Here is a 55,964-nt window from a genome sequence, read left to right on the forward strand (position 1 = left end):
GGTCAGGCGGCGAAGCTGGGCGTCCCAGCTGCCGTCGACAACGAGCGAGCGGGCGACTTCGTCGACAAGGCCCGCAATGGCTTCAGCCGCACGGCTGTTGGCGTTCCGGCGCGCCAAGACGATCGACACGCGCCACTTCGGCGTCGGATCGACGATCGGGATCGCGACCAGCTCGCCCCGCCGGATTTCGTCGCGCAGCGCAAAGCTTGGATAGACGCTCGCATAGCCGTCCCCCACGAGCGCGATGATCCCCTGCAGGCTGTCGCAGTTCATCGCGATGTGCGGCTCCGTTCCTGCCCGCGCGGCAAAAGTCTCGACCACCTCGCGGAGGACGTGCGGCCGGGCTGGCAGCACCAGCGGCAGCGCCGTCGCCTCGTTGAAGGATATCGCGCGAAGGCCGGCGCGGGCGTGACCCGCCGGCAGGATCAGCTTCAGCTCCTCGACCATGACGTCGTTGGCGACGATGTTCTCGAAGGCCTTGCGGTCGTAGAGCAGGGCGACATCGATCTTGCCGGTCTGCATCCATTCGTCGAGACTGCCGGTCATCGCTTCGACGAGGTGCAGGTTGATGCGGGGAAAGCGCCTCTGCACGGCATTGACGAGCGGCACGGTCATGCCGCGACAGACCGTGGTCGGCAGGCCCAGCACGACCTCGCCGCCGGGACTGCCGACGGCATCGTGCATGGCCTCTCGCGCCCGTTCGACGTCACGCAGGATTACCCGGACGTGATCGCAGAGCAGGCGGCCGTATTCGGTCGCGGTGACGCCGCGCGGGTGGCGCGCCAGAAGCTCGACGCCCAGTTCCTCCTCCAGGCTGCGGACATGCTGGCTGAGCGAGGGCTGCGCAACGTGCAGCACCTCGGCGGCCCGCGACAGGCTGCCGCTGTCGGCGATCTGGAGAAAGTAGCGAAGCTGGCGAAGATCCATCGAGTTTCCAGACTGCGGTCCTGTGAAATGTCTGCGCCATCGACGACGTGTCAAATGCCTACGGGCTATGCAATCGGGACATAGAATGCACAGGATCGATACAGCGTATGGAAAATAAGCCAATTATTACAGGTAAAAGAATTCAAACCATGAGCCCATATCTGCCTACCCATCGTTTTTAACGATAGCTAGGGATCGCTATTTCGTCTTTTTAGTTCCTGAGCTCTTCGTGCAGTTTTGGCTTCTGCACGGAAGCTTGGCGCCACGCCTCCCGGGTGTGGATTTCCGCTGGAGTGCGACGTCGAGCCTGCCCTGCCCATCACACGCCAGCCCGCCCGTCAGCGGCAGGGCGCCCGTTCCCGCTCAGGAGACATGGATGACCAAGTTCACGATTACCGATCCGCGCGGTCTTGGTCTCGGCCTCAATCGCCGCCAGATCATCCAGGGCGCCGGGGCTTTGGCCGGGGCTGCGGCGCTCGGCGGCCTCGCGACCGGCCCCGCCGTTTCGCAGGAGAACGTTCTCAACATCCTGACCTGGCCCGGCCACGGCGATCCGGCCTTCGTGAAGCCGTTCGAGGATGAGCACGGGGTCAAGATCGTGGCGAAGGAATATGTCGGCGGCGAGCCCATGCTCGCGCTGATGAACCAGTCGCCGCCCGGCTCCTTCGACGTCGTGCTCGCCGACGCCGAATATATCGGCATGCTGCAGGAATCCTCCTTCATCGACGAGATGGATCCGGCGGACTATCCGCTGGCCGACTACTGGCCCGAGTTCCAGAAGTTCGATCTGCACTGGAAGAACGACAAGCTCTATTCGGTGCTCATCCGCTTCGGCTATCTCGGCATGGCCTATCGCACCGACCTCGTCACGCCCGAGGACGTGAAGTCCTACAACGTGATGTGGACGGAGAAGGTGAAGGGCAAGGTCGGCTTCTTCGACTGGTATCTGCCGACCATGGGCTGCCTCAGCCTGCGCGACGGCAACAAGCCGCCCTTCGACATCGACGCGGCGCAGTTCGAGAAGCTGCAGGAGACGCTCTACTCGCTGCGCCCGCAGACCTCCGGCTTCTATTCGATGGCCGACCAGTTCGCCATGCTGACCAACGGCACCGCCGGCATCATCCCCGGCATCGGCGACTGGGTCGTCCTGCTGCTGCAGCAGAGCGGTGTGCCGGTGGCGGCGACCGTTCCGGACGAAGGCGGCATCCAGTGGACCGAGTCCATGTCCATCGTGTCCTCCTCGACCAAGAAGGACCTCGCCAAGAAGTTCATCCAGTATGCGAGCTCCCCCGAGGGCCAGTTCCGCTCGGCCCGACTGCCCGCCTACTGGGCCTCGATCCCGAACAAGAAGGGCTGGGAGAAGATGAACGCCGAGGCGCCCGAGGACGCCAAGAAGCTGCGCCACACCTTCGACGCCCGCAACGTCATGGACGAGTACAAGGAAGGCAAGATCTTCATCCGCCAGACGCCGGTGCAGCAGGGCATCGAGGAGTGGAACGACTCCTGGTCGGAATTCAAGGCCATGTGAGCCTCTCGCCGGCCGCGCGCGGCCGGCGCCATGTTATCCGGAGACCCTCCATGACGGGGGTCTGCGGAGTTTCACAGGCAAGCCAGGGGAACGATGACCACTAAGCTTCGCTCGCCGTCCGAGACCCTTCGCTTCGGCCTGTTCCTCGGCACGCCGACGCTGATCTGGCAGGTCGCGTTCTTCCTGGTGCCGCTTGGGTTCCTCGTGGCCATGACGTTCTGGTCGGTGCGCAGTTTCCGGCTGACGCCCGACTTCACCCTCGCCAACTGGACGATGATCCTCAACGCCGGCTTCTTTCGCAGCGCCTTCGTCTACACCTTCCTGATGTCGCTTCTGGCGGGCCTCATCGCGAGCCTCGCCGCCTTCCCCGTGGCCTACGCCCTCACCTTCCGGGTCAGTCCGGGCCTCAAGCGGCTGCTGGTGTTCATGCTGGTCGTGCCCTTCTTCACCAGCTTCCCCGTGCGCGTCTACTCGATGCAGATCTTCTTCAGCCCAAGCGGGATCATCAACACCGCGCTGGCGCCGCTCGGGCTCGGGCCGATCAGCGTTCTCAACTCGCCGACCGGAACGATGATCGGCTTTTTGACGCTCACCGCGCCACTGGTGATCCTCCTTCAGACCATCGCGCTCGGCGCCGTCGACCGGCAGTTGATCGAGGCGGCGCACAATCTGCGCTGCGGCCGGCTGCGGACGATCTTCACCGTCATCATCCCCTCGGCCCGCGTCGGCCTCGTCGTGGCCGGCGCCTTCGCCTTCGTGCTCGCCTTCGGTGACTATATCAGCCCGCAATTCCTCGGCGGCTCGAACCCGCCGACGCTATCGATCCTGATCGCCGACCAGGTGAAATCAGGCAATCACTGGCCGCGCGCCTCGGTCGTCGCGGTGATCATGATCGCCACGCTGATGCTGGTCCTCGGCGTGCTCCTGAAGCTTGCCTATGGCGGACGGAGAGCGGCGCGATGAGCCGCATCCGGCTCACGGACGCGCTGCGTGCCTTCGCGCTCTATGGCTGGCTGGTGGTGGTGTTCGCCTTTGTCTTCGCGCCGATCGCCTCGACGGTGATCTTCTCCTTCAATGCCGACCGCTTTCCGAGCCTGCCCTGGGGCGGCTTCAGCCTCGAATGGTACCGCGCGGTCTTTGCCGACGAGACAGTGCGGCGCAGCTTCGGCAACAGCCTCGTCGTCGCCGGCGCCTCCTCGGTGATCGCGACCTTCCTCGGCTTCACCGCCGCCTATGTCGACTACCGGTTCCGCTTTCTCGGCAAGCAGGTCTACATGGCCATCGCCGCGCTGCCGCCGACCGTGCCGGTGGTGATCCTCGGGGTCGCCATGCTGACCTTCCAGGGCCGCATCGGCCTGTCAGGCACGCTGTCCGGCATCGTCGCCGCGCATGTGGTCATCGCCGCGCCTTTTGCCATGGCGCTCATACGCATGCGGCTCTCGGACCTCGACCCCGATCTCGAGCCGGCCGCCTGGAACCTCGGCGCCGGCTCCTGGTCGACGCTGCGCCAGATCATCCTGCCGTTCACGCTGCCGGCGATCGTGGCGGCGCTGTTCATCACCGCCTCGGTGTCGTTCGACGAGTTCATGATCGCCTGGTTCATCTCCGGCCTCAACGAGACATTGCCGGTACGGGTGCTGGCCATGCTGCAGGGCCAGGTCAGCCCGCGGATCAACGCCGTCGGCGCGCTCGCCTTCGCTGTCAGCACGATCCTCGTCGTGCTCGCCCAGCTCATCATTGCGCGCCGCGTCTCGCTTGGCCGCATCAGGGGAATGCGCCCATGACCGTGACCATGGTCGAGATCGACCGCCTCGCCAAACGCTATGACGGGCATCTGGCCGTTGCCGACGTTTCGCTGACGATCGAGAAGGGCGAGTTCATCGCGCTGATGGGTCCCTCCGGCTGCGGCAAGACGACGACGCTCAGGATGATCGCCGGGCTCGACACGCCGAGCGAGGGCGAGATCCGGATCTGGGGCCGGCGCATCAACGACGATCCGCCCTGGGCCCGCGACACGCCGCTGGTCTGGCAGAACTACGCGCTCTTTCCTTTCCTCTCGGTGCGGCAGAACGTCGAGTTCGGGCTGAAGCAGCGCGGCATGCCGGGACCGGAGCGCGCGAAGAAGGCCGGCGAGTGGATGGAGCGCATGGGCATCGCCGCCCTTGGCGATCGCTCGCCCGCGCAGCTCTCCGGCGGCCAGCGCCAGCGCGTGGCACTGGCGCGGGCGCTCGCGACCGAGCCGGAAATGCTGCTGCTCGACGAGCCGCTGAGCGCGCTCGACCCGCACCTCAAGGTCAAGATGCAGGCCGAGCTGGTGCGCCTGCACCGCGAACTCGGCATCACCTTCGTCTGCGTCACCCACAGCCACTCCGAGGCCTTCGCCATGGCCGACCGGGTGGTGATCATGAACGAGGGCCGGGTCGAGCAGATCGGAACGCCGCGCGAGATCCACCGCGCCGCCGCCAGCCGCTTCGTTGCCGAGTTCATCGGCGGCTCCAATCTGCTCACGGGCCCGATCGCGCCGGCCGATGCAGGACAGGTCGCGATCGACACGGGCCTCGGGCGCGTCGTCGTGGCGAAGGATCCGGCCGCGACCGAGATGCCCCTCGGGACAGCCGCCACGCTCGTCGTCGCCGCCGACCGCATCGGCGTTTCCCGTGACCGGCGGGGACTGGCGAACGAGGTCGCCGCGCAGGTCACGACCATGGAATTCGTCGGGTCGACGGTCACCGTCTTCCTCGAGGCTCCGGGCAGCACCGAGCTCAGCGCCCAGATCTCCTCGCGCGACCTCGACACCATGCCGCTCGCGGCAGGCGATCCGGTCTTCGCGGCCTGGCCGGCCGATGCCGGCTACTTCCTCCAAGCTTGAACACCGGAGCCTGCATGTCGATCTTCATCAAGAACGCAACCATCCTCGCCATGGACGGCAAGCACGGCGACACGCCGTTCACCGGCGACATGCTCGTCGAGGGCGCCCGCATCGCGGCGATCGGAGTGGGTCTTGAAGCGCCGGACGGTGCGACCGTCATCGACGGCACCGGCAAGCTGGTGATGCCGGGACTCGTCAACGCCCATCTTCACTCCAACGAGGCCCTCTTCAAGGGCCGCTACGACAACATGCCCCTCGAAGTCTGGATGCTCTACGCCTACCCGCTGCTGGGCGCCAAGGCGTTGCCGCCGCGGCTGGTTTATCTGCGCTCGATGCTGGTGGCGATGGAATCGCTGCGCACCGGTGTCACCACGATCACCGACGACCTCTACGAGAGCCCGCGGCAGGAGATGGACCTGCTCGGCGCGGCGATCGACGCCTACGACGATGTCGGCATTCGCGCCACCGTCTCGGCCCATGTCGTCGACCGCAATTTTCTCGATACCATCCCGTTCACCCGTACCACCGTGCCGGCCGAGCTGCAGGCCACGGTCGACGCGCTGCCCCTTCCCAAGGTCGCCGACTATGTCGCCTTCGCCACGGAGGCGCACGGCCGCTTCCACGGCCGCGCCGACCGTATCCGTTTCATGCTCGCTCCGTCGGCCCCGCAGCGTTGCACGCCGGAACTGATGCTCGCCTCCAACGATCTCGCAAGGCAGTGGGGCGTGCCCTTCCACACCCATATCGTCGAGACCAAGGTGCAGAACGTGACCGGGCCGGAATTCTATGGCAAGTCGCTGATCGCCTACATGGCCGAGCTCGATCTTCTGCATCCTTGGACCACCATCGCGCATTCGATCTGGGTCACGGACGCCGATATCGCGCTGATGGGCAAGGCGGGCGTCTCGATCGTCCACAACACCATCTCCAACCAGAAGCTCGGCGCCGGCGTCGCGCCGGTCCGCAAGCTACTGGACGCCGGCGTCCATGTCGGCCTCGGCTCCGATGGCATCTCCACCAACGACACGCCGCGCATGTTCGACGTGATGAAGGCGACCGGCCTCGTCCACAAGGTCAACAATCCGGAATGGACGCGCTGGCTGACCGCCGGCGAGGTGCTGCATGCTGGCACGATCGGCGGCGCCCGCACCGCCCTCCTGCACGACGAGACCGGGTCGCTCGAGCCCGGCAAGAAGGCCGACTTCCTGATCCTCGACATGGCGACGGCAAGCTTCACGCCGCTGAACGATATCCGCAACCACCTCGTCTACTGCGAAAACGGCTCGTCGATCCTCGCCGTCTACGTCAATGGCGAGATGGTCTGTGAGAACGGCAGACTGACCAGGGTCGACGAGGCGGCCCTGCTCGCCGAGCTGCGCGGCCTGATGCCGGAATTCCAAGCCTACACACTCGGCGTCGAGGCGGCCAACCGGGTGTTCGAGCCGCATTTCTCGGACATCGTGCGTCGCTGCTCGGCCATGGATGTCGGCCTGACGCGCTGGGCGTCGGACCTGAACTGATGGAACCCGCAATGAAGCGCATCAAGCTCGCCGACATGACCTGGATGGAGTTCGACGCCCGCGTGCGGGACGAGAATCCGATTGTTCTCCTGCCCGTCGGCTCGACCGAGCAGCATGGGCCGCATCTGCCGCTGTCGACTGACGTCATCCTGCCCGAAGCGGTATCGATGCTTGTGGCCGAGGCGCTGGGCGCGATCGTCATGCCCGCCGTACCCTTCGGCTACAAATCCCAGCCCAAGACGGGCGGCGGCAACCATTTCCCCGGAACGATCAGTCTCGACGCGTCGACGCTGATCGCCGTGCTCCGCGACGTCGTCAACGAACTTGCCCGCCACGGCGTGCGCAAGGTCGTCCTGATGGACGGGCACATGGAGAACCAGTGGTTCATCACCGAAGCGATCGATCTCGCCTTGCGCGACCAGCGCCGCGAGGGGATCACGGACCTTCGTGTGGTCAAGCTCGGCTATTGGGAATTCATCAATGCCGAAACTGAGGCGGTGCTGTTTCCCGATGGGCTCCTCAGCTGGGCGCTGGAACATGCGGCCGTGATGGAGACCTCGGTCATGCTGCATCTTCGTCCGGACCTTGTTCGCGCCGACGCCATCCCAAACAACCCGCCGGCGGATTTCCCGCTCTACGACATCTTCCCCTTCGATCTCGCGCCCATCCCACCTGACGGGGTCCTGAGCTCACCAGCCTCGGCCACCGCCGAAAAAGGCCGGCATGTCCTCGGCCAGGTCGTTCCCGACATTGTCTCGGCACTCGGAAAGGCCTTCGCGTGAAAACGACCGACGCGGCACCGATCTTGCGTCTTGTTGGAGGAAGGCCGCCGTAACGGAGCGCCAGATCATGCCGAAGATTGCCTCGCCCCCGCTGCTGGTCGGTGAAAACCTGTCGGTCGCGCTACCGCGCGGCATGGACCGGCCGACTCGTCGCCTCGATGTTCCCGTGGGCCTTCGCGGCAGGGATATCGCCTACACCAGGCAGGTGATGAGCGACCGGCTACGCTGGCTGCACCCGATCAGAGAAGAGAAGAGATCCGCTGGGAGTATTTCTGGTTCGGCGAACGCGACATGCAGGTGAAGATGGTGCCGCGCCTCTACGCCCTCGCTCCCGGCGCCCTCACCCGGCCTGTCCGGCCGCGGCGTGCTGACGGGCTCGATGCTGGGTTCCATCCCCGCCGAATGGGCGATGGGCGTGCCGGACGAGGATTTGTCACTGCGGCTCGAGCCGCTGCGTTCCGCGCCCTTCCACATGCGCTTCGGCCCAAGACTGTCGCTGCGCTATCACCGCACGCTCAACAATATCGCTGCCCGCCGCGCCGGGGCGCCGCTGCCCCCCATGCTTGATGGCAACGGCAGGAGCGAAGGCGGCAACGACGTGACCCCTGACAAGGTCAGCGATATCGTCGGCATCGTCGATGGCATCATCGTCGCGGTGGAGCGGTAACGAAACTTTTTGTTCGCCCTCCCGGCCGGGACGACGACCAGCACCCCCCCTATCGGCAGCGATCTCGATCCAGCCGACCGGCGATCGCTTCGGCGGCGCGCTTTGCGCCTCGCCGCATCCGAGGCGCTGGAGACGATCGGGCGGGCGGATACGGCGACGGCCCGAGTGGAGGCGAGGCGGCGGCGCGGCGATGAAGCGGCACGTCCGGACTGGACGCGAGGGTGCCGCCTGGCGCATGACAGGCATCTGAGTGAGAGCGGCGGAAACGCCGCCACGGCAAGCGCCACCAGCACAGAAAACAGACGGAGAGGACATTCGATGGCGAGAAAGCCCAATTTCGATTTCGAGCGCCAGGAGCGTGACAAGGCAAAAGCCGCCAAGAAAGCCGCCAAGGCAGAAGCCAAAAGCGCGAAGAAAGATGACGAGCCGGAAACCGGCGAGGCAAGTCCGCCCGAAGACTGATCAAACTTTTGACAAGGGCCCGGCGGCAGGGCCCAGCGACCGGGCACAGCGAGACAGCACCGCGAGACGGCAGGGGCAAGCCCGATGCGGGCCCTGCCGGAAGCCGTTGCTCGCGCCGCGCTCGGACTGCGGGTCAGCACCGGCACCGCCAGGGCTGCCGGGGAGCCAGCATGCGCTGGGAGGCCCTGTCGCCCCGGCAGAGCGCTGATCGGTGCCACAGCTTGCTTCCTCGACAGCCGCGCACCCTGCAAGGGTACGGCAGGGGCTGACCGGCGTTTTCGCCTTCGCACTCGGGGAATGGCGCGAACGCCACCGAGGGCTATGAGTGAGGGCTGCCGGCGAAACGTCTTCCGCTCGACAACGGGAAGGCTGACCGGCGGCCTGCCATGCCCCCCGCCCGACGATCGCCGTTCTGCAGCCGGATGGGCTCCTACGGCGGACTCCGGTTACTTCCGGTAGTCCGCGTCTCTCACATGATCGAGCCAGTCGACGCTCGTCCCATCCAGAGCCTCGGCGATGGCGATATGGGTCATCGCTGTCGTCGGGGTCGCGCCATGCCAGTGTCGCTCGCCGGGGTCGAACCATACGATATCGCCTGGCCGGATCTCTTCCACCGGCCCCCCGTCGCGCTGAGCCCAGCCGAGCCCGGCCGTGACGATCAGCGTCTGGCCAAGCGGATGCGTGTGCCAAGCCGTGCGGGCGCCGGGTTCGAAGGTGACCGTCGCGCCGCTGACACGCGCCGGTGCCGCCGCCTTGAAGGGCGCCTCGAGCCTTACGGAGCCCGTAAAGTACTCAGATGGCCCCCGCGCCGAGAGCTGCGAACCGTTTCGCCTGATCTCCATCGCATCGTTCCCCTTCTTCGGCTCGCCTGCTGCGCCAAGCCGCCCATCGCCCGTCGCCTGGCATGGTTCGCTGAATTGCCGCCTTGCGCAACCGGCAATATGAGAAGTCTGTCAGGCGGCGCTCGAGGTGGCGCCGATGGCGTCCGTATCATCGGCCGATCGAATGCAAACGGTGTCGCGGCCTTCTGCCTTGGCTCGGTAGAGCGCGAGATCGGCAGCGCGGAGCATTTCCGCGCAATTAGCGAAACCCTTGCCCGAATGCAGCGTGGCGATACCAAGGCTGATCGTCACCACGCCGAAATTGCTGCCGGTATGAACGAGGCCGAGAGCGCGCACGGCTCGACGGATGGCGTCGGCAGTCTCCAGTGCACCGGAAAGCGGCGTGTTCGGCAGCAAGGCGACAAGTTCCTCACCTCCGTACCGCGCGCCGACGTCGGCCGGACGTTGCAGCTTCGCCGCGAAGGCCAGGCTGATCTTGCGCAGGCAGTCGTCGCCGGCTTGATGACCATAGACGTCGTTGAAATCCTTGAAGTGATCGACGTCTATGAGGACGAGGCTGAGATTGTCCGCCTCGCGCACGCATCGCCGAAACTCCCGGGCAAAGGTCTCGTCGAAGGCGCGTCGGTTCATCAAGCCGGTCAACCCATCGGTAGCGGCGAGCAGCTTCAGTCGTTTGTTGGCCTCTTCGAGATTGGCCTCGATCGTCTTCCGCCGCGAGATGTCGCGAATGACGAACACCGTTCCCCTGCCGTCATCCAGCGGCTTACCCGTCACCTCCACCCAGACGAGGTGACCGGCGCGATGCCGCACCCTGTACTGGACGCCGGATATCCACGCGCCGTCCGCCAGGGCGCGCATCATCGCCTTGACCTGCGGCATGTCGTCCTCGAAGGCAATGTCCTCCGGACGTCCGCCGAGAAGTTCATGGGGCTCCAAGCCGAGAAGCTCGCGGCTGGCAGGAGAGGCGAACACGCGCATGCCGTTCGCATCGAGACAGGTCACGAGGTCGAAGCTGTTCTCTGCCAGCAGACGGTACTGGGCCTCACGCGCCGCGAGCGCAATTTCCCCGCGGCGGGCTGCGGTCAGTTTGATCGCCATGTCGTCGAGGACGGAGGCCAATTCCCGGAATTCCGGTGCCTGCCACGGGCCGATCCGGCTCCGCGTGTCGAAGTTGCCGGCGCCGATGCGGTTTGCGGCAGCGGTCAGCTGGCGGACCGGCAGCACCTGCATGAAGAAACCGAACCACCACGTGGTCCAGACGATCAGCGCGATGACGGCCGCCGACAGCGCCATGGCGAGTTGCGCCCTGAGCCGGACGGGCGAGACGACGTCGTCCCGCGAGACGCCGACAGCCAGGACGATTCCGGCGCTTTCGGCAGCCGCGATCGAGGAAAAACCGTAGATCCGCTCCTGCCCATCTGGCCCCCGCGCTTCCGCGACGCCATGTCCGCCACTTTCCAACGCAGCCGTCAAAAGCGGATGGCCCGGCAGCAACCGCGTGAACCCTTCCGGGAAGGACGAGTACTGGGCAGCGAAGTTGCCGGTCCGAGGATCCAGCATGACCAGGGACTGTCCTGCCGCAGAGACAGGCCCCGTCGTGACCATCAGGTCCTCGAGGTTCATCCCCATGAAGATCAATCCCCCGAACTTGCCGTCGGGACCGGGAACCAGCGGCATTGCGGCGACCATCGTCGGAAGGCCGGTATAGCTGCCCACCATGAAGTCGGAAACGACGAAGGCATCCTTCGACGCCGTCTTCATCCTCTCGAACAAGAGCTTGTTGCCGTAGGGATTGTGGCTCGTCATATGGGTATGGCAGGTGACGATGCCGGACGCGTTGACGACGCCGATCGTATTGATCTGCGGGTTGGCGGCCTTGACCCGCGCCATGATATTGGCGCACGCGCCGCCCGCGTTGGCCTGGATGCCCGGCGTATGGCGCAGTGTGTCGAGAAACACCCGGGCGTTCGAGAAAGCCAGCGACTGGCGCTGCGCGGCCATCTCCGCGCCCGCCATCACGTCCTGTCGCGCCTTCGACAGGGATTCGTTGTAGTCGAACGAGATGGCGGCCGCCGCCAGTCCCACCAGAGGGACGATCGCAACAGCGATCAGCGCCACAAGTCTTGCGCGCAACCCCATGTTGCCCACGATCGTGCAGACGCGACTGGAACCAATTCCTGTCGCCGCAGGGTCGTCTCTCAAAGATGCCGTGACTGCGTCGGAAGACTCAAGCAAGGGTCGCTACTCCCGCGTTGCCGGACCGGTCCGTGAACGCAATCGAACGGGAATATCCATACCGCCGGGGCACCTGACCATCCTTGGGCACCGCACCCGGCCCGCAACGCAGTCGATAGGACACGGCAAGCGACTGAATTTCCAAACCGGATCGGGTCGGTGTCAAGCGCATTGTCGGGTCTCCACACTGGTCCGTCCGCTCAGCCGTCGCGTGGCTGTTGCGAGGGAAAAGACATCCCCCGCCATCGCGAGGGACGGTGGTCAAGCTCGACCAGCCACCGCGCGACACGGCATGTCCCGGGGCATATGAAGCCTCAAATGTCTGAACAAAGCTGCAGGATCGCCACCCGACTTATCGCAGTTTCGGCGCACCCACGGGTCTTGCGCACTGGCACCTCGCCCCTTCTGCGATCGGATGGAAATCGCCTCGCCCATCGCCTCCCCGGGGCCATCGCAAAAAAATGCCGCCCCCGATCCGAAGAGCGAGGGCGGCGACGTTTCGAGCGCACTGATCGGACAAGGCGCCAGCCAGATGGCGCTCAGCCGTGGGGCTTGAAGATCACCTTGGTGCAAGCGTCCTTCTTGTCGCGGAACGTTTCGTAAAGGGCAGGCCCTTCCTCCAGCGAGACAGACCGATGGCTGATGATGAAGGACGGATCGATCTCGCCTTTTTCAATGCGGTCGAGCAGCGGCTTCATGTAGCGCAGCATATGGGTCTGACCGGTCTTCAGTGTCAGGCCCTTGTTCATCAGGATACCCAAGGCGAAGGGGCCGACAGGGCCGGCATAGACACCGGGCATCGACACGGTGCCACCGGGACGACAGGCAAGGATCGCCTGATTGATGGCGAAGGGGCGCTCCATCGACATCGTCGCCGACATCACGGCCGACGACACCTTCTGCGCGACCGTGTCGGCACCGTGCGACTCCATGCCGACAGCCTCGATGACACTGTCCGGCCCCTGGCCTCCAGTCATCTCCATGATGCGCTCCTGGATATTCTCGTCGCCGAAGTCGATGGTCTCGGCACCCGCCTGGCGCGCCAGAGCGAGGCGCTCGGGAACGGTGTCGATGGCGATGACGCGCTCGGCACCGAGGAGGAAACATGACTTGATCGCCAGGACGCCAACGGGACCGCAGCCCCAGATCGCCACGGTATCGCCCGGCTGGATGTTGCAGTTCTCGGCCGCCTGATAGGCCGTCGGGAAGATGTCGGACAGGAACAGCACCTGCTCGTCTTCCAGTCCGTTCGGAATGACGAGTGGCCCGACGTCGGCGAACGGGACACGCAGATATTCCGCCTGTCCGCCGGCATAGCCGCCCGTGATATGGGAGAAGCCGAAAAGGCCCGACAGCGGATAGCCGAACATTTCGGCCTGCATCTTGCCGTTGGGATTTGTCCGCTCGCAGAGGCTCCAATTGCCCCACTTGCACTGCCGGCATTCGCCGCAGGACATGGTGAAGGGGACGACGACGCGGTCGCCGACCTTCAGCTTCGAGGCAGCCCCGCGCCCGACTTCCATCACCTCGCCCATGGTCTCGTGACCGAGAATGTCGCCATGTTCCATGGTCGGCATGAAACCGCCCATCAGATGCAGATCAGAACCGCAGATCGCGCAGGCCGTCACCTTGATGATGACGTCACGATCGTCCTCGATCTTCGGATCGGGAACGGTATCGCAGCGGATGTCGCCCTTGCCGTGCCAGGTGAGTGCTTTCATAGCCGTGTCTTCCTGTTGATCATTAGCCCCCGGAGATAGCGCCAAGGCCCGCCTTGGCGACATCGGTTGCCGGCTAAGTTCATGATCGGGGTGGCGATTCGGGCGTGGCTCGGGCTAACGCCCCTGTGAAAAAGGCCTTCGAGACAGGCGCCCGGCTAACGTATTATCCCCTGATCTGTTCAAACCCCGGAACGACGTCCGTTTGGTCGGAACCAAATCGTCGAAGGCAGTGGACCGATGTTTTCTCGTTGCCTTGGGAGGATTATCGTCTGTGCGCCTGCTTGCCTGCAAACCGCCGGTCGACCCCGCGGTCGCCCCAGTCGAGGTGATTTCAGGCGCAGGGCCTGTGGTCAAAGGCCCGCGGCAAGCCGCCCGACGAGTGCATCCATCATCGAATCGCACCGCGCCAGCTGTTCCTCGCTGACGAACTCGTCCGGCCGATGACCCTGCGCCATGGAGCCGGGACCGCAAACGACCGTCGGGATGCCGGCGGCGGCCGAGAACAGGCCGCCCTCGGTACCGAAGGCGACCTTGATGGTGGCGTTGCCGCCGGTCAACGACTTGACGAAAGCGACGACGTCCGAGTTCGGTGCGGTGTCGAGGCCGGGATAGCCGCCTGTCGTCAGGACTTCGATGCGCGCGTCGCGATCGCCGGTTTCGCGGACGATGTGCGCCGCATCCTCCTGCAGCCGCGCCATGAGCGCTTTCGGGTCGTCACCGGCAAGATGACGGATCTCGAAATCGACCTCTGCGTAGTTCGGAACGATGTTCGCGCTGGTACCGCCGCTGACGCGGGCGACGTGCAACGTCGTATAGGGGATGTCGTAGTCGAGGTCGTGGATCCCGGTGGCAACGACCTCCGCCTGCAGCCGCCGGACGGCGCCGACGAGATCGGTGGCGAGGTGCAGCGCGTTCAGCGCGTTCGGCGCCAGCGCCGAATGACCTTCCCGCCCGTGGCAGCAGGCGCGGTAGAAGCCCTTTCCCTTGTGGCCCGTGGCAACCGCCATCGCGGTCGGCTCGCCGACGATGCACATCAGCGGCCTGACCGGAGCCTGTGCCAGCATCTCGACGAGGTCCGCGACGCCGATGCAGCCGATCTCCTCGTCATAGGACAGCGCCAGATGCAGCGGCGTCGCGAGGTCGAGCCGCGACGCCTTCAGCGCGGCGGAAACGGCACAGGCGACGAAGCCCTTCATGTCGGCCGCACCCCGTCCGTAAAGCCGGCCGTCCCGGCGGGTCAGCCGGAAGGGATCCACCGTCCAGTCCTGCCCCTCCACCGGCACCACGTCGGTATGACCGGACAACATGACGCCGGGCATGCCCTCCGGACCGAGGCTCGCAAAGAGATTGGCGCGCTTGCCGTCTGGATGCGAGAGGATTTCGACCCTCGCCCCCGTCGGCGCCAGGAGTTCGGCGACGTAGTCGAGGAGCGGCATGTTCGGCTGGCGCGACACGGTGGGAAAGGCGATGAGACGGTCCAGGATGTCGATGGAGGAGATTGCGATCACCATGGGTCCAGCTCTCCAATTGCGCCGTTCAGTCGTGTCGGCGCGGGTCACGCCGATGCCCGCCCCGCGGCAAGTCCTCGCACGACCGCCCCGGGCCGCATAGCATCCATTCCTTTCCGTCTCCCTGCCTTGGCCTGCTCGCCAGGGATTTCCCGACAACGCAACAGGGAAAGCTGCGGCAGCGCTCGACGGGAGTCGGCGCCAGCCCCGTCTGCCCTTCCCGTGATCCCCGCCCCAAATGAACCCGGCGCAGCTTACCGAGAGATTGCCTCGCTGGCTTATCGAACTAGATGAAAGCGCAGGGGCTTCGAATAAGATGGCGACTGAATTTCGGTAAGCGCACCCGGGGAGGTCTTGATGCCACAAGTCGACAATGACGCTGCCGTTCGCGATCGCGCCTACTTTCTTTGGGAGGAAGCTGGTCGCCCGGTTGGACGCGAACACGAGTTCTGGGCCCAGGCGGCGCGGGAAATCGAGGGCGAAATGAAATCTCCCAAGTTCGCCGGTGACGGGCGCAATCTCGGTCGCTGACGCCTGTTTCCTGGCCGGCGCTTCGGGGGAGGTGCCGGATGCGGCCGGCCGTTGCGGCTTTTCAGGAGCGCGGCGCACCCGCTGTATGCTGACGGTTTCCGGCGCCCCGGCACTGCAGTGGCCGGCAGGCTTGTCCCTCTGGCAAAGGGTCGGCCCCACCCTCGCCAACGGCTCGACGATTCGATGCAGACCTCCGCTGCATCGACAGCGTCCCCTTCCAGCCCTCCCTGCATGAGGCTTTGCAGCCCTCTACCTCGCGCTGTCCTTCCTGTTCGACCCCGCGCAGAGCTGCCGAAAATTCCGGCAAGTGCGGCGCTGGCCCGGCCGTGAACATCAGGCGGACCGGCAAGCCGAAACCCCGCGCGGCTTGGGAACGTCTGGTCGCCGGAGACGCTTTGCCATTGGCGGCGGACACAAAAGGCATGGCAGGAATCGCGCATGACGTTGGCGACCGAAAGTGGGACGGATCGGGACGACCCCGGTTTCTATGCCCGCCTGCCGAGCTTCGACAGTTTCGCCCGCCTTGCAGATCCCGCGACCTATGCGCCGGTACCGGATGGCTGGGTCTTGGGACTGGCCGATATCGTCCAGTCCACAGAGGCTATCGGGGCCGGTCGGTACAAGGAAGTGAACACGGCCGCCGCCGCGGTGATTGCAGCGCTTTCCAATGCTCTTCCTGGCAAGCTTCTGCCCTTCGTCTTCGGCGGTGACGGCGCAAGCTTCGCGCTCGCACCGGACGACGAAGCGGTCGGGCGGCAGGCACTGGCGCGGACGGCCGCCTGGATCACCGCGAGTTTCGGCCTGACGATGCGCACCGCGATGGTGTCCGTCGAGGATATCCGCCGCGCCGGCCTGGACTTGCGCCTCGCCCGCTTCGCCGTTTCGCCCGATGTGTCTTATGCGATGTTCTCCGGGGGAGGACTGGCCTGGGGCGAGGCACGGATGAAGGCCGGCGACGACGCCATCCCTCCGGCGACCGACGGCATCGGCCCTGATCTCACCGGCCTCTCCTGCCGCTTTTCCGAAATCCCGGCCCGGAACGGCGTCATCCTGTCCCTGATCGCCATGCCGAAAGGGGCTGGAAATGGCGGCTATGCCAGCGTCGTCTCCGACCTGCTCGCCATCGCCGACGAGGCAGCGGGCAGCAGCAACCCCGTGCCCCAGGGCGGGCCCCAGCAGGCCCTGCGGGTCGACAGTCTTCTGGCGGAGGCGAAGACGGCGGGCGCTCGGACCGCTCGCCCCTTGGCGCTCTCGGCGATACGGGTCGGCCTGCGCATGGTGATCGCCCATCTCATCTTCCGCTTCCGGCGGCGGATCGGCGGCTTCGATCCCATGCATTATCTTGCCCAACTCGTGCGCAACTCGGATTTCCGCAAGTTCGACGATGGTCTTCGCATGACGCTCGACTGCACGGAAAATGCTGCCGAACGCATCGAGGCACGGCTGCGAAGGGCGGCGGATGACGGAATCGTCGTCTTCGGCACCCACCGTCAGGCTGCCGCCCTGATGACCTGCTTCGTCCCCTCGCCGACCCGCAGCGATCACGTCCACTTCGTCGACGGCGCCTCGGGCGGCTATGCCATGGCCGCCCGGTCCATCAAAGACACAATGGAAGCTGCATCCGCGCTCCCGCGCTGACGGCCGAGCTGCGGAACCCGTGAAGGGCGCACCGAGCGACCAGCCAGACCTAATTCCTGCTTGGAAAAACCGCCTCCCCCCCTTAGGCTCCGCCGACTGCATGGGTTGGCTCGGAGGATCCGACTTGTGAATGATTCCGTCTGGGCACAGGGCGACGCCGCCCATGCGGGAAGCCACCAGCCGCCGGACGACCACGCGCCGGCCCATCGATTTCGGGAGGAAAACCCATGTTCATCAAGAAACTTGCCGCCACAAGGCTCGCAGGTGCGCTCGCCGCAGCTGTCGCCCTTGCACCGGCGCCGGCGTCGGCGCAGCAGTTCATCAACGTCCTGACGGGCGGCACCTCGGGCGTCTACTATCCGCTCGGTGTCGCGCTGGCGAAGGTCTACAGCGACAACATTCCCGGCGTGAAGACGCAGGTCCAGGCGACCAAGGCCTCGGTCGAGAACATCAAGCTGATCCAGCAGGGCCGCGGCGAGATCGGCTTTGCGCTCGGCGATTCGGTCAAGGCGGCGGTCGAGGGCGACAACGATGCGGGCTTCCCGGCACCGGTCGAGACGCTGCGCGCCATCGCCGCGATCTATCCGAACTACATCCAGATCGTCGCCTCCAGGGAGTCCGGCATCACCGACCTCGCCGGCCTGAAAGGCAAGGCACTGTCGGTCGGCGCGCCCGCCTCCGGCACCGAGCTCAATGCCCGCGCCATTCTCGGCGCCGCCGGCATCACCTATGACGACCTCGGCAAGACCGAATACCTGCCCTTCGCCGAATCGGTCGAACTGATCAAGAACCGCCAGCTCGACGCGACGCTCCAGTCCGCCGGCCTCGGCGTCGCCTCGATTCGGGATCTCGCCTCCTCGGTTCCGATCAACTTCGTCGCCGTTCCCGCCGACATTCCCGCCAAGCTCGGCGCGCCGTTCGATGCCGCCGAAATTCCCGCGGGCACCTATGATGGGCAGACCGAGGCCATCCCGACCATCGCCATCACGAACATGCTGGTGACGTCGAGCGAGGTCGACGAGGAACTCGTCTACCAGATGACCAAGCAGATGTTCGAGAACCTGCCTGCCCTCGTCGCCGCGCACAACGCCGCCAAGGCCATCGACCCGAAGACCGCGGCGAAGAACCTTCCCGTGCCGCTGCATCCCGGCGCCGAGCGCTACTACAAGGAAGCCGGCCTGCTCTAGGCCTTCCCGGACGGCTGCATCCACCAGGCCGCGGGCGCTCCTCTGGCAGCGCCCGCGGCCTGTACACAACAACGAATGCCTGCGTATGACGGCGGCTCCGTCCCTGTCCGGCGAGGAACCCTTGCGATGACGACGACTGCCGAACGCCCCGTCGAGGCCATGCGCGATCCAGAGACCGAACTGCACGATCCCCTGTCCTCCGGTTTTCCCGCGACGACGGAAGGGCGGCTGCTGTTCTGGATCGCCTTTGTCTTCTCCGTCTTCCAGATCGTCACCGCCGCCCATCTCTGGGACCTGCCGAGCCAGATCGTTCGCGCCGTCCATGTCGGCTTTCTCTGCCTGCTCGGCCTGCCCCTGATCGCGGTGATCCGCAACGAGAGCCGGCCGGTGCGGACCCTGTTCTGGACCCTCGGGCTCGTCGGCGCGGCCGTCGCCGCTTACCAGTGGTGGGAATACAAGGCGCTGATCTTCCGCGCCGGCATGCCGCTGCCCCAGGACACCGTCATCGGCATCATCTCGCTCGTCGTGATCTTCATCGCGACGTGGCGCATCATGGGTGCGGCTCTCCCGATCATCGCCGGCCTGTTCCTCGCCTACTGCCTGTTCGGCGAGTACCTGCCCTCCCCCTTCGTCACCCGCGGCTATGGCCTCGACCAGGTGATCGACCACATGGCCTTCGGCACCGAGGGCATCTACGGCACCCCGATCTACGTCTCGTCGAGCTACATCTTCCTCTTCATCCTGTTCGGCTCCTTCCTCGAGCGCGCCGGCATGATCCGGCTCTTCACCGACGTCTCGCTTGGCCTCGTCGGCAGCGCCAAGGGCGGCGCGGCGAAGGTCTCGGTGATCTCCTCGGCGCTGATGGGCACGATCTCGGGCTCGGGCGTCGCCAACGTCGTCACGACAGGCCAGTTCACCATTCCCCTGATGAAGCGCTTCGGCTACCGCGCCGCCTTTGCCGGCGGCGTCGAGGCGACCGCGTCGATGGGCGGCCAGATCATGCCGCCGGTCATGGGTGCCGTCGCCTTCATCATGGCCGAGACGCTGGACGTGCCCTATGCCGCGATCGTCCAGGCCGCGCTGATTCCCGCCATCCTCTATTTCGCCTCGTGCTTCTGGATGGTGCATCTGGAGGCCGGCAAGCGGAACCTCGTCGGCCTGTCCCGGGCCGAACTGCCCTCGCCGATGGCCGCCCTGAAGCGCGGCTGGTACCTTCTCCTGCCGCTTGCCGTCCTCGTCTGGCTTCTCTTCACCGGCTACACGCCGCTCTACGCAGGAACGATCGCGCTCGCGCTCACCAGCCTCCTGATCCTCGGCTCGCCGCTCGCGGCCTACATTCCCGCGAAGGCGCTGCGCTATGCCTTCTGGATCGTGCTCGGCCTCGCTGCTGCGTCCTTCTTCCAGTATGGCATTCTCCCGGTTCTGGTCGCCCTGATCGTCCTCGTTGCCGTCTGCGCGGTCTTCCGGGGGGGCCGCGAGACACTGGCGCTGGCGCGCGACGCCCTGTCGGAGGGCGCCAAGACGGCGCTGACCGTCGGCATCGCCTGCGCCATTGTCGGCATTATCGTCGGCACCATGACCCTGACCGGCGTCGCCACGACCTTCGGCCAGTTCATCGTCTCGGTCGGCGATACCTCGCTGTTCCTGTCGCTGGTGCTGACCATGATCACCTGCATCATCCTCGGCATGGGCATCCCGACCATCCCGAACTACATCATCACCGCCTCGGTTGCCGGCCCCGCCCTGCTGGAGCTGGGGGTTCCCCTGATCGTCGGGCACATGTTCGTCTTCTATTTCGGCATCCTCGCCGACCTGACGCCGCCCGTCGCCCTCGCCTGCTTCGCGGCCGCGCCGATCGCCAAGACGTCCGGCCTCCAGATTTCCTTCCAGGCGCTGAAGGTCGCCACGGCGGGATTCGTCGTGCCGTTCATGGCGGTCTACACCCCGGCGCTGATGCTTCAGGACGGCGGCCCGCTCGCCGCCGAGATCGGCTATTGGCCAGCGGTCGCCTATATCCTGCTCAAGGCGTGTCTCGCCATCGGCCTCTGGGGAGCCGCCGCCATCGGTTATCTCATGATCCCGCTGCGCTGGTGGGAGCGTGTCGTGGCGGCTGCCGGCGCCCTCATGCTCGTCGCGGCGCTGCCGGTGACGGATGAGCTCGGCTTCCTGATCAGCGCCGGCTTCATCGCCTGGCACGTCTTCGCCGTGCGGCGCAGAGCAGCGGTGCCGCCCACGGTGCAGGCGCCTCTCGGCGCCAGCGACTGATCGCGACGAGCACGACGCACGATATCCGCGGCCCTCCCGGCGCTCTGTTTCCGGCAGGAGCGCCGGTATTTGGCAGCAGCGGCGTGGAAGTGGATCGCACCGTCGCAACGGGCCATCGCAGGAGGTCGGACGAGACTATCGAGGAACGGGGCAGACTTGTGCGGCTTGGATCGCAATCCCCGGCCATCCCTCCGTCGCCTTTCCGCGTAAAATGGTGAATACCCGCCTGGGTGGCGCCTCTCGACCTTAAAGCTGAAGAAACGCCAAGCCCTTGCGTTGACAGCTGGCAGCGCTGCCACAATAGTTGGAATTCTTGGACGCGACCTCGCGGACCGGGAGACATGCGGAACGAACCGTCAAGAGTTCGGCCGGACCAAAGGCCAGACCGGCCGGACACAGACAGCGATCTGGGAGGATCCATGCGCAAACTCACCGTCATGGCGGTTGCCGCCACCATTCTGAGCACCGGACTGCTCGGCAATGCACAAGCCGAGACCGATTATCCGAATCGGCCGATCACCATGATCGTTCCCTGGGGTGCCGGCGGCGGAACCGATGCGGTCGGCCGCGTCTTCGCCTCGCTGCTGCAGCAGGAACTCGGCCAGCCCGTCAACGTCGTCAACCGCACCGGCGGCTCGGGCGTCGTCGGCCACAGCGCCATCGCGACGGCCGCGCCTGACGGCTACACCATCGGCGTCATGACGATCGAGATCGACATGATGCACTGGCAGGGCCTGACCGAGCTCACCTACAAGGATTTCGACGTCCTCGCCGTGGTCAATTCCGATCCCGGCGGCCTGATGGTGTCGGCTGATTCCGAGTACAAGACCGCCGCGGACCTGCTGGCGGCGATTAAGAGCCAGCCGAAGGGCACGTTCAAGGGTTCGGGCACAGGCCAGGGCGGCATCTGGCATCTCGGCCTTGCCGGCTGGATGCTAGCCGAGGGCCTTCCCGCCGATCAGGTGACCTGGGTCCCGAGCCAGGGCGCTGCCCCCGGCATCACCGACATGGTCGCAGGCGGTGTCGATATCGTACCGTCGTCGCTGGCCGAGGGACGCTCGATGATCGACGCCAAGCGCGTTCTTCCGCTGGCCTCGATGTCGCCCGAGCGCCAGGAACTCTTCCCGGACACTCCAACCTTGAAGGAGGCGGTCGTGTCCGTCAACGTGGTGGAAATTGAGTGTAGCTGAAGCGGCTCCGTTTCAGGCGACTTCGGTGGAAATCTGTTCGGGTTTTGCAGTGTTGCCCATGGCCATGAGGTCGGCCATGGGTTCGGTCTGCATGTAGCGGTTCTGGATCTGCCATTCGTCGTTGGCCTCGAGAAGGACGGCGCCGATGAGCCGGATGATGGATCCCTCGTTCGGGAAGATTCCGACGACGTCGGCACGCCGCTTCACCTCCTTGTTCAGGCGCTCCAGGGAATTCGTCGAATGGATCCGGGTCCGGTGCTGACTGGGAAAATCCATGTGCGCCAGCACGTCGGTCTCGCTGTTGTCGATGAAGGCCCCGAGCTTTGGACACTTTCCCCGAAGCTGGTCGGCGACGTGGCGCAGCGCCTGGCTGGCGCTAGCACGATCGGGCTGGGCGAAGGCTTGGCGCAGCGCGGCCGCCGCCATGCTCTGCTGCGCCTTCGGGACATACGACAGGGCGTTGCGCATCCAATGCACCCGGCAGCGCTGCCAGGAGGCGCTGAACACCCGGCGAATGGCGGCTTTCAGCCCTTCGTGAGCATCCGAGATCACGAGCTTCACGCCGGACAGGCCGCGGCGCACGAGGCTCTTGAGGAAGCTCGACCAAAACGTCTCCGCTTCCGAGGGGCCGATGTGAAGGCCGACGATCTCGCGCTTGCCGTCCGTGTTCACGGCCACGGCGATTATGGCGGCGACCGAAACGATGCGTCCACCCTCGCGCTGCTTCAGGTAGGTCGCATCCAGCCAGAGGTAGGGCCAGTCGCCAGTGAGAGGACGGTCGAGGAAGCCGCCGACGCGTTCGTCGATGTCTTTGCACAGCTTCGATACGGTGCTCTTGCCGATCCCCGACAGCCCCATGGCCTGTACCAGATCGTCGACCCGCCGGGTGGAAACGCCGCTGATCCAAGCTTCCTGAATGACGGCAACCAAGGCCTTCTCCGAGAGCTTTCTCGGCTCCAGGAACGGCGGGAAGTAGCTGCCCTGCCGAAGCTTGGGTATCCGAAGCTGCAACGAGCCGAGCCGCGTGTCGAGCGAGCGGTCGCGGTAGCCATTGCGATAAGTCGCCCGTTCCTGCGTCCGTTCGTGGCGCCCGGCGCCGATCATGCCTTCAACGTCGACCTCCATAAGGAGCTGCATCACGCTCTCGGCTATCGTTCTCAGGAAATCGCCGTCCCCGGCTTTCGCAAAAAGCTCGGCAAGCGGTAGTCTGTCCTCGGTCATCGGGTTCTCCGGTCAGGTTGAAGTCTCGCAACTCCACCTTAGCCGCCCTATCCGGTGACCGCCTCAGCCACACCTTTCAATGTCGGAATTTCCACCACGAGCGCGGACACTACCAAGGAGGCGGTTGGCACCGACTTCAGTTGGGCGGTCTGGCGCAGCATCGTCGGTCCCAAGGGTCTCCCCGATGACGTCGAGGAGAAGCTCGGCGCGGCGATCGAGAAGGCCTACAACAGCCCGGAATACCAGAAGTTCATGAAGGACCGCGGCTTCGGCATGCGCTGGGCGCGCGGCGAGGAAGCGACGAAGATCGTCGCCGACGACGATGTGAGCCTCGGCGAGGTGATGGCCAAGGCCGGTCTCGCCAAGCAGTAAGGGACGCGCTGGTCCGCCGACAGGCGGCCGACCCGCGCCGGACTCGATCCGGCGCGGGCGCCTCTTCCCCTTCAGAGAGCATCTCGATGAAACTGAACGACCTGACACTGGGGTTTCTCGTCCTTCTGGCGGGCATCGCGATCTACGCCTCCGCCCTGCAGTTCTCGCCCATTCCCGGCCAGTCCTACGGTGCCGAGACGATGCCGAAGACGATCGCCTTCCTCAGCCTCGGCCTCGGCCTGTTCATGATCGGACGCAGCCTTGCGGTTGGCACGCGCCGGCCCGGGATGGCCCTGGCGGAATGGACCCGCTCGCCCGCGGCGCTTGGCGGACTGGCGACGGCGATCGCATTGATCCTCGTCTACATCCTCTTCTCCGATGCCATCGGCTTCGTACCCATGGCCTTCGGCGTCATGCTGGTTCTCATGCTGACCTTGCGGGTGAAGCCGGTGACCGCGATCCTTGTCTCGCTGGCCGCCGCCGTCGTCGTGCAGCAGGCCTTCGGCCGATTGCTCCTCGTCCCGCTCCCCCGCAACGCCTTTCTCGGCTTTCTCTGGTAGGCGTTCATGTCCATCGTCGCAGAAGCTTTCGGGCTGGTCTTTCAGCCCTACGTCCTCCTCGTCATTTTCGGGTCCGCCTGCTTCGGCATGTTCGTGGGTGCGATCCCGGGCCTGACCGCCACCATGGCGACGGCGCTCCTCGTGCCGATTACCTTCTTCATGGAGCCGGTACCGGCCATCGCCGCGATCGTCACCGCGACGGCGATGGCGATCTTCGCCGGCGACATTCCCGGTGCGCTTCTGCGCATGCCGGGAACGCCGGCCAGCGCCGCCTATGTCGAGGATGCCTACCGGATGACCCGGAGCGGCAGGTCGGAGGAAGCGCTCGGCGCCTCCCTGGTCTTCTCCGCCATCGGCGGCATCTTCGGCACCATCATCCTCGTCACCGCCTCCCCGGCACTGGCCGAGGTCGCGCTGAAATTCTCGTCCTTCGAGTATTTCTGGCTGGTCGTGCTCGGCCTTTCCTGTGCCATTTTCATCTCGCCGGGCTCCGTGCCGCGCGGCCTGATCTCGCTGGTCATCGGCCTCTTCGCGGCCACGGTCGGCATCGACAACCCGGCCGGCGAGCCGCGCTACACCTTCGGCAACGTCGATCTCCTCGGCGGCGTGCAGTTCATTCCGGCGATGATCGGCCTTTTTGCGATCTCCGAAGTGTTTCGCGCGGTGGTGCTGCGCGTCGACCGGCCACCGATCGCCAGGGGCGGTCAGGGCGGCATCTTCCGCAGCCAGTGGCAGAACTTGCGCCGCTACCCCGTCCAGGTCCTACGCGGCAGCGCGGTCGGCACCGCTATCGGCGCCCTGCCCGGCGCCGGCGCCGACATCGCCGCCTGGATTTCCTATGCGATCTCCAAGCGCTTTTCGAAACAGAAGGAAAAGTTCGGCACCGGCCATGTGGAGGGTCTGGTCGAATCCGGCGCCGCCAACAACGGCGCCGTCAGCGGAGCCTGGATTCCCGCGCTCGTCTTCGGCATTCCCGGCGATTCGATCACGGCCATCGTCATCGGCGTGCTCTACATCAAGGGCATCAATCCCGGCCCGATGGTCTTCATCAACTCGCCGCAGCTGATCTACGCCATCTTCATCGTCTTCTTCCTCGCCAACCTCATCATGCTGCCGCTCGGCTGGGTGGCCATCAAGGGAGCGGGCACCATCCTCGCGATACCCAGCCGCGTGCTGATGCCGATCATCCTGATGTTCTGCATCGTCGGCTCGTTCTCGATCAACAACTCGATCTTCGGGGTGATCCTGATGCTGATCTTCGGCATCCTCGGCTTTCTGATGGAGGAGAACGACATTCCCATCGCTCCGGCCATTCTCGGTCTCGTGCTCGGGCCGATGCTGGAGCAGAACTTCATCACCTCGATGATCAAGGCAGACGGCAGCTTCCTCGCCTTCTTCGAGCGCCCGATCGCCGCCGGGCTTGGGATCTTCACCATCCTGATCTGGTGCACGCCGATCCTCCTTGCCTTCCTGCGGCGTCGCAATGGCGGCGTCGCTGCCTGACAAGGGCACGGCATGGGCCGCGAAGGCCGCCTGTCACCCGTCGCATGAAATTCTGAGGAACACGCCATGGAACGCCGCGAACTCCTGATGGTCGGCCCGCTCGCTTCAGCGGCCACCACCGAGATCGAAAAGGACGTGATCGTCCACCGCTACTGGGAGGCAGAGGACAAGCCGGCGCTTCTCGCCGAGATTGCCGACCGAGCCACGCTGGTCGCCACCTCAGGCCACTACGGCTGCTCGGCCGAGATCATGGAGGCGCTGCCGAAACTCGAACTGATCGCCTCCTTCGGCGTCGGTTACGATGCCGTCGACATCACCGCCGCCAAGCGCCACAATATCCGGGTCACCAACACGCCCGACGTCCTCAACGACTGCGTCGCGGAGATGACCCTGGCGCTGATGCTCGCCGCCTGCCACCGCATTCCGCAAGCCGACCGCTACGTCCGCGATGGCCTCTGGCCAAGCGGCAACTTCCCGCTGACACCCGAACTCACCGGCCGCACCGTCGGCATTCTCGGGCTCGGCCGGATCGGCAAGGAAATCGCCCGCCGGCTGCAGGTGCTCAAGATGCACGTCGTCTATCACGGCCGCCAGCGCCAGGAGCACGAACCCTTTCCCTATTATGCCGATCTCGTGGCCATGGCGCGGGATGTCGACTGGCTCGTCGTCATCGCGCCCGGTTCGGCCTCGACGACCGGCATCGTCAGCCGCGAGGTGATGCAGGCGCTCGGGCCGGAGGGCACGCTCGTCAACATGGCGCGCGGCTCGCTCGTCGACGAGCCGGCGATGGTCGAGCTTCTGGCAACGGGGGCCCTGGGCGGCGCCGCCCTCGACGTGTTTGCCGACGAGCCCAATGTCCCGGCGGAGCTTCTTGGCCTGCCGAATGTCGTCCTGTCGCCGCATCAGGGAAGCGCGACGCACAAGACCCGCGCGGCGATGGCCGCCGTGGTGGTTGCCAATCTCCGCGCTCATATGCGCGGCGACCCCTTGGTCAGCCCGGTCGCCTGAGTACCGCGGCACCCGAACGCCTCCGCTCCCGTTCCCCGCGCATCTTCCACAGCGGTACGGAGAACGGCTGTTCGTTTCCAGCGCGAGCCCCTAAGTTGCGCGCAATGGCGGCCTCGGCTGCGTGAAGGAAGAGACCCATGCCGCGCAGCGCCGCCTCGATCTGCTTTCTCGCTGGCGACACGCCGATGGCGCGAAGCGCTGCGGCGCGCCTTGTGGCCCTCTATGGCAACCATCCGCCCGACACGGCCGACGTGATCGTGGCTCTCGGCGGCGACGGCTTCATGCTGCAGACGCTGCACCGATTCATGGGCACCGGCATTCCGATCTACGGGATGAACCAGGGCACCATCGGTTTCCTGATGAACGAGTTCCGCGAAACGGATCTGCACGACCGGCTCTCGGCGGCGGTGGAGAACGAGATCAGGCCGCTGGAAATGATCGCCACCGACAGCGATGGCGAGGAACACCGGGCGCTCGCCATCAACGAAGTCTCGATCTTCCGCCAGTCCTACCAGGCCGCACGGCTGAGAATCCTCATCGACGACAAGGTGCGGATGGAGGAGCTGATCTGCGACGGCGTCATGGTGGCGACGCCGACCGGTTCGACCGCCTACAATCTCTCGGCCCAGGGCCCGATCATCCCGATGGACGCGCCGCTGCTGGCGCTCACGCCTGTCAGCGCGTTTCGCCCCCGGCGCTGGCGCGGTGCCCTCATTCCCAATCAGCGAACGGTGATGATCGAGACGCTGGAGCCGGAAAAGCGCCCGGTGAACGCCGTGGCCGACCATACCGAGGTCAAGTCGGTGCTGAGGGTGTCGATTCACGAGTCGCGGACGGCGCGCAGCCTCGTCCTCTTCGACCAGGATCACTCCTGGGACGAACGGATCCTTGCCGAACAGTTCCGATACTGATCAGGCCGCGAGGCGGTCCACCTGATCGCGCCGGCTGCCGCGCAGGCTTTCGGCCTCGAGGCGGCTGAGAAGTGCGGTGACGGCGGCAAAGCCGGCCTCGTCGCGGCGCTCGGCGAAAATTCCGACGAGACGGCTCATCACCTCGGCCGCGACGGCGTCGAGATCGAACGCCGCCTGCCGCGTGATTGCCTGCTTCCAGATCTGCACGGCCGTCCGCAGGAAGACGCCGGCGGCGGGAGAGAGATGGCAGGTCGCGATCAGCGCGTCGAAGGCAGCCTCCCGCCCGTCGACGACGATGGCCCGCACCCGTCGGCCCGAGAGCCCGGAGAGAGCCGAAAGCGCGGCGGCGAAAAGATCGATATTGCCGTTGCAGACGATGCGGATCAGGAAGGCGGTGGTGATCTGTCCACTGCTGCGCAGATGCTCGATCAACCCCGCCATCTCATCCGGCTGGACGCGATCCGCCAAGAGAGCCGTGGAGCGCTCGCAGGCGGCATTGACCACACCTTGCGTGCGCCTGTCACCGAGGGCGTTAAGCACCAGCGGCGTGGATCCGAGCGCCTGCGCGAGCTGCAGAACCAGCATCTGGCGAACATCGACGGGCAGGTCGTCGCGCTGCAGCTGCAGCGCGCGCACTCTGCCGTCGGCCCCATGTCTTTCCGCCAGCCGACGGTGCGTGGCCGCTCCGATGCGGGCACCGCGATTGGCGAGGAGGATGGCACAGGCGACGCCGTCGGCGATCTCGGCAAGGGCCGCGGCGACATGGGCCGAGAGACCCGGCCGCCCGGCGACGGCTTCGTGCTGCACACCGCTACCTTCGACGGCGATGTCGATGAGATCCCCGTCGGTCAGAACGGGCGAAAGGGCGGCGACGAGACCGGACACTTCCGCCACGTCGTCGCCCAGCGCGCGGACGAGCTGGCGAGGCGCCCGGTCGGACGCCGCCAGCGCCTCAGCCAACGCCATGCGGACCTTCGGCGAGGGATCGTCGAGCGCTATCGTCAGGACATCCATCACCTCGCGGCGCTGGTGTCCCGACAGCTCTCCCTCCAGCAGCGAGTGGGCGAAGATCGAGATCGCCTCGGCACGCTCCCGGCTGTTGGCGCTCTGGCACCACTGGACGAACTCCTGCGTGATCATGCGTACGATTTCCTCGGGCGGCTCCGTTTCATGCCACGAGGATGCCGGTCAAAGGTTTAGACTTCGTTCACCTTGTTTCTTACGGGCGCGTTTACCCTCAGGCGTCGGTGCCGTCGGGGAGACGTGGCCGGGCCATCTGGAAAACGCTGTCTGTCGCGGCGTAGTCGAGATAGCCGAGGCGCGCGAGCGGCTGGGCAAGAGCCGGGTCGATCATGCCTTTGACGAGAATCCGTTCGTCGATATGGATGCCGACCACCTGACCGATGACCATCACGTTTTCAGACGGCGCGCCGTCCAGTCCCTTCGGCCAGAACCACTCCGTCACCTTGCATTCCAGCGCAGCCGGCGATTCGCCGACGCGCGGCGCCGCGACGATCTCGCACGCCACCTCGGTCAGTCCGGCGATGGCGAACTCGCTCGTCCCGCGTGGCGCCGGGGCGGAACTGCGGTTGACCGCCGCGGCGAGATCGCGCGTCGCCAGATTGGCGACGAACTCGCCGCTTTCGATCGCGAAGGTCGCGCTGTCCTTCATCCCGGCCGACGAGAACATCACCATCTTCGGCCGATCGGAGACCGCGGAAAAGAAGCTGTAGGGCGACAGGTTCACGTCGCCGTTCAGGGCGCGCGTCGAGATCCAGCCGATCGGCCGGGGCGAAACGATCGCCTTGAAGGGGTCGTGCGGCAGCCCATGTCGGTTGTCGGCGGTGCGGTAGAACACGTCAGTCGCTCCCGGCCGGCGCGACGGCATCGGTGACGATGTCGGCCAGGGACGGACGCGGCCGGTCTTGCGGCGGCTCGATCGGCGTGCCGACATGGATGAAGCCGACCGTCTTTTCGTCGGCCGAGATTCCGAGAATGCGCTTGGCCTCATCGTCGTAGGCGACCCATTCGGTCACCCAATTGGCGCCAAAGCCCATCGAATGGGCGGCGTGGATCAGGTTCATCGTCGCAGCGCCTGCCGAGAGCACCTGCTCCCATTCGGGAATCTTCACATGCGGCCGCGCCGTCGAGACGACGCCGACGACAAGCGGCGACCGGGAAAAGCGTCGCTCCTCGGCGTCACGTCGAACCTCGCTGAGGGGTCCCTCGCGGGATTCGGCCAGAGCGACCAACGCCTTGCCGATGCTCACCGCGACGGCGCCGCGATACAGGATAAACCGCCAAGGCGCGAGCTTGCCGTGGTCGGGCACGCGTGCGGCGATCGTCAGCATGGTCGCCAGTTGCTCGGCGTCGGGCGCCGGCAGCTGCAGCGCCGGAATGGTGACGGAACGGCGGGTCTCGAGAGCGCGGGTGATGTCGGACAAGAGGCGTTATCCTTCTGGTTTCCTCTGAGCTAACTGCCGCCCGGTCGATTGCAAAGCCCTTGGCAGCATTTTCGGTGCGAAGATCGGCCAATCCCGCGCACCCCGCACCATGCGCTTGAATTCAGCCATGATCTGTCGTTCAAACAATGCCGATGGCCCGAACCTTCCTTTGCACCACCACTCGGCGCGGCTGCGCCCTGGCGATGTCGTCGCTGCTCGCCCTCTCCTGCGCGTCAGCAGGCCCGGCCTTTGCCCAGCAGGCGCCCGACGGCGGGCTTATCGGTGGCTTCAGGGATTTTCTCGGCTCAGGCGATCAGCCGAGCGGTGCTTACGCCTCGCCCGATGCGATCCCCGAAGCCTCGGGACCCGGCGTCGTCGGACTGACCGGACCGCGGACCCTCGAGCGTTTCAATCCGATCGCTCTTCCCGACATGAGCGGGTTGGGGAACGCTCCCCGCCTCAATCTACCCAGCCTTCCCGGTTATGCTCCGACACCTTCCCTGCCGACGCTCGACAGCATCCGACTGCGCAAGGCGCTCGTTCTGGAGGCGAAGCTTTCGGACGATGGCGAGCCGGTGCCGGCGGGACTGGTATGGCGCCTCTTCGCCCCCATCGAAGCCCCCGACGGCAAGCTGCCGCTGGTGGCAACGGCCGCCGGTGGGGCGGCGACCTTCGACGTCGCGCCCGGCAGCTACCTTCTCCACGTCGGATTCGGGCGGGCCGGCATCACCAAACGCATCGACTTCGACGGCGAGCAGACACGCGAGGTCGTCGTTCTCAACGCCGGCGGGCTGAAGCTGCACGCCATCGCCGTCGGCGATGTGCCCATCCCGGCCGAGGCGCTCAGCTTCGACATCTACAGCGACGCGCCGAACGAGCGCGACCGCATCCTCATCGCCGAGGACATTCCGCCGGGCAGGACTGTCCAGCTGAACGCGGGAACCTACCACGTCGCCTCCACCTTCGGATCGGTCAATGCCGTCGTGCGCGCCGATATCAAGGTCGAGCCAGGCAAGATCACCGACGTGACGCTGCAGCATCATGCGGCCCAGCTGACCATGAAACTTGTTCGCGAGACCGGCGGCGAGGCGATCGCCGATACCGCCTGGTCGGTCACCAACGGCTCCGGCGACGTCATCCGCGAGAGCGTCGGCGCGTTCCCCTCGATGGTTCTGGAAGAGGGCGAATACCTGATCGTCGCAAAGAACAAGGACCGCATGTACCAGCGCGATTTCACGGTGCAGGCCGGCGTAAATACCGATGTCGAGGTGCTGACCTCAGACATTATCGCCGCGCCTGAAACAGGCCAGGGCTCCGGCGACTGACGCCGAGCGGTGATGCGCGCAAGCCGATGGTGCCAAGCGTGACGCCCTGGAGGTGACGTGCAGGCCGTCGATGGCGACCACACACCGTCCCTGTCTATAGCCTCAGGCCGGCACTGGATGGAGTGTCCTGAAGTTGAAACGAATGGCTCTCGTGCTGATCATCGGGCTCCTGCTGGCAGGTTGCCAGGCGACAAGACCCCGGTGCGTCGTGTGGAGCGCCGGGTCCTCCGGAGAGTTCGTCGAGTGCAGATGACAGGGCAAGTCTTCACAGCCCCGGTGGCCAGCGGCGTTAGAGCCTGTCCATGCCCGTCGCGGCGCTTGCGGCCACAGCCACCCGAACCGTCTGCGCGTCCTCATCAGCGACAGGTCAGCCTGCCGCGACCGGCCCGGGAACGGGGACGCCAACCCCGGCAAGGGCGAACACAGACTCGCGCAGCCGCTCGGTCAGCTGCTTGCGGCAGCCGATGCCGGAGAGTTCCTCGAAGCCGATGACGTCGCCGACGGTGACGCGGATGGCCCGTCCGTACTGGCGCCGGAACTCGCCGATCAGCAGGCCGATCCGCAGTGTCAGCGAGAGCCGGCTGGCGAGATGGAAAAGCGGGCCGTTCTGGCCCTCGAAATGGATCGGCAGCACCGCCGCCCTGCCCGTCTGGACGAGACGCGCGGTGAACTGCTTCCAGGGCAGATCGTCGGCGGCACCGAACATGGTCGGTGCCGTGGCGACGCCGCCGGCGGGAAAGACGATGATCGTCGTTCCCTCGGCCAGAAGCCGCAGCGCCTCGCGCCGCGTCTCCATGTTCATCGCCAGAGCCGCCTTCGTCTCCTCGAAGGAGACGGGCAGGCCATAGGCCGACATTTCCGGGATCTTCATGAGGTCGTTGTTGATCAGAATGCGGAACGGCCGGCCGAGCCGCTCTGCCAGCGCCAGGATGGCGATCCCATCACCGATGCCGAAGGGATGGTTGGCGACCATGACCAGCCGTTCGGGCAGCGCCAGGACCGCCGGCAGGCGCCCGCCGATCTCGAGCCGGATCTTCATCAGGTCGAGCATGGCGTTGAAGGCGTCGCCGCGCCCGGCGACAAGATCTCTCCGCCAGACGCCGTAGAGGCGCGCGAGCTTGCGCCGTCCGGACAATTCCTCGATCGAGCGGATCGCCCAGCGCCGGAACAGGCGATCGTCGGGGCGGGCATAGGTCAATTCGGTGTAGCGCTTGGTCATCCAACCCAACCTGCTGAGACGACGGGCTATAGCAGGCCCGCGATGACACCGGTGTGACGCGGCGGCATCGGCTTTCTGCCTCTCAGCCGCCGCGCGCCCATGCCGTCATGTCATTGCAGTTCGGCTGTCTTCTGGCTGGCCGCCCGCGCGTCGCGCTGGCGCTTGATGTCCGGCGGGATGGCTTCCTCGAGCAGCATCGCCGTCGCCTCGGCGAGACTTGCGGCGGTCTGGTCGCGCGAGCCGAGCCGGCGGATGTTGACGGTCCGCTCCTCGGCCTCGCGCTTGCCGCAGACGAGCAGGACCGGGATCTTCGCCAGGCTGTGCTCGCGGACCTTGTAGTTGATCTTCTCGTTGCGGATGTCGGTCTCGACGCGAAGCCCGAGCGCCGTCAGTTCCGCCGCGACTTCGCGGGCATAGTCGTCCGCCTCCGACGTGATCGTCGCGACGACCACCTGGACCGGCGACATCCAGAGCGGGAAGTGCCCGGCGAAATTCTCGATCAGAATGCCGAGGAAGCGCTCCATCGAGCCGCAGATGGCGCGGTGGATCATCACCGGCACCGTCTTGTTCGATTCCGCATCGATATAGAAGGCGCCAAACCGCTCCGGCAGGTTGAAGTCGACCTGCGTCGTGCCGCACTGCCACTCGCGGCCGATGGCATCGCGCAGCGTGTACTCGAACTTCGGGCCGTAGAAGGCGCCCTCGCCCGGATTGATGTCGGTCTTGATGCGCCCGCCCGATTGTTCCTCGATCTGCTTCAAGACGCCGGTCATCACGCTTTCGGCGCGGTGCCAGAGCGCGTCCGAGCCGACGCGCTTCTCCGGCCGCGTCGAGAGCTTGACCACCACTTCCTCGAAGCCGAAGTCGCGATAGACCGACAGTATCAGGTCGTTGATGGCGAGGCACTCGGCGGCCAGTTGCGCGTCGGTGCAGAAGACATGCGCGTCGTCCTGGGTGAAGCCGCGCACGCGCATCAGCCCGTGCATGGCGCCAGACGGCTCGTAGCGGTGCACCAAACCGAATTCCGCATAACGGATCGGCAGCTCGCGGTAGGACTTCAGGCCGTGCTTGAAGATCATGACGTGGCCGGGGCAGTTCATCGGCTTCAGCGCGAAGACGCGTTTGTCCTCGGTCTCGTCGCCGGCCGACGTCACCTGGAACATGTTCTCGCGGTACCAGCCCCAGTGGCCGGAGGTCTCCCACAGCGACTTGTCGAGCACCTGCGGCGCGTTCACCTCGGCATAGTTGCCGAGGAGGCGCCGGCGCATGTAGGCGGTGAGATCCTGGAACAGCGACCAGCCCTTGGGGTGCCAGAACACGACGCCCGGTCCCTCCTCCTGAAAGTGGAAGAGGTCCATCTCGCGGCCGAGCCGGCGGTGGTCGCGCTTCTCGGCCTCCTCCAGCATCGTCGTGTAGGCGTCGAGCTCTTCGCGCGTGCGCCAGGCCGTGCCGTAGATGCGCGTCAGCATGGCGTTGTCGCTGTCGCCGCGCCAGTAGGCGCCGGCGACCTTCATCAGCTTGAACGCTTCGCCGATCTGGCCGGTCGAGGCCATGTGCGGCCCGCGGCAGAGATCGAACCAGTCGCCCTGGCTGTAGATCTTCAGCTCCTGGTCCTCGGGGATCATGTCGATGAGTTCGAGCTTGTAGGTCTCGCCCTTGGCGGCGAACACTTCCTTCGCCTTGTGCCGCGTCCACACTTCCTTCTTGAACGGCGCGTTGCGGCGGATGATCTCGGCCATCTTCTTCTCGATGACCGGCAGGTCCTCGGGCGTGAAGGGTGTCTCCTTGGCGAAGTCGTAGTAGAAGCCGTTCTCGATCACCGGACCGATGGTCACCTGCGTCCCCGGCCAGATCTCCTGCACCGCTTCCGCCATCACATGCGCCGCGTCGTGGCGGATGAGCTCCAGGGCTCGCGGATCCTCGCGGGTGACGATTTCGAGCATGCCCGAGCGGCCGACGGGATCCGAGAGATCGCGCAACTCGCCATCGAGCGCGTAGGCGACCGACTTCTTCAGCAGCGACTTCGAGATGCCCCCGGCGATGGCCGCACCCGTGGTGGACGCATCGAACTGCCGGACGGATCCATCGGGGAAGGTGACGTCGATCATCGCTGTTCCTTTCTGCTCAGCCCCGCCTACCACGCGGGAAAGCACTGTGATCGCTGTGGCCGAGTCTTCGGCTGTGGACGGGTCTTTAGCATCCCCATCCCGTCAGACAAGCGTCGCAGCCGATCTCGGCTGTTTGCCGTCGGCAGATTGCACAACATTCCCTTGCGTCATATTCTTCATTTATTTGGAAAAGAACCCGCGGACGGAGCTTTGGAGAGGCGGATGCCGGAAGCCGAGGGCTACGATTGGACAAAATCTCTGGTGTTCCCCATCGCCATATGGGTGGTTCAGCAACTGGTCACCGGAGCCGTCTCGGCATATCGCTGGCTGAAGCGTCAGGATTTCCTCTATACCAATATTCTCGAGGAAATCCGGCGCACCCGCGCATCGAACAAGGCCTTTCACCAGTCGCTCGAGCATGCGCTCGATACGGGTATCATCGCCCAGCGCCTGACAAGCGATCCGAACTACTTCCTCTTTGTCGTGATGGGCGATTCCGCACCGTCCGTCTTTCGCAGCGACTCAGACGAGTTCTCGGCGCTCGGTCGATACACCAGTCGCGATGTCATTGCCTTTTTCGAGACGCAGAAATCCATCCAGGCCACGCTTGAAGCATTGCGTTCGGAAGACTTTCGATTGCTCCAGCCAGAGCGCAAGCTGGAAGCGATTCAGAAGCTCATGCTCCTGTTCAAAGAAAGTGACCGTATAGGAGATGAGTGCGAGCCGCGACTGGCACGGGCCGTTCGGCAGACGATCTACCGTCGGCTACGTCGTTTCGCGGCCCGGATTTCAACCCGTGCCCGGCGATATGCCGGATGGCGAGCGATCAAAGAACGATCGGGGGAAGAGGCTTGATCACGACTTCGGCTCCTTCGATAGATCAAATCTATGTCGCTCTTCACCGCGAGGCAACGTCATCCTTCCCACGCGGCACCGGATCGAGCCCCGCCCCGCCAAACGGTCCGCAGCGGGCGACGCGCTTCAAGGTCAGCCAGCCGCCGGGCAAAAGCCCGTGCCGGGCGATCGCCTCGTAGCCGTATTCGGAGCAGGTCGGAATGTGGCGGCAGTTTCCGCCGACGAAGCCGGAGAAGGTCAGCTGGTACAGCCGGACGAAGCCGACGCCGAGAAGTCGTCCGGGTGTTTTGCGCCAGGGCCCGTCGAAATTGCGGGACAGGGAACGGACCTTCGGGGGCTCAGGCTGCGGCAACGGCTCCGCCATGATTGGCCTCGATCTGCCGGAGAGCGTCGTCGACCGCGTCGAAGGTCAGCATGGTCGAGGCGTGCCGGGCCTTGTAGTCGCGCACCGGCTCCAGATATTTCAGGTCCCCGAAACGTCCCGTCGGGGGGACGCCGTTTTCCTTCAGCATCCGGCGCATGTCCTCGCGCACCGCTCGCAGTTCCTCCGGTGTCGACCCGACAATGGCCTTCGCCATGATCGCCGAGGAGGCCTGACCGAGTGCGCAGGCCTTCACGTCGTGAGCAAAATCGGCGACGACGCCATCGCGTACCACGAGGTCGACGGTCACCGTCGAGCCGCACAGCTTGGAATGCGCGGTCGCGCTGGCATCCGGCGCAGCGAGGCGACCGATGCGCGAAATGTTGCCGGCATAGTCGAGGATCTTGGCGTTGTAGATGTCGTCGATCACGGTGCGCGTCCTCAAGCCGAATTGCCGGTCGGCGCTCTACAAAGCCGCCGACGATACGTATATAGGGAGAATTGCCTGCCTTCAAAAGGAGGCTGCTGATCCTTGCGCCCGCAGTTTGAATCCCTCGTGGCGCGTCATTGTTATTGAGCGTCCTGATACCCTCGCGAGAAGCCGGAGACACGGTGTTTCTTTCTTTCGGGCCAGGCGCTGTGGTGTGAGAGTCTCATGGACGCGATCGTCAGGAAGATGGCCGAAGGCTTTGCGGACGGTCGCCTCAGGCGTCCGACGCGCGAAGAAGCGCAGGCAGCCGTCGCCACACTCATCCGCTGGGGCGGCGACGACCCGACACGCGAGGGCCTGATCGAAACCCCCGCCCGCGTCGTCAAATCCTATGAGGAGCTTTTCGGCGGCTACACGCTCGATCCTGCCGACGTTCTCGGCCGGACCTTCGGCGAGGTCGCGGGCTATGACGACATCGTCCTCGTGCGCGACATCGATTTCCACTCGCATTGCGAACACCACATGGTGCCGATCATCGGCAAGGCGCACGTCGCCTATCTCCCGAGCGGTCGCGTCCTTGGCCTGTCGAAGATCGCCCGCGTCGTCGACATCTTCGCCCGCCGCCTGCAGACGCAGGAAACGATGACGGCGCAGATCGCCGCCGCGATCGAGGACGTCCTGAAGCCGAAGGGCGTCGCCGTCATGATCGATGCCGAGCATCTCTGCATGTCGATGCGCGGCATCAAGACCAAGGGGTCGACGACCGTCACGACCGCCTTTTACGGAATCTTCAAGGACGACAAGGCCGAGCGCGCCCGCTTCCTCGACATGGTGCGCAGCAAGGCATGACCGGCCCGGTCTTTGCGGCTCCCTTCGCATCGCCCGCCGAGCAGGAGGCCGGCACGATCCTGGCGCCGCGCTTCGACGACAAGGGCCTCGTCACTGCCGTCGTCACCGATTTCACGACGGGCATGCTGCTGATGGTCGCCCACATGGACCGCGAGGCGCTCGATCTCAGCATCGCGACCCGCACCGCCCACTATTTCAGTCGCTCGCGCCAGAGCCTCTGGAAGAAGGGCGAGACGTCGGGCGCCCTTCAGATCATTCGCGAAATCCGGATCGACTGCGACCAGGACGCGGTCTGGCTGAGGGTCGACGTCGAACGGCCGGAAGAGACCTGCCACACCCACCGCACGACCTGCTTCTTTCGGGAAATGCCGGGGGGCGGCGACGGGCGCACCCTGGTCTTTGCCGGCGACACCAGCCCGGTCGACCAAAGAGCTCGCTGATTGCTTAAGTTTGCAGCAAACTATCGGGGTTAAACTCTACCCAACGTCGATCACGGCGGCGGCCCAGGACGGTCAACCATGTTGGAACGAGTTTTCAGGCGTGCCGAGAACCAGCCCCTGCCGGTACCGACTGCCGAGACGGGGCGCCTTTCCGCGGTGCCGAAACCCAAATTCAAGATCGCACTGGCCCTTGGCGGCGGCGCGGCCCGCGGCTGGGCCCATATCGGCGTCCTGAAGGCGCTCGATGAAGCCAATATTCACATCTCGATGATTGCCGGCACCTCGATCGGCGCCCTCGTCGGCGGCTGCTACCTCGCCGGCCGGCTGAACGAGATCGAGGATTTCGCCCGGTCCCTGACCCGTCGCGGCCTCATCCGCTTCCTCGACGTCCGCTTCGGCGGCTCCGGGCTCCTGGCCGGCATGCGGCTCAACCGATGCCTCGTCGACCAGCTTCAGGACCTTCTGATCGAAGACCTCGACCGGCCGCTTGTCTGCGTCGCCACGGAAGCCCGCACCGGGCACGAAGTATGGCTCGATTCCGGCTCCCTGATCCTCGCAATGCGCGCCTCCTACGCCTTGCCGGGTGTCTTCGAGCCGGTCATCTGCGGCGAGCGGCGGCTGGTCGATGGGGCGCTGGTCAATCCGGTCCCGGTCTCGGTCTGCCGCGCCTACGAGGCGCAGCTCGTGGTCGCGGTCAATCTCAACTATGACCTGTTTGGCCGGGCCGCCGTCGTCCGGATGCGCGCCTCGCCCGCCACGACGCACATTCAGGAGCCAAGATACCCTGCACCGGAGATGGCGGGGGCGGAAGCTGCGCTGCGCCGGGATAAATTCGGCATCACCCGCTCCATGGCGGACGCCTTCAACATCGTTCAGGACCGCATTTCGCGCTCGCGCCTTGCCGGCGATCCGCCCGACCTCTCGCTGCATCCCAGGGTCCGCGACATCGGGATGTCCGAGTTCTTCCGCGCCGACGAGGCCATCGCCCACGGCTATGAGGAGACCATGCGGCGCCTGCCGGAGCTCATGCGCGTCACCGAGGGCTACGTCGCCACCTGAAAAGTCGGGCGACAACCGACGTCGCGCCCCTCCCCCGTCCGTCTTTGCCGGACCGCTAGAGCATGATCCCGAAAGGTGGCTTCCGGCTTTCGGAGAGAGATCATGCGCAAACAAAGAACGAAAGCGGGACGGCTTTTTGAAGAAAAGCCGTCCCGTTTTAGACGGAGGTGGAGATGTAGCTCCGCATCTCCTCGGCCTCGCGCTCGGCATCCTCGATTCGACGCTTCACGATGTCGCCGATCGAGACCATGCCGGTCAGCTTTCCCGCCTGGATGACCGGCAGATGCCGAAACCGACCTCGGGTCATTATCTCCATCACTTCGTTGACCGTCGTGTCCTCGCTGCAGGTAACGACCTCCACCGTCATGACCGACGCGATGCGCTCGCCGAGGCAGTCCGCCCCGCGTGTCCCGACCACCCGCACGATGTCACGCTCGGACAGGACGCCGGCAAGATCGCCAGCTTCGTCGAGCAGCACGATCGCGCCGATGCGCTTCTGCGCCATGGCCTTGGCCGCCTCGACCAGCGTCGCGTCGGGATCCATGGTGAAGACGTCCCGACCTTTTTCCTCGAGTATTTTTCTCACCGTCATGACCATCCTCCCGTCCAGTCCTAGACGGGGATCGTGCGTCAGTCGGCGGCCGACCGCAAGTCGTCTTCTTCCATGGCTTCTCGGGGCGCCAGGGGCTGTCGACGGTGCGGCTCGAAAAGGGCGAGACCCAGAAAGCCGAAGACGAAGCCGCCGAGATGCGCCTGCCAGGCGACCGAGGCTCCTCCGTCGAGAAAGCCGCCCAGTCCCGAGGCGGTCAGAAGATTGGTGGCAAAGAAAATGACGATGAAAAAGATGACCGTCCGGTCCGACAAGGCCTGCCGGATCGACAGCAGCGGCAGGTCGGCACCGGCCGGCAGAGGACGTCCGACGGAGCCGAGCGCGAAGCGGCAGGCTCCGCCCATCAGCGCCGAGACGATGCCCGACGCGCCGATCACCGGCACCATCAGGTCGGGACTGGAGACATAGAAGGCCAGAGCGCCGATCATGGCGCCGACGGCGGAAAAGGCGATGACACGCGCATTGCCGAGCCGGCGCGCGACCGGCGTGCCGAAGGCAAGCATCCAGATGACGTTCAGGCCGAGATGCATCCAGTCGCCGTGAAGGAAGGCATAGCTCAGCGGCGACCAGAACTGGGCACCGGGATCGCGACCAAAGAATTCCGCGCAATTCTCGCTGTAGCAGGCGGCGACGAAGGAAAATTCGGTGATCAGCCAGTCGTCGCTATCGGGCGTCAGGACGAAACTGCGCAGGGCCTGAACAAGCGTGAAGGCAAGGATCGCCGCCAGTACCACGCCGGGCACGTTGAAAGCCGGCGGATTGACCCGAACAGGCGGGAAATCGTCGTTGCTCATGCCGTCATCCTCCTTGCGCGGACGGGTCGCACCGGACCCCGCCTCGCATCCCGACCGGGTACCGGTGCGCCGACGCGTTTTCCAGCCGATACCGTCGCTGGCGGGGACCCAGGTCGGAGATCCCGCGCCCAGCGTGCGGACATGCGCCGGCGAGACATAGCAGCTTTGCCCGACCGAACAACATGATCCGGGCATCCTTCGATTCCGCCCCCGGCCCACGGCCCGACCCTTGGCATGCACGGGCCGTTAACCTTCCGACGCTAGGTTCTACGGGCATGATTCCGCGCATCGCGGATCTCGAAGTCAGCGGTCCCGCCATGCAGAACACTGCCATCGCCCAACCCGTGGCCATCGACGAACGACGCCGCTTTCAACGCGTCAACGTCGATCTGCTCGGCCGGTTCATGCTGGAGAACCAGAGCGAATACCCCTGCCGGGTGGATACGATGTCTCCGGGCGACGTCTCGGTGCTGACGCCGGTGACGCCGAAGACCGGGGAGCGTGTCATCCTTTATGCCGACCATGTCGGCCGCCTCGAAGGTGACGTCTCGCGAGTCTTCCCAGGCGGTTTCGCCATGACCGTGCGCGGTACGGACCGCAAGCGCGAAAAGCTCGCGGCCCAGCTTACCTGGCTCGCCAACCGCCACGAACTCGACCTGCCGGAAGACCGTCGCCACGAGCGCATCCAGCCGCGCAACCCCTTCATCGACATCACCCTCGACGACGGCCGGAAATACAAGGTGCGGATCATCGATCTCTCCCTGTCCGGCGCCGCCGTGCAGTCTTCCGTGCGGCCGACGATCGGGTCGCGGATCATCATCGGCAAGATGCAGGGCCGCGTCGTACGTCATCTGGAAGAAGGCCTCGCGATCGAGTTCGCCTCGGTCCAACTGCGCGAGACGCTCGAGAATCTCTAGCCCGATATTCAGCTTCGCCTGAAATCCCGGCATCGCCGGCGTCGGATCATCCGCCGCCCGCCAATACTCCTGCCCAAGTCAAAGCGCCCTGCGCACGTCGCGACGGAGCAATCGAGATGCCATCCCGGCGCAGGGAAGGCCTCCGCCCTCTCTGCGAGGCGCAGCGTCGGACTGGCGGCCGAAACCCCGCGGCTCCGCCGGCGGGCAACCGGCCGTCATCTCCAGCCTTAAACAGCCGACGCAGATGGCAACGCGCGTCGCAGGGCTCCTGCCGACCGCGAGCCCCGCTGCGCCTGCGGCGCGAACTCCCGGCATTCCGGCAGAACTGACCCGATTCCGAGATCACCGGATTTTTTGAACCCGTCGTTCGAGACCGCGGCGTCAGTTGCCCCTTGCGCCGGGCCCGACGGTTCACCCGCCGCGTAAGACGATAGCTGGGGAAAGATCCGGGCCGTCGCGGCAGCCTCCTGTGCATCGTCGCCTGCAGCGTGCAGATCTCAGGGTGCTGGCCCGAGGCCGGGAAAACGCGGTTAACGCATCACCTGCCGGATCCCGACAATTTCACATCGACTGTCAGCATCTGATCAAGTATATCTCTCAGAATATCGCCTAAAAATTGAATCAACTTGCGATACTGACTTTGCCGCAGAAGTAAAACAGACGTGCGATTGTGCTCTCAACAGACGGAGAGACACGCCATGAAAACTTTCATCAAAGCAACTGTCGCCGCAACTCTTCTCGTGTTCGGCCTGACGGCGGCCCAAGCGAGCAACCTCGGCATGCCGGTGATGGGTGGGACGTCGCAGCCGGTCGGGCACTACGATTTCTGCAAGCGCTACGCGGACGAATGCGGCAAGAACAAAACCGCTGGCGTCGTGAAGTTGTCCCGCTCGGCCTGGGACAAGGTCGTCGACGTCAACAACGCCGTCAACGTCGGCATCTTCCCGCGGACGGACATGGATATATCGGGCGTGGCGGAGTATTGGTCCTACCCGAGCACCGAGGGCGACTGCGAGGATTTCGCGCTGTTGAAGCAGTATATGCTGGAGCGCGCCGGATTTCCGCGCTCGTCGCTGCTGCTGACCGTGGTGCGTCAGCCCAATGGCGACGGTCACGCCGTCCTGACCGTGCGAACCGATCGCGGCGACTTCATCCTCGACAACCTGGTCGACAAGGTGCTCGACTGGAAGGATACCGAATACCGCTATCTCAAGCGCCAGTCCGAAAGAAACTCCGGCGACTGGCTCAGCATCGGCGACGACCGCAACATCCTTGTCGGCAGCGTCAAATAATCTACCGGATCGGTTGACCCGCCTTCGATCTCCCCGTCTCGTGACGGATCAACCGCAAGGCCGACCTTGAAAAAGGTCGGCCTTTGTCGTTCGAGCCCCGGTGGCCGACGTCTTGCCAGTCGATGATGGTCGCCAGACGAGAGGCTGAGGACCTCGCAGGCTTACGAGGCGATGCCTTCGAGATCCATCTCGAGGATGGTCATCGTGACGTGGTAGGACAGTTCGCCCTCGTCCGTGTCCTTGGAGATAATGCCGACGAACTCGTCGGCGACGTAGACCTCGGCCGAATCCGCCTTGCGCGGCAGTGGCTTGATGCGGATGTTCGCGCCGGAGAACAGACCCTTGAGATAGGTCTCGAGCTTGCGGATTTCGTCGGGTTTCACATGTCTCTCCTGCTTGAATCGCTGCGGAGGGAACTAGCACCTCCCCGGCGGATTCAATAGGCGGCCCGCAACATAGAGCCGCGGTGATAGACCTTCCTCCTTAGCGATCGCGCGAAACCGTCCAGGTTTCCGGCTTCGCGGCGGGCGCGGGTCAGTCGTCCTTGACGAACATATGGTCCATCGCGCGCGCCGGTTCGCCGCAACAATCGCCGACGCTCCCGACGATGCGGCCGGGGATGCCGGCTACCGTCGAATGGGGCGGGACGGGCTTCAGCACCACCGATCCCGAAGCGATCTTCGAGCATTCGCCGATGCGGATATTGCCGAGGATCTTTGCCCCTGCCCCGATCAGCACGCCATTGCCGATCTTGGGATGTCGGTCGCCGAATTCCTTGCCGGTTCCGCCCAGCGTCACATCCTGGAGGATCGAGACGTTGTCGCCGATCTCGGCGGTGAAGCCGACGACGAGCCCCGTGGCGTGATCGAGAAAGATGCCACGACCCATCTTCGAGTGCGGATGGATGTCCGTCTGGAAGACGGCCGAGGAGCGCGCCTGCAGATAGAGCGCGAAATCGCGCCGTCCCTCGTTCCACAGCCAGTGCGCCAGGCGGTGCGTCTGGATGGCGTGGAAACCCTTGAAGTAGAGCAGCGGCTCGATATAGCGCTCGCAGGCCGGGTCGCGGTCGAACACGGCCTGAATATCCGTGCGCAGCGTCTCGCTCCACTGCGAGTTTTCGCCGAGCAGGCCGTCGAAGGCCTGGCTGATGAGAACCGCCGGCACATCCGGATGATCGAGGCGCTGGGAGACCCTGTGGATGACCGCCGCCTCCAGACTGCGATGGTTGAGGATCGTGCCGTAGAGAAAGCCGGACAACATCGGCTCGCGCCCCGCCGCCTCCTCGGCTTCCTGCCGTACCCGCGTCCAGATCGGATCGACGGCCTGGAACAGTCCCTGCGCCTGAAGCCCGCTGACCGTCATGATGCCACTCCTCCCGAGGCCGTCGCGGCCACATGTCTACTGATCGGTAGAATACCCGATCCGGTCCGAAAAACAATCCGGCGCGTAGCGCCGCTTCCCCCGACCCGTGTGGACCCTAACATGATATTCCTCGGTGACCGCCGCAAGACGGCAGGCTGGTCGTGATCGCTCGCCGCGGGCACGGTACGCGAGCCGATCCCGGATCGATCATCCTTCAGCGGGCTCGCCCAGGAGGAAGCGCAGCACGGCGGCCTTGAAGTGGCGGTCGCCGACAGCCAGCATATGGTCGCGGCCCTCGATCGCGTAGGCTTCGCCATGCGGGATCAGGGCGGCCAGTCCCTCTGCCGATCCGGCGATCTCGTCACGCGTGCCGACCCCGATCAGCGTCGGCTGGACGATGCGGGAAAGATCGGCCGGCGTCAGTTCGCTGCGCGAGGTCGTGATGCAGGCGGCGAGCGCCTTCCGGTCGCTGCCCGTGCGGTCGGCGAAGGCCCGGAACATCCGGCCCTGGGGATGCGTCACCGCGTCCAGCGAATCGGCGAGCAGCGCTGCAACGATCGGGTCCCAGTCGCCGACGCCCTCGACGAGGCCGAGACCAAGACCGCCGAAGACGAGCCGCGAAAATCTCTCCGGCGCCGCCAGGGCGGCAAAGGCCGAGACACGCGCCCCCATGGAGTAGCCAAAGAGCGCCGTCTGCGGCACAGCGAGATGATCGAGCAGCGCCACCGCGTCGCCAGCCATCTTCTGAGGCGTGTAGGCAGCCGGGTCGTGCGGCTTGTCGCTCGCGCCGTGGCCGCGATGGTCGAAGGCGAGCACGCGGTAACCGGCATCGCATAGGGTCGAGACCCAGCCCGGATCGATCCAGTTCACTCCCATGTTCGACGCAAACCCGTGCAGCAGCAGGATCGCGGAAGCACGGGCGCCGCCCTCGTCGAGATAGGAGAGGCGCAGCCCCTCATGCTCGAAAAATTTCATGTCGTTCCTTCGATGCTGTCGGCCGCATGGCTGTGGCAGGACCGACGGTCCGGCACTTGCTTTGTCCACCCCGTCGTCTCGGGTTCTGGCGCGGCCAGCCGGTTCTGGCAAGGCGGAACGCCCACCTGCTCCGGCGATACCCGGCTCTGGCCTTTCGCAGCGCGCGCGACTATCGTCCGCGCCGATCATCAGACCCATGGAGACGACCCGCGATGGCCGGCCATATCATCCCGCATTTCCAGAACGACGGCGGCCACGAGATGGTGGAGATCGGCGTAAGCGAGTTCATGTGCGTCGGCGCCAATCCGCCCTTCGATCACCCGCATGTCTATCTCGATCTCGGCGACGAGGGCGAGAAGGTCTGCGGATACTGCTCGACCCTCTATCGCCGCAACGCCGCTCTCCACGGCACAGAGACCATCCCGCCCGGCTGCGCCTTCGAAGAGCGCGGCGCCGCCTGATCCCGCCGCCTTTATGGAGCGCAGCACTGCAATCCTCGTCGTCGGTGCCGGCATCGCCGGGCTGTCGGCGGCGCTGGCCTTCGCCAGAGCAGGCTTTGCCGTCGATCTTGTCGAGCGGAGCTCGCGACTTGAGGCGGTCGGCGCGGGACTGCAGCTATCGCCCAATGTCCTCCGCGTCCTTGCGGGCCTCGGCCTCGATCTGGGAAGGCTGAACGCCGTCGCCGCCAGAACCGTCACTCTCCGCTCTTCCAGCAGCGGACGGGTGATCGCGACGGTCCCGGTCGTGTCGAGCGACGGCACGGCCTATCTCTCGCTGCACCGTGCCGACCTGCAGCGCGCCCTTCTCGACGCCGTTGCCGCCGAGCCGCGCATCGCACTGACGCTCGGCAGCCGCTGCACGGGGGTGACGCGGGACGGCACCGATCTGGCCGTCGCCTTCCAGAACGCAGACGGGTCGCTCAACAGCCGTCGGGCTGGTGTCGTCATCGCTGCCGATGGCGTCGGCTCCGCACTCGCAGCCTCGCTTGGGTTTCCGTCGGCCGTCGCCTCCGGCGACGTTGCCTGGCGGATGACCGTCGACCGTCCGTGCTCGCCCCAGGCTGGAATAGAGGCCTGGCTCGGGCCGAAACGCCACGCCGTCGCCTATCCGATCCAATCGGGCCAGACGACGAACCTCGTCCTCATCGGACCGCGAGGCGATGCCGCGGACGACCTGCCGGGATCGGCGACGAAGGCGGCACTGCTTCAGCGCTTCCGGCGCTGGGACCGTCGGCTCCTCGGTCTGATCGATGCGGCCGGGCCGGCCATGGCCTGGCCTCTGTCGACCATCGAACCCGACCGCAGCGCCCGACACCTTCCGGGGCTGATGTTCATCGGCGATGCCGCGCATGCGATGCTGCCCTATGCGGCCCAGGGCGCGGCCATGGCGATTGAGGACGGCTGGACCGCCGCCTGGGCCGTTGGCGGGGCCACGTCCCCCCGCGACGCCGCCGAACGTTATCACGCGGTGCGCGACAACCGCCTTCGACGCGTGCGCAAGCGCGTCGCTTTCCACCGGCGGGTCTACCACCTCCCGGCGCCTCTCGCTTTGGCGCGCGATACGGTTCTGGGCTTCCGGTCCGGCGAGTCACTGGCCCGCGATCTGGGTTGGCTCTACGACTGGACTCCCCCCTGAGGCGGCCGTCGCGACAATTCTATGGAACCGGCATGTCCCTGCCGCTCTTTCCCTGACGAGCCGTGTCGAGCCCTCGCGAAGAATGGGCGGGCGCTTCCTGTCTTGAGGAAGGCGCCGAGCGGTTTTGCAAGGGACATTTGCAACAAGAGGACTGACAATGCCGACGATGAACGATACCGCCAGAATGCTGACGGTCGCGGCTCTTGCTGCGTCGACCGCGCTCAGCGGACCCTTGCTGGCGATGGCGCAGGAGCAGCCGACGCTGCGCTTTGCCCAGGCGACCGAGGAAATCCCGCCGGCCGAGCCGGCTCCGGAAGCAGCTGCGCCAGAGGCGGCGCCTGCCGAGGAACCAGCAGCCGAAGCTCCGCCAGCCGAACCGGCTCCAGTGGAAGCTCCTGCCGCCGAAGCCGCGCCAGAACCCGCCGCGCCGGCGCCTGTCGAAGAGCCTGCCGCCGAAGCACCGGCGCCTGCTTTAGAGCCTGCTGCCGAACCGGAAGCGCCGGCGGAAGCCGCGCCCGAACCCGAAGCAACACCTCCCGCCGAAGCCCCAGCCGCCGAAGCGCCAGCACCCGAGGCACCGGCCGCAGCAGAGCCAGCACCGGCGCCCGCCGAGCCAGCGCCTGTTGCGCCCGCCGAGGCACCTGCGGTGACAGATACTGCCCCGACGCCTCCCGCGGCTACCGAAACGGCGCCTGCCGAGACGCAGCCGGCCGGCTCGGATGCGCCAGCGCCCGTTGCCCCTGCTCCCGACACCGCTCCGGCGGCAGCTCCGCCTGCAGCAACCGGCGAGGTCCCGGCGACGCCGGCTCCCCCGGCAACGACGCCTGACGCCGTCCAGCCGACCCCCGCCGTTCCCGGTGCCGTCCCGCCGGCCACGGCTCCCGCGCCGGATGCGGAAGCGCCGGCTCGTGGTGGCGAACGACGCGCCCGCGGTGGGGATGCCCCGCGTCCGGTGCCGGCCGACATCCAGACAGCGCCGGTGGAACAAGGTGCGATCGACCAGAGCGATGCCCGCGTGCAGACCCTCGCGACCCCGGTCGTCGAGCAGCCGATCTCGGCCCAGCGCGGCGAGCGCATCGAGCGCGCACCGCAGGCCGAACTGCCGCCCGAGGCGAAAGTCGTCGAGCGCGTCGGCAACCGCGACATCATCTCGCTGGGTGCAGCAGCCGTCGCGGGTGCTGCAGTCGGAGCGGCTGCCGGTTACTTCATTCGCTCCAACGACGACGAACGGCTGGCTGTCGACTCACGCGATCGCTACACCGAGCGGCTTCCCCGCGGTCGCAACCGCGAGACCATCGTTCGCGCCAATGGCGCGCAGGTGATCACCATCACGAACCGCTATGGCGACGTCGTTCAGCGGTCGCGGATCACGCCGGACGGCCGCGAGATCGTTCTGTTCTACGACCCCTACTCCGAGGAGGACGAGCGCCCGGACTATTACAGTGATGCGGGTGAGGACCTGCCGCCGCTGGAGCTGTCGATCCCGCGCGATCGCTACATCGTGGATATCGACGAGCCGGACGAGGAGCTCTACTTCGACACCATCGTCGCCCCGCCGGTCGAGACCGTCGAGCGGATCTACTCGGTCGACGAAGTCCGGCGTTCCTCGCGCATCCGCGACAAGGTGCGGCGTATCGATCTGAGCACGGTGAACTTCGACTTCGGCTCGGCGAGCATTCCGCAGGCCCAGGTCGCGAACCTCCAGGCTTTGGCCGATGCGGTCTCTCGCGTCATCAAGGACAATCCGGGGGAGACGTTCCTGATCGAAGGCCATACCGACGCCGTGGGTTCGAATGTGGCCAATCTGGCTCTGTCCGACCAGCGTGCGGAAGCCGTGGCGACGGCGCTGACGGAATATTTCGAGGTTCCGCCGGAAAATCTCGTGACCCAGGGCTATGGCGAGGAAGACCTGAAGGTCAACACGCAGGAGGCCAATGCGGATAACCGGCGCGTCACCCTGCGGCGCATCACGGCCCTCGTGAAACCGGTCACTTCGGCCGCGAAATAAACGGGCCAGACGTGAGACGGAAGCCGGCGGCCGAGAGGTCGCCGGCTTCTTCGTTTGTGGAACAGCGATGCAAGGCGGTGAACAGGTGACTCGAAGACTGAACTCCGAGGCATAGCCCTCTCCCCGGACTCGCTTTTCGTCGACCCGCCGGCATCAGGCCGCACGATCCTTGACGGCTGGTTCGGGCTCCTCGAGATCGTCCTTTTGCGCCGAGAGAAAATCGGCGAGCGGATGCAGCGGCTCGATATAGCTGGCGAAGATCTTCAGGCCGACCATCATCGGCACGGCGACGAACATGCCGACCACACCCCAGATCCATCCCCAGAATGCCACCGAGAGAAAGATCGCGACCGCGTTCATCTCCAGCCGGCGGCCGACCACGGTCGGCTGGATGAACTGTCCCTCGATGGTCGAGGCGACGAAATACAGCGCCACCGGCACGAGTGCCTGCCAGAGATCGCCGAACTCGGCGAGGGCGATGACCCCGACAAGCCCCATCCCCGTCAGGGCGCCGAGATAGGGAATGAAGTTGAGGAGGGCGGCCAGCGCACCGAAGATGAGCGGGGTCGGCATGCCGACCAGCCAGAGCAGGAACCCTACCACGGTTCCGAGCCCGACATTGATCATCGTGATCGTCAGGAGATAGTGCGATAGTTCCCGCTCGATGTCGTGGGCGATCCGCAGCGCCAGCTTCTTGTCCGACAGGGTCGGCATCGCCTTGACGAGCTTGACGTAGAAGAGGTCGCCGGACGCCAGCAGGAAATACAGGAACACCATCGAAAAGAGGATGCTGGCCAGGATCTGTGGCACGACCTGGGCGGCATCGTCGAGGAGGCCCGGGCTTTTGACAACGACTTCCTGCGGCGGTTCATCTGCCACCGGGCTTGCGGGCTGGCTGGGCGCTGCCGCCGGCGGAGCGGGCAATTCCTGCAGCCGGTCGAGCCGGTCGCGGACCGCCTTCAGCTGCTCCTCGACGGCCGCCACGTATTTCGGCGCATTGTTGACGAGTTCCGTGATCGGGTTGCTCAGCATGTAAAAGCCGAAGAACAGCGTCACCAGGGCGCCGACCACGAGCGTGATGGCCGAAACCGGTTCGGGAATCCTCAGCCGCCGCCGCATCAGCCGGACGATCGGGCTGAGGACGAGGGCGAAGAGGAGCGCGATGATCACCGGCAGGACGAAGCTCGAGGTGAGGTACAGCGCACCGAACAGAAGGATCAGGAAGATCCCGACGATGGCCCATCGCGGGCCACCGGGCGCCGTCGACACCGCTGTTACTGAGCCTCCATCGGCCGGCTCCACGGGGACCTCACTGTCTCCCGCTCGTCCAACTGCCATCGCTGCTCGCTCCCGGATTTCTGGCCGATGCGGGAACGCCTATGGCCACTTCGCCCCGCCCAGACAAGCAGCAAATCGCAAGCCGACTAAACCCACGCACTTTGCCCCAAGAAGAAAAAACGCCGCCGGAAGCGCTGCCCGGCGGCGTTTTTCGTAGACTGTCTGACGCCTGGGCGAAACCTGCTCCTAGACTAGAAGATGATTCCTAAAGTGACTTCCGGCTTTCGGAAAAGATCATGCGAGAACAAAGAACGAAAGCAGGACGGCGACTCGAGGGAAAGCGATCCCGCCTTAGTGCAGGATCTGCGACAGGAAGAGCTTGGTGCGCTCGTGCTGCGGATTGGTGAAGAAGGCCGTCGGCTCGTTCTGCTCGACGATCTGGCCGGCATCCATGAAGATGACGCGGTTGGCGACCTGCCGGGCAAAGCCCATCTCATGCGTGACACAGACCATGGTCATCCCCTCCTCGGCGAGACCGACCATGACGTCGAGAACTTCCTTGATCATTTCCGGATCGAGCGCCGAGGTCGGCTCGTCGAACAGCATCACCTTCGGGCTCATGCACAGCGAGCGGGCGATCGCCACGCGCTGCTGCTGGCCGCCGGAGAGCTGGCCGGGATACTTGTTCGCCTGTTCCGGGATTTTCACGCGCTCGAGATAATGCATCGCCACTTCCTCGGCCTTCGCCTTCGGCATCTTGCGCACCCAGATCGGCGCCAGCGTGCAGTTCTCGAGAATGGTGAGGTGCGGGAAGAGGTTGAAGTGCTGGAAAACCATGCCGACTTCACGGCGCACTTCGTCGATCTTTTTCAGATCGTTGGTGAGCTCGGTGCCGTCGACAATGATCTGGCCCTTCTGGTGCTCCTCCAGCCGGTTGATGCAACGGATCATGGTCGACTTGCCCGATCCCGATGGGCCGCAGACGACGATGCGCTCGCCGCGGCGGACCTTCAGGTCGATGTCGCGCAGCACGTGGAACTCGCCGTACCACTTGTTGACGTTGATCAGTTCGACCGCGACCTCCTCCGAGATCTTGCTCGCCGTCGGCCCCGACGCGCTGGCTGTCTGATTTGACATGCTCACAATTCCTATCGTTTGTGCCCGGTATCGAGGCGCCGTTCCATGTAGACCGAATATCGCGACATCGAAAAGCAGAAGAGCCAGTAGACGAACGCGGCGAAGACGAGGCCGGTGGCCGGGGTCTGTTCGGTGCTCCAGCCGGGATCACTGAATCCGCGCCGGACCTGTCCGAGGAAGTCCGCGAGGCCGACCGCAGCCACGAGGCTGGTGTCCTTGAACAGGCCGATGAAGGTGTTGACGATGCCGGGGATGACGAGCTTCAGCGCCTGCGGCAGGATGACCATGCGCATCTTCTGCCAGTAGGTCAGCGCCATGGCGTCGGCACCCTCGTACTGCCCCTTCGGAATGGCCTGCAGGCCACCGCGCACGACCTCCGCCATGTAGGCCGCCGAGAACAGGGCGACGCCGACGAGAACGCGCAGCAGCTGGTCGAAGTTGACGCCCGCGGGCAGGAACAGCGGCAGCATGAAGTTGGCCATGAACAGCACCGTGATCAGCGGAATGCCGCGCCAGAACTCGATGAAGGCGACGCAGAACAGCTTCACGATCGGCATTTCCGACCGGCGGCCAAGGGCAAGAAGGATGCCGAGCGGCAGCGACGCGACGATGCCTGAGATCGCCACGACGAGGGTGAGGAGCAGACCGCCCCAGGAGTTCGTGCGCACCGGCGTCAGGCCGAGATCGGCAGTGAGGAAGATCAGCACGGCGAGGATCGCGGCGAAGGGAATGAGCATCGAGAACGCCCTCCCCCTTGTCTCCGACTGCCGGAAGGCGGCGACCAGGGTGACCGCCACCGAGCCGAGCGCCAGCAGGAAGGCGGCGATGGAGACCGCCGAAAACCGCATGTTGAGGAACAGCACCCGGTCGAAGGAGACGATCGCCGCCAGAAGCAAAGCGAGGAGGCTGGCCGCGAGCAGTCCGCTCGCTACCTTCAACAATGGATCACTGAGGCTGAACTCGCTGCGCCCGATGGCAGCGTAGATCGTCGCAGCGGCGGCCAGCGCCATGACGAAAGCAACGCTCCCGCCCGACATCTCGAACCGCCCGCCGGTCAGGAGCACAAGGGCGACGAAAGGATAGACGCCGAGCAACAGGACCGCATTGAGCCGCTTGTAGGGAACGCTCGGAATCGCCATTCCCGCAACGAGTATCACCAGCGAAACCAGGAGAAGGTCGATCCGCCAGCGCTCGGCATCGGGATAGACGCCGTACATGAAGAGCTCGAACTTCGCGCCGACGAAGGCCCAGCAGGCGCCGCCATGGGCACCGTCGGCCGGAACGCAGGCCGTCCGGTCCGCGCCGACGAAGGTCGCGTTGAACACGCCCCATTCGAGGAGATTGGACACGACGTAGACGATCAGCGCGCCTGCCAGAAGCGTGAGAACCGAGTCGACGGGCGTCGCAAACAGGCTGCGACGCACGCGTGCCGGCCAGCCGAACTCGCCCGGCGGCGGCGGCAAGGGAAGCTTCTCCTCGGTGGAGATGAAACGGGCGACTTGTTCTTCCATCGTATCGGTCCCGTCTTCAGCGTTCGACCAGCGCCATGCGGGCGTTGAACATGTTCATCAGGAAGGATGCGATGAGGCTCAGCCCGAGATAGCAGAGGATCCAGATCGCGACGATTTCCACGGTCTGACCGGCCTGGTTGGCGACCGTCGACCCGATCGAATAGAGCTCGGGATAGCCGATGGCAAAGCCCAGCGAGGAGTTCTTGGTGAGGTTGAGGTATTGGCTGGTCAAGGGCGGGATGATCACGCGGAAGGCCTGCGGGACGACGACCAGTCGCAACAGTTGCCCCCGCTTCAGCCCCACGGCCATCGCCGCTTCCGTCTGCCCCTTGGAGACCGAGAGGATGCCGGCACGCACGATCTCGGCGATGAAAGCGCCGGTATAGATCGACAGCGCCAGGAAGAGAGCGATGAATTCCGGCCGGATCTGCACGCCGCCGACCAGATTGAACCGGGTCGCGGTCGGCACTTCCATGGACGCCGGCAGCCCGGTCAGCAGAAAGACCAGGAGTGGAAGGCCGACGATCATCGCCAGGGCGGGCAGCAGCGTCGAGCGCCGTTCGCCGGTGGCGAGCTGGTGCGCCTTGTTGCGGCGAGAGAGCCACATCGATCCGGCAATGCCGGCGACCAGCGCCAGGAAGGTGAGCCAGGCGAGCGGTTCGAACAGGATCGCCGGCATCTGGAGCCCGCGATTGGTCAGGTAGACCCCGATCGCCGACTCCGGGAGATTGCGCGGCGCCTGCAGCAGCGACAGCACGCCAAAATACCAGAACAGGATGACGAGCAGCGGCGGAACGTTGCGGAAGGTCTCGACGTAGACGGTCGCCAGTCCCCGTAGCAGGAAGTTGCGCGACAGGCGGGCGATACCGACGATGAAACCGAGGATGGTGGCGAGGATGATCCCCGAGACCGCGATGATCAGGGTGTTGAGGAGCCCGATGATGATGGCGCGGCCATAGGAGGAGTTGCTCGAATACTCCAGCGCCGTCTGGCCGATCTCGAAGCTTGATCGGGTCGACAGGAAGCCGAAACCGGAGGCCATCTTGGCCTGCGCCATGTTCCGGGCGGTATTGTCGACGATCCACCAGGCGAAGGCGACGACCGCCACGATCAGGATGATCTGGACGGCGACGCTTCGGACCTTCGGGTTCGTGAGGAAGGAGTCACCGGCGGTCGCAGCGGGCAGCGGTTGGGTCTCGGCGGTCATGAAGCGGGGCTAGCCTCCTCGCAAGTGACGGATGGCGCTGCACCGGATGCGGCGGCCGGCGGGAGATCCGCGCCCTTTCGGGCGCGGACCCTGTCACAGGTTGGTCAGCGGATCGGCGGCGCGTACTGCAGGCCGCCCTTGGTCCACAGCGCGTTCTGCCCACGGGCGATGCCGAGCGGGGTCGAGGCGCCGACGTTGCGCTCGAAAACCTCGCCGTAGTTGCCGACGCCCTTGATGACGTTGACGACCCAGTCGTTCGCCAGGCCGGCATCGGCACCAAAGGTCGAGTCGACGCCGAGCATCCGCTTGATCTCGGGGTTCGGCGACTCCTTCATCTCCTCGACGTTGGCCTGGGTGATGCCGAGTTCCTCGGCGTTGAGCAGCGCGAAATGCGTCCACTTCACGACGTCGAACCACTGCGAGTCGCCACCGCGAACGGCAGGTCCAAGCGGCTCCTTCGAGATGATCTCGGGCAGGACGATGTTGTCGTCCGGCGTGCCGAGCTCGAGGCGCGAGGCATAGAGGCCCGACTGGTCGGTCGTCAGAACGTCGCAACGACCGCTGTCATAGGCGGCGTTGACGTCGTTCTGCGATTCGATGACGACGGGGTTGAACTGCATGTTGTTGGCCGAGAAGTAGTCGGCCAGGTTGAGCTCCGTCGTGGTGCCGCTCTGCACGCATACCGTGGCGCCCGAAAGCTGCAGGGCCGAATTGACGTTCAGCTCCTTCTTCACCATGAAGCCCTGGCCGTCAAAATAGTTGATGCCCGCGAAATCGAGGCCGAGGGCCGTGTCGCGGTTCATGGTCCAGGTGGTGTTGCGGGCCAGCATGTCGATTTCGTTGTTCTGCAGGGCCGGAAAACGCTGCACGGCCGAGAGCGGCACGTACTGGACCTTGGTGACGTCGCCGAAGACGGCAGCGGCCACGGCCTTGCAGTAGTCGATGTCGAGGCCCTGCCACTGGCCGGTGTCGTTCTGCGAGGCGAAACCCGGCAGGCCCGTGTTCACGCCGCAACGCAGCGTGCCGCGCGACTTGACGTCATCCAGCGTCGCCGCTGAGGCGCTGCTGATGGCGATCCCCGCTACCGTGATGCCGAGGGCGGCTGTCAGGAGCTTCAGTTTCATAAGTGGACCTTCCTATTGGAGTTGCGGATCTGCATGTTCGGTGTCATGAACCACCCTTTCGGTCCGCGCCAACCGCGCACGCCAGAATGGACGATCACCTGAATAGGGCCGCTCGGCGAGCTTTGTCACCGAGCCAATCTCATGCCATAAAAATTGGCAGGTCAAGCTAAAGCCAATTTTTATTTCACAAGCAGTGTGACTCGCTGCGACCCAGATCTCGGCCAGCCGGCGTGATCTCTCGACAGAAAGCATTTTCCGTGACCCATGATGATGATCGTCCGACTTCGGCCGGGCACAATACGCGGCTTGTGCGCTCCGGTGCGAATCCGCGAGGCTTCCACGGCTTCGTCAACCCGCCCGTCTACCATGGATCGACCGTCCTGTTTCCCGACACTGCAACGATGCGCAGCAGAGGGCAGAAGTACACTTACGCCCTGAGAGGAACGCCAACGACCGATGCCCTCGAGGAAGCGCTCGACGGGCTCGAGGGATCGGCCGGGACGATCCTGCTTCCCTCCGGCCTTGCGGCGGTTACCGTGCCGCTCCTCGCCTTTCTTTCCGCCGGCGATCACGTTCTGATCGTCGACAGCGTCTACACGCCGACACGCCGGTTCGCCGACAGCGTGCTGACGCGCATGGGCGTCGCGGTCGAGTATTTCGATCCCGCCGTCGGCGAGGGCCTGGCGTCCCTGATGCGCCCGGAAACGCGCGTCGTCTTCCTGGAGGCGCCCGGCTCCAATACCTTCGAGATGATGGATATCCGGGCGGCCTCAGGGATCGCGCATGCCGGCGGTGCCGTGGCGATGCTCGACAATACCTGGGCGACGCCGCTCTATTTCCGCCCGCTCGAGCATGGTGTCGACCTGTCGATCCACGCCTTGACGAAATATCCCGGCGGTCACTCCGACTTGCTGATGGGAAGCGTTTCGGCCAATGCGGCGACCTATGACCGACTGCGCGACACCCAGATGGCGCTGGGGATCAACGTGGCGCCGGACGACACGTCGCTCGTCTTGCGCGGCCTGAAGACCATGGGCATTCGGCTGGAACGCCACCAGGAGTCGGCCCTGCAACTGGCGCACTGGCTGGAAGGCTGCGACGAGGTCGCCCGTGTTCTCCACCCGGCCCTGCCCTCGTTTTCCGGCCACGCGCTGTGGAAGAGCCAGTTCTCCGGTTCGAGCGGCCTGTTTTCGATCGTCCTTCGAGGCGGTGGGATGACCGAGGCGGCAGCCTTCCTCGATGCGCTGAAGCTGTTTGGCCTTGGCTATTCGTGGGGTGGGTTCGAAAGCCTCGCCGTGGTCGCCGACCTGTCCGACCGCATTCTCGCCAAGGCCCCATCCGAGGGGCCGGTGATCCGGCTCCAGATCGGGCTGGAAGACGTCGCGGACCTCAGGGCCGACATCGAGAACGGACTGGCCGCCGTGAACCGACTGAAGGACTGACGACACCTGGCAAAGACGGGGGACCAGGAAAGGTGGGCACGCAGACGGCGTGGCCGACGCTGGAGACGCCTGGCAAATCCCGCGATGCATGTAAAACAAGAGAAAAGAACGGAAACAGCGCGATGAGCGACGTCA

At 65.4% G+C, this 55,964-nt stretch carries 54 protein-coding genes (2 of these 54 running past the window's edge); 31 read left to right on the forward strand and 23 right to left on the reverse strand.

Annotated features, from left to right (window positions below; translation table 11 throughout):
• A protein-coding gene (locus tag Sa4125_RS12125) for a LysR family transcriptional regulator (protein ID WP_223998328.1) crosses the window boundary here: on the reverse strand, positions 1-927 show its 5' portion. The gene continues 12 nt to the left of window position 1, outside the view; the window shows 927 of its 939 coding nt (coding positions 1-927); it begins with the start codon at positions 925-927; its stop codon lies off the left edge, out of view.
• Between the two features lie 376 nt (positions 928-1,303).
• On the opposite strand from Sa4125_RS12125, the gene Sa4125_RS12130 reads away from it, so the two are divergent.
• From Sa4125_RS12130 to Sa4125_RS12170, 9 genes are all read left to right on the forward strand, one after another.
• On the forward strand, positions 1,304-2,455 hold the full coding sequence (locus tag Sa4125_RS12130; protein WP_223998329.1) for a spermidine/putrescine ABC transporter substrate-binding protein: 1,152 nt from the start codon (positions 1,304-1,306) through the stop codon (positions 2,453-2,455).
• Between the two features lie 93 nt (positions 2,456-2,548).
• The gene (locus Sa4125_RS12135; RefSeq protein ID WP_223998330.1) at positions 2,549-3,418 is read left to right on the forward strand and encodes an ABC transporter permease; all 870 of its coding nucleotides are present in this window, start codon (positions 2,549-2,551) and stop codon (positions 3,416-3,418) included.
• On the forward strand, positions 3,415-4,239 hold the full coding sequence (locus tag Sa4125_RS12140) for an ABC transporter permease (RefSeq protein ID WP_223998331.1): 825 nt from the start codon (positions 3,415-3,417) through the stop codon (positions 4,237-4,239). Before Sa4125_RS12135 ends, Sa4125_RS12140 begins: the two co-directional genes overlap by 4 nt.
• The gene (locus Sa4125_RS12145) at positions 4,236-5,324 is read left to right on the forward strand and encodes an ABC transporter ATP-binding protein (protein WP_223998332.1); all 1,089 of its coding nucleotides are present in this window, start codon (positions 4,236-4,238) and stop codon (positions 5,322-5,324) included. The genes Sa4125_RS12140 and Sa4125_RS12145 overlap by 4 nt, the downstream gene beginning before the upstream one ends.
• Before the next feature lie 14 nt (positions 5,325-5,338).
• A complete protein-coding gene (locus tag Sa4125_RS12150; protein ID WP_223998333.1) occupies positions 5,339-6,844 on the forward strand; it encodes an amidohydrolase in 1,506 nt (501 codons plus the stop codon).
• Between the two features lie 11 nt (positions 6,845-6,855).
• Positions 6,856-7,626, forward strand: a complete 771-nt coding sequence (locus tag Sa4125_RS12155) for a creatininase (protein ID WP_223998334.1) — start codon at positions 6,856-6,858, stop codon at positions 7,624-7,626.
• 67 nt (positions 7,627-7,693) lie between these two features.
• Positions 7,694-7,927 (forward strand): hypothetical protein, encoded by a 234-nt coding sequence (locus Sa4125_RS12160; RefSeq protein ID WP_223998335.1) that lies wholly within the window; start codon positions 7,694-7,696, stop codon positions 7,925-7,927.
• 63 nt (positions 7,928-7,990) lie between these two features.
• Positions 7,991-8,293 carry a hypothetical protein gene (locus tag Sa4125_RS12165; protein WP_223998336.1) on the forward strand — a complete coding sequence of 101 codons (303 nt, stop codon included), beginning with the start codon at positions 7,991-7,993 and terminating at the stop codon, positions 8,291-8,293.
• Between the two features lie 318 nt (positions 8,294-8,611).
• Positions 8,612-8,755, forward strand: coding sequence for a hypothetical protein (locus Sa4125_RS12170; protein ID WP_223998337.1), 144 nt, complete (start codon positions 8,612-8,614; stop codon positions 8,753-8,755).
• Between the two features lie 446 nt (positions 8,756-9,201).
• On the opposite strand, the gene Sa4125_RS12175 is transcribed toward Sa4125_RS12170, so the two are convergent.
• The 4 genes from Sa4125_RS12175 to argE all read right to left on the reverse strand — a co-directional run bounded on the left by Sa4125_RS12175 (position 9,202) and on the right by argE (position 15,064).
• Positions 9,202-9,597, reverse strand: coding sequence for a cupin domain-containing protein (locus Sa4125_RS12175; protein WP_223998338.1), 396 nt, complete (start codon positions 9,595-9,597; stop codon positions 9,202-9,204).
• A 111-nt stretch (positions 9,598-9,708) separates the two neighbouring features.
• On the reverse strand, positions 9,709-11,730 hold the full coding sequence (locus Sa4125_RS12180) for a diguanylate cyclase (protein ID WP_223998339.1): 2,022 nt from the start codon (positions 11,728-11,730) through the stop codon (positions 9,709-9,711).
• Between the two features lie 641 nt (positions 11,731-12,371).
• Positions 12,372-13,553 (reverse strand): zinc-dependent alcohol dehydrogenase, encoded by a 1,182-nt coding sequence (locus tag Sa4125_RS12185; RefSeq protein WP_223998340.1) that lies wholly within the window; start codon positions 13,551-13,553, stop codon positions 12,372-12,374.
• A 350-nt stretch (positions 13,554-13,903) separates the two neighbouring features.
• Entirely contained in the window at positions 13,904-15,064 is a 1,161-nt protein-coding gene (gene argE / locus Sa4125_RS12190) for an acetylornithine deacetylase (protein WP_223998341.1), read from the reverse strand.
• A gap of 354 nt (positions 15,065-15,418) precedes the next feature.
• Here argE and Sa4125_RS12195 point away from each other — a divergent pair, with 354 nt between their 5' ends.
• From Sa4125_RS12195 to Sa4125_RS12215, 5 genes are all read left to right on the forward strand, one after another.
• Positions 15,419-15,592: a DUF2934 domain-containing protein gene (locus Sa4125_RS12195; protein ID WP_223998342.1), complete on the forward strand. Its 174-nt coding sequence runs from the start codon at positions 15,419-15,421 to the stop codon at positions 15,590-15,592.
• A 438-nt stretch (positions 15,593-16,030) separates the two neighbouring features.
• Positions 16,031-17,230, forward strand: coding sequence for a DUF3095 domain-containing protein (locus Sa4125_RS12200; protein WP_223998343.1), 1,200 nt, complete (start codon positions 16,031-16,033; stop codon positions 17,228-17,230).
• A 227-nt stretch (positions 17,231-17,457) separates the two neighbouring features.
• Positions 17,458-18,417, forward strand: a complete 960-nt coding sequence (locus Sa4125_RS12205; protein ID WP_223998344.1) for a TAXI family TRAP transporter solute-binding subunit — start codon at positions 17,458-17,460, stop codon at positions 18,415-18,417.
• A gap of 126 nt (positions 18,418-18,543) precedes the next feature.
• Entirely contained in the window at positions 18,544-20,682 is a 2,139-nt protein-coding gene (locus Sa4125_RS12210) for a TRAP transporter permease (protein ID WP_223998345.1), read from the forward strand.
• A gap of 419 nt (positions 20,683-21,101) precedes the next feature.
• Positions 21,102-21,872 carry a tripartite tricarboxylate transporter substrate binding protein gene (locus Sa4125_RS12215; protein WP_223998346.1) on the forward strand — a complete coding sequence of 257 codons (771 nt, stop codon included), beginning with the start codon at positions 21,102-21,104 and terminating at the stop codon, positions 21,870-21,872.
• A gap of 12 nt (positions 21,873-21,884) precedes the next feature.
• On the opposite strand, the gene Sa4125_RS12220 is transcribed toward Sa4125_RS12215, so the two are convergent.
• Entirely contained in the window at positions 21,885-23,093 is a 1,209-nt protein-coding gene (locus tag Sa4125_RS12220) for an IS256 family transposase (protein WP_223998301.1), read from the reverse strand.
• 54 nt (positions 23,094-23,147) lie between these two features.
• Between Sa4125_RS12220 and Sa4125_RS12225 the strand changes: the two genes are divergently transcribed.
• From Sa4125_RS12225 to Sa4125_RS12245, 5 genes are all read left to right on the forward strand, one after another.
• Positions 23,148-23,465 (forward strand): tripartite tricarboxylate transporter substrate-binding protein, encoded by a 318-nt coding sequence (locus Sa4125_RS12225; RefSeq protein WP_223998347.1) that lies wholly within the window; start codon positions 23,148-23,150, stop codon positions 23,463-23,465.
• An 86-nt stretch (positions 23,466-23,551) separates the two neighbouring features.
• The gene (locus Sa4125_RS12230) at positions 23,552-24,025 is read left to right on the forward strand and encodes a tripartite tricarboxylate transporter TctB family protein (RefSeq protein ID WP_223998348.1); all 474 of its coding nucleotides are present in this window, start codon (positions 23,552-23,554) and stop codon (positions 24,023-24,025) included.
• 6 nt (positions 24,026-24,031) lie between these two features.
• The gene (locus tag Sa4125_RS12235; protein ID WP_223998349.1) at positions 24,032-25,528 is read left to right on the forward strand and encodes a tripartite tricarboxylate transporter permease; all 1,497 of its coding nucleotides are present in this window, start codon (positions 24,032-24,034) and stop codon (positions 25,526-25,528) included.
• Between the two features lie 66 nt (positions 25,529-25,594).
• Positions 25,595-26,536, forward strand: a complete 942-nt coding sequence (locus Sa4125_RS12240) for a 2-hydroxyacid dehydrogenase (RefSeq protein ID WP_223998350.1) — start codon at positions 25,595-25,597, stop codon at positions 26,534-26,536.
• Positions 26,537-26,673: 137 nt separating this feature from the next.
• Positions 26,674-27,447, forward strand: a complete 774-nt coding sequence (locus tag Sa4125_RS12245; RefSeq protein ID WP_223998351.1) for an NAD kinase — start codon at positions 26,674-26,676, stop codon at positions 27,445-27,447.
• Here Sa4125_RS12245 and Sa4125_RS12250 read toward each other — a convergent pair whose 3' ends face one another.
• The 3 genes from Sa4125_RS12250 to Sa4125_RS12260 form a co-directional block, all read right to left on the reverse strand.
• The gene (locus tag Sa4125_RS12250; RefSeq protein WP_223998352.1) at positions 27,448-28,587 is read right to left on the reverse strand and encodes a DUF2336 domain-containing protein; all 1,140 of its coding nucleotides are present in this window, start codon (positions 28,585-28,587) and stop codon (positions 27,448-27,450) included.
• Positions 28,588-28,684: 97 nt separating this feature from the next.
• Positions 28,685-29,305, reverse strand: a complete 621-nt coding sequence (locus Sa4125_RS12255; RefSeq protein WP_223998353.1) for a flavin reductase family protein — start codon at positions 29,303-29,305, stop codon at positions 28,685-28,687.
• A 1-nt stretch (position 29,306) separates the two neighbouring features.
• On the reverse strand, positions 29,307-29,891 hold the full coding sequence (locus Sa4125_RS12260) for a nitroreductase (protein WP_223998354.1): 585 nt from the start codon (positions 29,889-29,891) through the stop codon (positions 29,307-29,309).
• 152 nt (positions 29,892-30,043) lie between these two features.
• Here Sa4125_RS12260 and Sa4125_RS12265 point away from each other — a divergent pair, with 152 nt between their 5' ends.
• The gene (locus Sa4125_RS12265) at positions 30,044-31,216 is read left to right on the forward strand and encodes a hypothetical protein (RefSeq protein ID WP_223998355.1); all 1,173 of its coding nucleotides are present in this window, start codon (positions 30,044-30,046) and stop codon (positions 31,214-31,216) included.
• Between the two features lie 367 nt (positions 31,217-31,583).
• Here the strand turns inward: Sa4125_RS12265 and Sa4125_RS12270 are convergent, their stop codons facing one another.
• Positions 31,584-32,435, reverse strand: coding sequence for a lysophospholipid acyltransferase family protein (locus Sa4125_RS12270; protein ID WP_223998356.1), 852 nt, complete (start codon positions 32,433-32,435; stop codon positions 31,584-31,586).
• A 110-nt stretch (positions 32,436-32,545) separates the two neighbouring features.
• On the reverse strand, positions 32,546-34,543 hold the full coding sequence (gene thrS, locus Sa4125_RS12275; RefSeq protein WP_223998357.1) for a threonine--tRNA ligase: 1,998 nt from the start codon (positions 34,541-34,543) through the stop codon (positions 32,546-32,548).
• A gap of 222 nt (positions 34,544-34,765) precedes the next feature.
• On the opposite strand from thrS, the gene Sa4125_RS12280 reads away from it, so the two are divergent.
• Positions 34,766-35,398, forward strand: coding sequence for a hypothetical protein (locus tag Sa4125_RS12280; protein ID WP_223998358.1), 633 nt, complete (start codon positions 34,766-34,768; stop codon positions 35,396-35,398).
• 43 nt (positions 35,399-35,441) lie between these two features.
• Here the strand turns inward: Sa4125_RS12280 and yidD are convergent, their stop codons facing one another.
• Positions 35,442-35,762, reverse strand: a complete 321-nt coding sequence (gene yidD / locus Sa4125_RS12285) for a membrane protein insertion efficiency factor YidD (protein ID WP_345944270.1) — start codon at positions 35,760-35,762, stop codon at positions 35,442-35,444.
• Positions 35,737-36,189 (reverse strand): iron-sulfur cluster assembly scaffold protein, encoded by a 453-nt coding sequence (locus Sa4125_RS12290; protein ID WP_223998359.1) that lies wholly within the window; start codon positions 36,187-36,189, stop codon positions 35,737-35,739. Before Sa4125_RS12290 ends, yidD begins: the two co-directional genes overlap by 26 nt.
• A gap of 225 nt (positions 36,190-36,414) precedes the next feature.
• On the opposite strand from Sa4125_RS12290, the gene folE reads away from it, so the two are divergent.
• The 3 genes from folE (at position 36,415) to Sa4125_RS12305 (ending at position 38,537) form a co-directional block, all read left to right on the forward strand.
• Positions 36,415-37,038 carry a GTP cyclohydrolase I FolE gene (gene folE / locus Sa4125_RS12295; protein ID WP_223998360.1) on the forward strand — a complete coding sequence of 208 codons (624 nt, stop codon included), beginning with the start codon at positions 36,415-36,417 and terminating at the stop codon, positions 37,036-37,038.
• Entirely contained in the window at positions 37,035-37,478 is a 444-nt protein-coding gene (gene hisI, locus Sa4125_RS12300; protein WP_223998361.1) for a phosphoribosyl-AMP cyclohydrolase, read from the forward strand. The genes folE and hisI overlap by 4 nt, the downstream gene beginning before the upstream one ends.
• A 78-nt stretch (positions 37,479-37,556) precedes the next feature.
• Positions 37,557-38,537: a patatin-like phospholipase family protein gene (locus Sa4125_RS12305; protein ID WP_223998362.1), complete on the forward strand. Its 981-nt coding sequence runs from the start codon at positions 37,557-37,559 to the stop codon at positions 38,535-38,537.
• 157 nt (positions 38,538-38,694) lie between these two features.
• Here the strand turns inward: Sa4125_RS12305 and Sa4125_RS12310 are convergent, their stop codons facing one another.
• Positions 38,695-39,129, reverse strand: coding sequence for a CBS domain-containing protein (locus Sa4125_RS12310; protein ID WP_223998363.1), 435 nt, complete (start codon positions 39,127-39,129; stop codon positions 38,695-38,697).
• 38 nt (positions 39,130-39,167) lie between these two features.
• The gene (locus Sa4125_RS12315) at positions 39,168-39,941 is read right to left on the reverse strand and encodes a rhomboid family intramembrane serine protease (protein WP_223998364.1); all 774 of its coding nucleotides are present in this window, start codon (positions 39,939-39,941) and stop codon (positions 39,168-39,170) included.
• Between the two features lie 317 nt (positions 39,942-40,258).
• Here Sa4125_RS12315 and Sa4125_RS12320 point away from each other — a divergent pair, with 317 nt between their 5' ends.
• Both Sa4125_RS12320 and Sa4125_RS12325 read left to right on the forward strand, forming a co-directional pair.
• On the forward strand, positions 40,259-40,858 hold the full coding sequence (locus Sa4125_RS12320) for a PilZ domain-containing protein (RefSeq protein ID WP_224007773.1): 600 nt from the start codon (positions 40,259-40,261) through the stop codon (positions 40,856-40,858).
• A 698-nt stretch (positions 40,859-41,556) separates the two neighbouring features.
• Positions 41,557-42,150 carry a transglutaminase-like cysteine peptidase gene (locus Sa4125_RS12325; RefSeq protein WP_223998365.1) on the forward strand — a complete coding sequence of 198 codons (594 nt, stop codon included), beginning with the start codon at positions 41,557-41,559 and terminating at the stop codon, positions 42,148-42,150.
• A gap of 161 nt (positions 42,151-42,311) precedes the next feature.
• Here the strand turns inward: Sa4125_RS12325 and Sa4125_RS12330 are convergent, their stop codons facing one another.
• The 3 genes from Sa4125_RS12330 to Sa4125_RS12340 form a co-directional block, all read right to left on the reverse strand.
• On the reverse strand, positions 42,312-42,533 hold the full coding sequence (locus tag Sa4125_RS12330; RefSeq protein WP_223998366.1) for a DUF3126 family protein: 222 nt from the start codon (positions 42,531-42,533) through the stop codon (positions 42,312-42,314).
• Between the two features lie 151 nt (positions 42,534-42,684).
• The gene (gene cysE / locus Sa4125_RS12335; protein ID WP_223998367.1) at positions 42,685-43,512 is read right to left on the reverse strand and encodes a serine O-acetyltransferase; all 828 of its coding nucleotides are present in this window, start codon (positions 43,510-43,512) and stop codon (positions 42,685-42,687) included.
• A 207-nt stretch (positions 43,513-43,719) separates the two neighbouring features.
• Positions 43,720-44,487, reverse strand: coding sequence for an alpha/beta fold hydrolase (locus Sa4125_RS12340; protein ID WP_223998368.1), 768 nt, complete (start codon positions 44,485-44,487; stop codon positions 43,720-43,722).
• Positions 44,488-44,699: 212 nt separating this feature from the next.
• Between Sa4125_RS12340 and Sa4125_RS12345 the strand changes: the two genes are divergently transcribed.
• The 3 genes from Sa4125_RS12345 to Sa4125_RS12355 all read left to right on the forward strand — a co-directional run bounded on the left by Sa4125_RS12345 (position 44,700) and on the right by Sa4125_RS12355 (position 48,130).
• On the forward strand, positions 44,700-44,948 hold the full coding sequence (locus tag Sa4125_RS12345; RefSeq protein ID WP_223998369.1) for a zinc-finger domain-containing protein: 249 nt from the start codon (positions 44,700-44,702) through the stop codon (positions 44,946-44,948).
• Positions 44,949-44,961: 13 nt separating this feature from the next.
• Complete coding sequence (locus Sa4125_RS12350) at positions 44,962-46,122, forward strand: FAD-dependent monooxygenase (RefSeq protein WP_223998370.1); 1,161 nt, start codon at positions 44,962-44,964, stop codon at positions 46,120-46,122.
• Between the two features lie 157 nt (positions 46,123-46,279).
• Complete coding sequence (locus tag Sa4125_RS12355; RefSeq protein ID WP_223998371.1) at positions 46,280-48,130, forward strand: OmpA family protein; 1,851 nt, start codon at positions 46,280-46,282, stop codon at positions 48,128-48,130.
• Between the two features lie 153 nt (positions 48,131-48,283).
• On the opposite strand, the gene Sa4125_RS12360 is transcribed toward Sa4125_RS12355, so the two are convergent.
• The 5 genes from Sa4125_RS12360 to Sa4125_RS12380 all read right to left on the reverse strand — a co-directional run bounded on the left by Sa4125_RS12360 (position 48,284) and on the right by Sa4125_RS12380 (position 54,387).
• Entirely contained in the window at positions 48,284-49,399 is a 1,116-nt protein-coding gene (locus Sa4125_RS12360) for an AI-2E family transporter (protein ID WP_223998372.1), read from the reverse strand.
• A 360-nt stretch (positions 49,400-49,759) separates the two neighbouring features.
• Positions 49,760-50,545, reverse strand: a complete 786-nt coding sequence (locus Sa4125_RS12365) for an amino acid ABC transporter ATP-binding protein (protein ID WP_223998373.1) — start codon at positions 50,543-50,545, stop codon at positions 49,760-49,762.
• Positions 50,546-50,556: 11 nt separating this feature from the next.
• Complete coding sequence (locus tag Sa4125_RS12370) at positions 50,557-52,056, reverse strand: amino acid ABC transporter permease (RefSeq protein WP_223998374.1); 1,500 nt, start codon at positions 52,054-52,056, stop codon at positions 50,557-50,559.
• A gap of 16 nt (positions 52,057-52,072) precedes the next feature.
• Complete coding sequence (locus Sa4125_RS12375) at positions 52,073-53,263, reverse strand: amino acid ABC transporter permease (protein WP_223998375.1); 1,191 nt, start codon at positions 53,261-53,263, stop codon at positions 52,073-52,075.
• A gap of 104 nt (positions 53,264-53,367) precedes the next feature.
• Positions 53,368-54,387, reverse strand: a complete 1,020-nt coding sequence (locus Sa4125_RS12380; RefSeq protein WP_223998376.1) for an amino acid ABC transporter substrate-binding protein — start codon at positions 54,385-54,387, stop codon at positions 53,368-53,370.
• Between the two features lie 257 nt (positions 54,388-54,644).
• On the opposite strand from Sa4125_RS12380, the gene metC reads away from it, so the two are divergent.
• Both metC and Sa4125_RS12390 read left to right on the forward strand, forming a co-directional pair.
• Positions 54,645-55,829, forward strand: a complete 1,185-nt coding sequence (gene metC / locus Sa4125_RS12385) for a cystathionine beta-lyase (protein ID WP_223998377.1) — start codon at positions 54,645-54,647, stop codon at positions 55,827-55,829.
• Between the two features lie 122 nt (positions 55,830-55,951).
• Positions 55,952-55,964, forward strand: partial view of an alkylphosphonate utilization protein gene (locus tag Sa4125_RS12390; RefSeq protein WP_224007776.1) — the start only. The gene runs 206 nt beyond the window's last position; 13 of the gene's 219 nt are visible here — the first part of the coding sequence; the start codon lies at positions 55,952-55,954; its stop codon lies off the right edge, out of view.

Origin of the sequence: Aureimonas sp. SA4125 (assembly GCF_019973775.1) — a bacterium.
Taxonomy (GTDB): Bacteria; Pseudomonadota; Alphaproteobacteria; order Rhizobiales; family Rhizobiaceae; genus Plantimonas.

Excerpts from the sequence above, each read along its gene's own strand:
- Sa4125_RS12230 (WP_223998348.1), top strand. The coding sequence starts at position 23,552 with ATGAAACTGAACGACCTGACACTGGGGTTTCTCGTCCTTCTGGCGGGC.
- yidD (WP_345944270.1), bottom strand. The coding sequence starts at position 35,762 with ATGGCGGAGCCGTTGCCGCAGCCTGAGCCCCCGAAGGTCCGTTCCCTG.
- Sa4125_RS12280 (WP_223998358.1), top strand. The coding sequence starts at position 34,766 with ATGCCGGAAGCCGAGGGCTACGATTGGACAAAATCTCTGGTGTTCCCC.
- Sa4125_RS12265 (WP_223998355.1), top strand. The coding sequence starts at position 30,044 with ATGGCCCGAACCTTCCTTTGCACCACCACTCGGCGCGGCTGCGCCCTG.
- Sa4125_RS12270 (WP_223998356.1), bottom strand. The coding sequence starts at position 32,435 with ATGACCAAGCGCTACACCGAATTGACCTATGCCCGCCCCGACGATCGC.
- Sa4125_RS12310 (WP_223998363.1), bottom strand. The coding sequence starts at position 39,129 with ATGACGGTGAGAAAAATACTCGAGGAAAAAGGTCGGGACGTCTTCACC.
- folE (WP_223998360.1), top strand. The coding sequence starts at position 36,415 with ATGGACGCGATCGTCAGGAAGATGGCCGAAGGCTTTGCGGACGGTCGC.
- Sa4125_RS12370 (WP_223998374.1), bottom strand. The coding sequence starts at position 52,056 with ATGGAAGAACAAGTCGCCCGTTTCATCTCCACCGAGGAGAAGCTTCCC.
- argE (WP_223998341.1), bottom strand. The coding sequence starts at position 15,064 with ATGGTGATCGCAATCTCCTCCATCGACATCCTGGACCGTCTCATCGCC.
- Sa4125_RS12215 (WP_223998346.1), top strand. The coding sequence starts at position 21,102 with ATGCGCAAACTCACCGTCATGGCGGTTGCCGCCACCATTCTGAGCACC.
- Sa4125_RS12185 (WP_223998340.1), bottom strand. The coding sequence starts at position 13,553 with ATGAAAGCACTCACCTGGCACGGCAAGGGCGACATCCGCTGCGATACC.
- Sa4125_RS12145 (WP_223998332.1), top strand. The coding sequence starts at position 4,236 with ATGACCGTGACCATGGTCGAGATCGACCGCCTCGCCAAACGCTATGAC.
- Sa4125_RS12320 (WP_224007773.1), top strand. The coding sequence starts at position 40,259 with ATGCAGAACACTGCCATCGCCCAACCCGTGGCCATCGACGAACGACGC.
- Sa4125_RS12200 (WP_223998343.1), top strand. The coding sequence starts at position 16,031 with ATGACGTTGGCGACCGAAAGTGGGACGGATCGGGACGACCCCGGTTTC.
- Sa4125_RS12350 (WP_223998370.1), top strand. The coding sequence starts at position 44,962 with ATGGAGCGCAGCACTGCAATCCTCGTCGTCGGTGCCGGCATCGCCGGG.
- Sa4125_RS12130 (WP_223998329.1), top strand. The coding sequence starts at position 1,304 with ATGACCAAGTTCACGATTACCGATCCGCGCGGTCTTGGTCTCGGCCTC.
- Sa4125_RS12315 (WP_223998364.1), bottom strand. The coding sequence starts at position 39,941 with ATGAGCAACGACGATTTCCCGCCTGTTCGGGTCAATCCGCCGGCTTTC.
- Sa4125_RS12175 (WP_223998338.1), bottom strand. The coding sequence starts at position 9,597 with ATGGAGATCAGGCGAAACGGTTCGCAGCTCTCGGCGCGGGGGCCATCT.
- thrS (WP_223998357.1), bottom strand. The coding sequence starts at position 34,543 with ATGATCGACGTCACCTTCCCCGATGGATCCGTCCGGCAGTTCGATGCG.
- Sa4125_RS12365 (WP_223998373.1), bottom strand. The coding sequence starts at position 50,545 with ATGTCAAATCAGACAGCCAGCGCGTCGGGGCCGACGGCGAGCAAGATC.
- hisI (WP_223998361.1), top strand. The coding sequence starts at position 37,035 with ATGACCGGCCCGGTCTTTGCGGCTCCCTTCGCATCGCCCGCCGAGCAG.
- Sa4125_RS12210 (WP_223998345.1), top strand. The coding sequence starts at position 18,544 with ATGACGACGACTGCCGAACGCCCCGTCGAGGCCATGCGCGATCCAGAG.
- Sa4125_RS12135 (WP_223998330.1), top strand. The coding sequence starts at position 2,549 with ATGACCACTAAGCTTCGCTCGCCGTCCGAGACCCTTCGCTTCGGCCTG.
- Sa4125_RS12340 (WP_223998368.1), bottom strand. The coding sequence starts at position 44,487 with ATGAAATTTTTCGAGCATGAGGGGCTGCGCCTCTCCTATCTCGACGAG.
- Sa4125_RS12195 (WP_223998342.1), top strand. The coding sequence starts at position 15,419 with ATGCCACAAGTCGACAATGACGCTGCCGTTCGCGATCGCGCCTACTTT.
- Sa4125_RS12380 (WP_223998376.1), bottom strand. The coding sequence starts at position 54,387 with ATGAAACTGAAGCTCCTGACAGCCGCCCTCGGCATCACGGTAGCGGGG.
- Sa4125_RS12375 (WP_223998375.1), bottom strand. The coding sequence starts at position 53,263 with ATGACCGCCGAGACCCAACCGCTGCCCGCTGCGACCGCCGGTGACTCC.
- Sa4125_RS12355 (WP_223998371.1), top strand. The coding sequence starts at position 46,280 with ATGCCGACGATGAACGATACCGCCAGAATGCTGACGGTCGCGGCTCTT.
- Sa4125_RS12140 (WP_223998331.1), top strand. The coding sequence starts at position 3,415 with ATGAGCCGCATCCGGCTCACGGACGCGCTGCGTGCCTTCGCGCTCTAT.
- Sa4125_RS12250 (WP_223998352.1), bottom strand. The coding sequence starts at position 28,587 with ATGATCACGCAGGAGTTCGTCCAGTGGTGCCAGAGCGCCAACAGCCGG.
- Sa4125_RS12155 (WP_223998334.1), top strand. The coding sequence starts at position 6,856 with ATGAAGCGCATCAAGCTCGCCGACATGACCTGGATGGAGTTCGACGCC.
- Sa4125_RS12345 (WP_223998369.1), top strand. The coding sequence starts at position 44,700 with ATGGCCGGCCATATCATCCCGCATTTCCAGAACGACGGCGGCCACGAG.
- Sa4125_RS12220 (WP_223998301.1), bottom strand. The coding sequence starts at position 23,093 with ATGACCGAGGACAGACTACCGCTTGCCGAGCTTTTTGCGAAAGCCGGG.
- cysE (WP_223998367.1), bottom strand. The coding sequence starts at position 43,512 with ATGACGGTCAGCGGGCTTCAGGCGCAGGGACTGTTCCAGGCCGTCGAT.
- Sa4125_RS12325 (WP_223998365.1), top strand. The coding sequence starts at position 41,557 with ATGAAAACTTTCATCAAAGCAACTGTCGCCGCAACTCTTCTCGTGTTC.
- Sa4125_RS12235 (WP_223998349.1), top strand. The coding sequence starts at position 24,032 with ATGTCCATCGTCGCAGAAGCTTTCGGGCTGGTCTTTCAGCCCTACGTC.
- Sa4125_RS12240 (WP_223998350.1), top strand. The coding sequence starts at position 25,595 with ATGGAACGCCGCGAACTCCTGATGGTCGGCCCGCTCGCTTCAGCGGCC.
- Sa4125_RS12245 (WP_223998351.1), top strand. The coding sequence starts at position 26,674 with ATGCCGCGCAGCGCCGCCTCGATCTGCTTTCTCGCTGGCGACACGCCG.
- Sa4125_RS12160 (WP_223998335.1), top strand. The coding sequence starts at position 7,694 with ATGCCGAAGATTGCCTCGCCCCCGCTGCTGGTCGGTGAAAACCTGTCG.
- Sa4125_RS12205 (WP_223998344.1), top strand. The coding sequence starts at position 17,458 with ATGTTCATCAAGAAACTTGCCGCCACAAGGCTCGCAGGTGCGCTCGCC.
- Sa4125_RS12305 (WP_223998362.1), top strand. The coding sequence starts at position 37,557 with ATGTTGGAACGAGTTTTCAGGCGTGCCGAGAACCAGCCCCTGCCGGTA.
- Sa4125_RS12150 (WP_223998333.1), top strand. The coding sequence starts at position 5,339 with ATGTCGATCTTCATCAAGAACGCAACCATCCTCGCCATGGACGGCAAG.
- Sa4125_RS12170 (WP_223998337.1), top strand. The coding sequence starts at position 8,612 with ATGGCGAGAAAGCCCAATTTCGATTTCGAGCGCCAGGAGCGTGACAAG.